Origin of the sequence: Cellulomonas sp. JZ18 (genome assembly GCF_009720485.1) — a bacterium.
Taxonomy (GTDB): Bacteria; Actinomycetota; Actinomycetes; order Actinomycetales; family Cellulomonadaceae; genus Cellulomonas.
In genome coordinates this window covers 1,892,596-1,950,266 of record NZ_CP045245.1, presented here as the reverse complement: position 1 = coordinate 1,950,266, position 57,671 = coordinate 1,892,596, and the positions used below count along the sequence as shown (strand labels likewise).

Here is a 57,671-nt window from a genome sequence, read left to right as displayed (position 1 = left end):
GCGCGGCAGCCACCCCAGGGCCCGCGGGCTCGCGCCGTCGCCGCGCAGCAGGTCCATGTCGACCTCGTACTGGTCGACGATCGTGCGCTCGAGCTGTCCGCTGCGCGCCAGCATGGCGCGGGTGCAGCCCTTGGTGACCGCGAGCAGCACGTCGGTGACCGCACGGCGTACCGCGGGCGCGTGCTGTGCGCGCGCCTCGGAGAGCGCTTCCACCTGCCGGCACTCGACCGCTCGCAGGACCGTGACGGTCTGCTCGAGCGCCTCGGGGTGGGGCTGGAGGGCGGCCGTCAGGTCGGCGAGCCGGCCGAGGGCGGCCGGCGCCGGGGCGACCCCGCGCTCGGCGGCCGCGTCCACGGGCTCGACCACGGCCCGCCACCAGGCCTCGCGCGCGTCGGGGCCCGAGCGGCGGGCGGACGCGGTCCCCGCCGGGCCGGCGAAGGCGGAGTCGGCGAGGCGCCGCACGAGGTCGGCACCGGCCGTGCCCTCGTCGCCCACGCCCGCGACGGCGGGCGACGTCACGTCGGTGCAGCCACAGGACTCGCGGACCACGAGCGTCGAGGCGACGCGGTGCTCGCCGGGCGCGACCTCCTCACCGCGCATGCGGGCGAGCAGCAGGTGCACCGCCTGCTCCCCCACGCGGCCGAAGTGCGCGTCGACCGTGGACAGCCGCGGGCTGACGCGCGCACCGGAGTCCGCGTGGTCGAACGCGACGACGGCCTGGTCGCGGGGCAGCACGAGACCGTGCGAGCGCAGGGCCCGCTGGAACCCGACCGCGTTGCGGTCCGTCGCGGCGACGACGGCCGTCGTCGGGGTGCCCGCCGCGAGCATGCGGGCCGCGGCGTCCACGCCGCCCTGCTCCTGGTTGTCGGACGCCTCGTACCACCACGACTCGTCCGACTCGATGCCGTGCTCCGCGAGCGTCGCCCGGTACGCGGCGAACCGCTCGCGCATGTCGCGCTGCGACAGGTTGCCGAGGAACCCGATCGCCGTGTGCCCGTGCCAGAGCAGGTGCTCCACGGCCTCACGCACGCCGCCCGGGTTGTCCGGCACCACCACCGGGTCGTCCGGGTGGACGGGGTCCTCGCTCACGAGGACCACGGGCACGCCCCACTCGCGCACCGCGGCGAGGCGCTCCTGGCTCAACGACTTCCCGACCACCACGAGGCCGTCGACCGCGCCGAGCGCGACCGGGGTGTCGAGGACGGACTCGTCCGGGTACCGCTCGCGGTCGAGCCCCGCGGGATAGGTCTGGACGGCCACCACCCGGTGGCCTGCGCCGCGCGCCGCACGTGCCACGCCCGCGATGAGGGCGCCGAAGTAGAACCCGCCGACGACCGGGGACAGGACGCCGATCGTCCGACGGACCGTGGCGGGGACCCCGCGCCGGGCAGTGACCATGGAGCTACCTCGCCTACACCGTCGGAGCCGAGTTGATGCGATCTACCCACATCGGGCGCAAGACTAGGCGATCGTGGTCACTCCTGCACATGACAACGGCAAAGACGCCGTATCTCCGGCGACCGGCGCGCAGCCCGTCGTCCCCGGCCCGGCGACCCGTCGCCCGACGATCACGGACGTGGCGCGCGCCGCCGGCGTCTCGATCGCGGTGGTCTCCTACGCCCTCAACGGACGCCCCGGCGTCAGCGCGGCGACGCGCGAGCGCGTCCTGCGCGTCGCCGACGAGTTCGGCTGGCGACCGAGCGCCGCGGCGCGCTCGATGCGCAGCGGCCCGCGGGCGGTGGGGCTCGTCCTCGACCGCACGCTGACGGGACCGGTCGGGTACGGCGCGGACGTGCTCGAGCTCGTGGTGCCGCTCCAGGACGTGCTGCGCACCCGGGGTCTGGCGCTCGTGCTCCAGGTCGTCGACGACCTGGCGGCCGCCGTCGCGCTCTACGGCGAGTGGTGGGCCGAACGGCGCTTCGACGTCATGGTCGTCACCGACGTGCGCACGGAGGACCCCCGGTTGGACGCGCTGCGGCGGCTGCGCATCCCGTCGGTCGTCGTCTCCTGCGCCGAGCCGAGCGGCGAGATGGCGACGGTGGGGGTGGACGACGACGAGGCGACCGCCCGTGTCGGGCGCTACCTCATCGAGCTCGGGCACCGCCAGGTGGCGGTCGTGACCGGCCCCGACGCGCTGCAGCGCACGCGGACCCGCGTCGCTGGGCTCGGCCAGGCCGTCGCGGCCGGGGGTGGTGTGCTCGCGCACGAGGCGACCGCGGGCACGCCCGAGGGTGCCGCTGCCGCCTGCCGCCGGCTGCTGACCGGCGGACGTCCGCCCACCGCGCTGGTGTTCGACACCGACCACATGGCCGTCGCGGCGCTGGACGTGGCGCGTCGCACGGGGCTGGCCGTCCCCTGGGACGTCTCGGTGGTGGCCCTGACCGACTCGCCGTTGTGCCGCCTCGCGACACCGTCGATCACGGCGCTGCCGACGGTCCAGTCCGAGCTCGGGACGGCGGTGGGGCACGCCGTGCTCCAGGTGCTGGACGGACGCACGCTGCCGGCCCCGCACATCGCCGTCGGGGGGCTCGCCGTGCGGGGCAGCACCGGCCCGAGATCGCGCTGACCTGCGGCGACGCCCTCCGGCACGGCGCACGGGTGTGGTAACGATTCGGTAACGGGGACCTGCCTAAACAATTCGTGCAGGTCCCCGCCGGTGGGGGCGCGTGATGGATTCCACGGCAGTCGTCGTGGACTCCCCGCGGCGGCCCGCACCCTGCCGCCGAGGGCGGGGTGCGCCGATCGACAACCGGAGGACACACGTGTCCACACACGGCAAGAGGACGGTCGGACGGCGCCTGCGCGCCGTCGCGACCGCGGCGACGGCAACGGCGCTCGTCGCGGTGCCGCTGACGCTGGCGGGCACCACCGCCACGGCGGCCGAGCCGCACGTCGACAACCCGTACGCGGGTGCCAGGCAGTACGTGAACCCGACCTGGGCCGCGAGCGTTGAGAGCGCTGCCACGCGCGCCGGCGACGCCACGCTGGCCGCCCGGATGCGCACGGTGGCCAAGCAGCCGACGGCCGTGTGGATGGACCGCATCAGCGCCATCACCGGCAACGCGGACGGCAACGGCCTGAAGTTCCACCTCGACGAGGCGCTCAAGCAGAAGACCGGCAGCACGCCGCTCGTCTTCAACCTGGTCATCTACAACCTGCCCGGCCGTGACTGCTTCGCGCTCGCGTCCAACGGCGAGCTGCCCGCGACCGACGCGGGCCTGGCGCGGTACAAGACCGAGTACATCGACCCCATCGTCGACCTGCTGTCCGACCCGAAGTACCAGGACATCCGGATCGCCGCGACGATCGAGCCCGACTCGCTGCCGAACCTGATCACGAACATCTCCGAGCAGAAGTGCCAGCAGTCGGCGCCCTACTACCGCGAGGGCGTCAAGTACGCGCTCGACGAGCTCAAAACGCTGGACAACGTCTACACGTACATCGACGCGGCGCACTCCGGCTGGCTCGGCTGGGACTCGAACGCCGGCCCCGCGGCCAAGCTGTTCGCCGAGGTCGCGCGGACGACCAAGAAGGGCTTCGCGTCCGTCGACGGCTTCGTCACGAACACGGCGAACACCACGCCGCTGGCCGAGCCGTTCCTCACGAACCCCGACCAGCAGGTCGGCGGGCAGCCGGTCAAGGCCGCCAAGTTCTACGAGTGGAACCCCGACTTCGGTGAGCTGGCGTGGACGGCGCACCTGCACCGCCTGCTCGTCGCCGAGGGCTTCCCGGCGAGCACCGGCATGCTCATCGACACCTCGCGCAACGGCTGGGGCGGCCCGAACCGGCCCACCGCCGCGTCGACGAGCACCTCGCTCGACACCTACGTCGACCAGTCCCGCATCGACCGCCGCGTGCACCGCGGCGCGTGGTGCAACCCGCTCGGGGCCGGCATCGGCGAGCTCCCGCAGGCGACGCCGTCGAGCGCCCCGGCGGCCTCCCACCTCGACGCCTACGTCTGGATCAAGCCCCCGGGCGAGTCGGACGGCGCGTCGAAGGAGATCCCGAACGACCAGGGCAAGAGCTTCGACCGGATGTGCGACCCGACCTTCGTGTCGCCGAAGCTGGCGAACCAGCTCACCGGTGCCACGCCGGACGCACCGCTGGCCGGCCAGTGGTTCGAGGCCCAGTTCCGGACCCTCGTCGCCAACGCGCACCCCGCGATCCCGACGAGCGGCTCGACGCCGAACCCGACGCCCACGGTCACGCCGACCGTGACGCCGACGGTCACGCCCACCGTGACGCCGACGGTCACCCCGACCGTCACGCCCACGGCCACCGCGACGCCGACGCCCACGGCGACCTCCGGCCCGGCCTCCTGCTCCGTGCGGTACACGGCCAACAGCTGGAACACCGGGTTCACCGCGTCCGTGCGGCTGACCAACACCGGAAGGTCGGCACTGTCCGGCTGGACGCTGCGGTTCACGCTCCCGAACGGCAGCTCGGTCCAGCAGGGCTGGAGCGCGACGTGGGCGCAGTCCGGCCAGACCGTGACCGTGACGAACGCCGCCTGGAACGGCACGCTCGCCGCGGGGGCCTCGGTCGAGGTCGGGTTCAACGGCTCGCACAGCGGCCAGGCGGGCACGCCGACCGGCTTCACGCTGAACGGCTCGCCCTGCACCACGGCCTGATCGACCCGGACGTCTGACGCAGCGGCGTCGGACGACCACCGCGGGGCCCTCCCGGACACGTTCCGGGAGGGCCCCCTCGCACGTTCGTGGTCGGCGCCCGCCCGCCGGCGCCGCGGGGCTGCGCCGGCGCCCAGGCGGGCGGCGCAGCGCTCAGGCCCCCGAGCGGACCGCCAGCGCCTCGCCCAGCGCCGCCAGCAGCTCGTCCACGTCCTCGGGGCGGGTGTCGAAGGCGCACATGAGCCGGACCGTCCCGTCGGTCGGGTCCCAGTCGTAGAACCGCCACCGTCGACGCAGGGCCGCCGCCACGTCGGCCGGCAGACGCACGAACACGGCGTTCGCCTCGGTGGGCAGCGTGACGTCGAGGCCGAGCGCGTCGACCCCCGCGCGCAGCCGGTCGGCCATCGCGTTCGCGTGGGAGGCCGACCGCAGCCACAGGTCGCCCTCGTACAGCGCGACGAGCTGGGCGGACACGAAGCGCATCTTGGACGCGAGCTGCATGCCGGACTTGCGCAGGTAGCCGACGCCGTCGACGGCGGCCGGGTCCAGCACCACGACCGCCTCGCCGAACAGCAGGCCGTTCTTGGTCCCGCCGAGCGAGACGACGTCGACGCCGACGTCGGTCGTGAACGCCCGCAGCGGCAGCCCCAGGCGCGCGGCGGCGTTGGACAGCCGCGCGCCGTCGACGTGCACGCGCATGCCGAGCGCGTGCGCCTGCTCGACGAGCGCACGGACGTCCTCGGGGCGGTAGACCGTGCCGAGCTCGGTGGACTGCGTGAGCGACACGACGCCGGGCTGCGCGCGGTGCACGTCGCCGAAGCCGTGCGCCTGCCGCGCGACGAGCTCCGGCGTCAGCCGGCCGTCGGGGGTGGGGACGGTCAGCAGCTTCAGGCCGCCGACGCGCTCGGGCGCGGCGTTCTCGTCCGTGTTCACGTGGGCGTTCGCGGAGCAGATCACGGCCCCCCAGCGCGGCAGCATGGCCTGCAGGGCCACGACGTTCGCACCGGTGCCGTTGAAGACCGGGTACGCCACGGCCGCGGCGCCGAAGTGCGCGCGGACGACGTCCTGCAGGTGGGCGGTGTGCGGGTCGTCGCCGTAGGCGGGTGCGTGCCCGACGTTCGCGGCGGCGAGGGCCTCGAGGACCTCCGGGTGGGCGCCGGCGTAGTTGTCGGAGGCGAAGTGGCGGGGGGCGTGCGGGGTGCTCACGTCCCTCAGTCTCACCCACGCGGACGCGTGCTCCGGCCCGCGTGCCCGCTGGTCACGTGCGCGGACCGGAAGCCGGCACCCGAACGTGGTCCGGACCGGCGACGCACCCGTCGCCGTCGTGCGCGCGGGCCCGGGGACCGGCATGATCCGTGCAGCCCTGGACCAGGAGGAGGCGCGACGACCATGACCGGTCCCGCAGGCAGTACGCGTGCCACCCCGCCGGACGCACCGGCACCGCAGCCCGCGCCCCGCGACGACGGTCGCAACGAGACGTACATCGAGCGCATGGACCGCAACTGGAACGAGCTGCTGCAGGAGCTGCGCGTCACCCAGACGGGCGCGCAGATCCTCACCGGGTTCCTCCTCACCGTGCCGTTCCAGTACCGGTTCGACGAGCTCGACGACTACCAGCGCGTCACGTACCTCGCCCTGGTGCTCCTGTCCGCGCTCGCGACGATCCTCTTCGTGGCGCCGGTGAGCCTGCACCGCCTGCTCTTCCGGCGCCGGCTGAAGCCCCAGCTGGTCGACGCCGGGCACACGTTCGCGCGGGCAGGCCTCGTCGCGCTCGCGCTGACGCTCGCGGGCGTCACCATGCTGCTGTTCGACGTCGTCGTCTCCCGCACGGCGGGCTGGGTGGTGGGGGGCGCGCTGCTCGTGGTGATCGCGGTCGCGTGGCTCGTGCTGCCTCGCCTCATCGCGCGCCGCGCCGCGGCCGACCAGGAGGCCGGGCCGGTCTGACCCCGGACGCACGCGGGCCCCCGACCGTCACCGGTCGGGGGCCCGCGTCCTGGCTCAGCCCTGGACGGCGCGCTTGAGGGCGCTGCCCGCGGTGAGCTTCACGCGGTGACCGGCGGGGATCTCGAGCTTCTCGCCCGTCTGCGGGTTCACACCGGTGCGCGCGGCACGCTCGGCACGCGCGACCGAGAGGAAGCCGGAGATCGTCACGTCCTCGCCGGCGGCGAGCTTCTCGACGAGCACCTCCTGGAAGGCCTTGAGGGCCTTGTCGGCCTCGGCGTTGCTCAGGCCCGCCTTCTCGGCGACGGCCTGGACGAGCTCGGTGCGGTTGACGCTCACGTCAGGTGCTCCTTGGGGGTCGGATCGCTGCCCGGTCCGGACGACGGACCGGGCGTGCGCCACGGGATCGACCGGGCGCACGGCCCTCGACACTAGCGGCGCGCCGGGCAGTGCGTGACCGCGGCGCGCGGGCGGCGCGTCGGCGGCACGCCTGCGGGGGACGTACCGGGGGGCGCGCCCCGTCGTCACCGGGCCGCGGCGGCCCGTCGTCCGCGCTCGCGCACCTCCTGCGCGGAGCGCGTCGTCACGACCCTGTCGGGGCCGATGCCGTGCGCGACGGCCCGCTCGCACCCGGCGCGCAGCCACGCCAGCTGGCCCGGTGCGTGCGCGTCGGAGTCGATCGCGAACTCGCACCCGGCCGCGACGGCGACCTCGAGCAGGGCGTGCGGCGGGTCGAGCCGGTCCGGCCGGGAGTTGATCTCGACGGCGACGCCGTGCTCCGCGCACGCGGCGAACACGGCCTCGGCGTCGAACTCGCTCGGTGGCCGCTCCCGTCCGGTGAGCCGCCTGCCCGTGCAGTGCCCGAGGACGTCGGTGCGGGGGTTGCGGACCGCGGCGAGCATGCGGCGGGTCATCGTCGCCCGGTCCATGCGCAGCTTGGAGTGCACGGAGGCCACGACGACGTCGAGCTCGTCCAGCAGGTCGGGGTCCTGGTCCAGCGACCCGTCCTCGAGCACGTCGCACTCGATGCCCGTGAGGACGTCGAACGGGGCGACCACCCGTCGCAGGGCGGCGACCTGGGCCGTCTGCGCGCGCAGCCGCTCCGCGGACAGGCCGTGGGCGACCGTCAGCCGCGGCGAGTGGTCGGTGATCGCGAGCCAGTCGTGCCCGAGCTCGAGGGCGGCGAGGACCATCTCCTGCACCGGGGTCGCGCCGTCGCTCGCGTCGGTGTGCGCGTGCATGTCGCCCCGCAGCGCCGCGAGCAGGGCCGAGGCGGCGTCGTCGGGGGCCGCGGCGTCCTCGGCGGCCGCCCCGCGCTCGAGGTCGTCGAGCACGGCGACGGGCTGCCCGGCGAGGGCGCGCGCGACGACGTCCGCGGTGCGGGCGCCGACGTGCGGCAGGTCGGTGAGCGCGCCCGCCGCGGCGAGCGCGTGCAGCCGGTCGGGCTCCTGACGCTCCACGGTGCGGGCGGCGGCACGGTACGCGGCGGGCCGGTAGCTGCTCGCCATGGCGCGCTCGAGGAGGAACGCGATGCGCCGCAGCGTCGCGACGGCGCGGTCACGGTCCTCGCGTGCCGTCACGAGGCCTTCTTGCGCGTCCGCTTCGCCGGGGCCTTGCCGCCGTCGTCACCGCCCGTGTCCCCCGCCTTCGCGCGGGAGCGTCGCTTCGGGGCGGGCGCCTCCTCGTCGTCGTCCCCGCCGGAGCGCGACGCGCGGCTCGCGGACTTCTTCGCCGCCGGGGCGTCCTGCGACGCCTCGCCGCGGGCGCTGCGGGCCTTCTCGACGCTGCGCTGCAGCGCCGCGAGCAGGTCGACGACCTCCCCGGCGCCCTCCTCGCGCTCCTCCTCCGCGGCCGCGGGGGCCTGCGTCTGGCCCGAGGAGACCTTCTGCTGGATGAGGTCCTCGAGCGCCGTCACGTACGCGTCGGTGTACTGCGACGGGTCGAAGTCGGCGGCGAGCGACTCGACGAGCGAGCTCGCCATCGTCAGCTCCTGCGGGCGCACCTGCACCTCGGTGTCGAGCACGGGGAAGTCCGCCGCTCGCACCTCGTCGGGCCACAGGAGCGTCTGCAGGACGATGACCTTGTCCCGCACGCGCAGCACCGCCATGGTCTCGCGCTGGCGCAGCGCGACCTTGACGACGGCCATCCGGTCGGTCTGCTCGAGCGCACCGCGCAGCAGGGCGTACGGCTTCGCGGCCGTCTTCTCGGGCTCGAGGTAGTACGTCTTCTGCAGCAGGATCGGGTCGACCTGCTCGGCCGGGACGAACTCGAGCACCTCGATCTCGCGCTCCGTGGACAGCGGCAGGTTGTCGAAGTCCTCGTCGGTGAGCACGACGAGCTCGCCGGAGTCCGTCTCGTACCCCTTGGCGATGTCGCCCCACTCGACGGTCTCCCCGTCGATGCTGCACACCTTCTTGTAGCGGATGCGGCCGCCGTCCTCCCGGTGCACCTGGTGCAGGCGCACCTCGTGCTCCCCGGTGGCGGCGTAGAGCTTGACCGGCACGTTCACCAGGCCGAACGCCACCGCACCCTTCCAGATCGCGCGCACCGTCCGCCTCCCGTCGTCCTCGCCGCGCGCCGGGCAGAGGCCACGGCGCCGGGCGGCGTGCCGTCGTCCGGCCCGCCGCACCGTCCACGGGCAGGATGGACCCGTGCACCCCGTGCCCGCCACCCCTGAGCGCAGGTCAGAGCCGTGAGCGCCGACCGGCAGACGGTCGACGTCGGCGGTCGGCCGGTGCGCCTGACCCACCTCGAGAAGGTCATGTACCCCGCGTCGGGCACCACGAAGGCGGAGGTCCTCGACTACTACGTGCGGGTCGCGCCGGCGCTGCTGCGCCAGCTCGCGGACCGGCCCGTGACCCGCATCCGCTGGCCCGAGGGCACGGGCGGGGAGCGGTTCTTCGAGAAGAACGTGCCCCGGGGTGCGCCCGCCTGGCTGCGGCACCACCGCGTCCCGGCCTCCCCGGGCGGGGACGAGGACGGGACGGTGCTCGACCTGCCGGTGCTCGAGGACCTCGCCGGCCTCGTGTGGGCCGCCAACCAGGGTGCGCTCGAGCTGCACACGCCGCAGTGGACCGTCGGCCCCCGCGGCGGCGTGCGCGACGCCGACCGCCTCGTCGTCGACCTCGACCCCGGGCCCGGTGCCGGCCTCGACGCGTGCGTGCGCGTGGCGCACCTCGTCGCGGACCGGCTCGCGGCCGACGGCCTGACCCGCACGGTGCCCGTGACGTCCGGCAGCAAGGGGCTGCAGCTGTACGCGCCGCTCCCCCGGCCCCGTGCGCCGCACGACGTGCGCACCTACGCCCGTGGGCTCGCGCAGGCCGTCGCCCGCGACGAGCCGGCCCTCGTGGTGTCCGTCATGCGCAAGGACGCGCGGCCCGGCCGCGTCCTCATCGACTGGTCGCAGAACCACCCCGCCAAGACGACCATCGCGCCCTGGTCGCTGCGCGGGCGCGAGCGTCCGACGGCCGCCGTGCCGCGCCGGTGGGAGGAGATCGAGCCGGGGCTCACGCAGCTCACGGCCGCGGAGGCGGTGCGCCGGCTGGACGAGGACGGCGACCCCTTCGACCGGTGACGTCGCAGGTCGCAGCCCCGCGGGGCAGGCCGCGCCGCTCCTGTGGCGCACCTCCACGCAGGCTGGCAGCGTGGACGCAGCGCCGGGCCGCCGGGTCCGGCAGCCGACATCGAAGGAGTGGTCATGGCTGCTGCCGACCTGCCGAAGTACACCGTGCCGTCGCTCACGCCGGAGGACGGCGCCCGGGTGGCCGAGATCCTCCAGGGGCGTCTGCACGCGCTGAACGACCTGCAGCTCACGCTCAAGCACATCCACTGGAACGTCGTCGGCCCGCACTTCATCGCCGTGCACGAGATGCTCGACCCGCAGGTCGACGCCGTGCGCGCCATGGTCGACGCGACGGCGGAGCGGATCGCGACCCTGGGTGTCTCGCCGCAGGGCACACCCGGCGCGATCGTCGCCGCGCGCACCTGGGACGACTACAGCATCGGCCGCGCCACGACCACGGCCCACCTCGGCGCGCTCGACGAGGTGTACGTCGGCGTCATCACCGACCACCGGGCGGCCGCCGAGGCGACCGAGGAGCTGGACACCGTCACGAACGACCTGCTCGTGGGGCACCTGCACGAGCTCGAGCTGTTCCACTGGTTCGTGCGCGCGCACCTCGAGAACGCCGGTGGGGACCTGACGAACGCCGGGGCGCACACCGAGCGGGACGCGGCGGCGCTCGCCGAGGCCGGCGACCCGTCGGACGACGCGCACCGGTGAGCCCGTCCCCCACCCCCACCACGCCCGTCCCCGCCGGCACCGCCGAGGGGGACGGGCTGCGCACGGGGCGCGGCGCCGCGCGCGACCTCGACGGCGTCGCCCGGCCGCGCCCGCACCTCGCCGCGCGCATCGAGGACCGGCTCGACGCCGGCGTCGCCCGGCTGCTGCGCCGGCGCGGCTGGACGGTGCGGATCGTCGGCTACGCGGGGTACGGGTCGCAGGGCTGGGTGCGGGTGCTCGCCCGGACCCTGCTCGCCGCCCCCGCGGTGACGGGTGAGGACCTGCCGGACGCCGGTGCGGCGGCGCAGACGGGCGAGGAGCGCCCGGCGGCGCCGGTGCGGGGCTGGCGCTCGTTCCTCACGGCACCGGTCACCGGGGCACGCCTGGAGGTGCAGGTCGGGTCCGCCACGCACGTGCTCGAGACCGACCGCGGCGGCTACCTGGACGCGGTCGTCCCGTCCGACCTGCCGCCCGGCTGGCACGAGGTCACGCTCCGGTCGGCCGACGGTGCGCAGGCCGTGGCGCCCGTCCTCGTCGTGGGCGCGGAGCCGACGGTCGGCATCGTGAGCGACATCGACGACACGGTGATGGTCACGCGCCTGCCGCGTCCGCTCGTCGCCGCGTGGAACACGCTGGTGCGGCACGAGAACGCGCGCGAGGCGGTGCCCGGCATGTCGCGGCTGTACCGCGAGCTGCGCCGGGGGCACGAGGAGCGTCCCGTCGTCTACCTGTCGACCGGTGCCTGGAACGCGGCCCCGGCGATCGGGCGGTTCCTGCGGCGGCACGACTACCCGGCGGGCCCGATGCTGCTCACCGACTGGGGCCCGACGAACACGGGCCTGTTCCGCAGCGGGCAGCAGCACAAGGTGACGCAGCTGCGGCGGCTGTTCGCCGAGCTGCCGCAGGTGCGCTGGCTGCTCGTCGGCGACGACGGGCAGCACGACCCGGAGATCTACGCCGGGGCGGTGGAGCACCACCGCGACCGGGTGGAGGCGGTGCTGATCCGCCAGCTGACGGCGGCCGAGCACGTGCTCTCGCACGGTCTGCCCGCGGCGACGCCCCAGACGGAGCAGGCCGAGGCGGCGGCCGACCGGCCGGGCCTGGAGGTGCTGCAGGGCGCCGACGGGGACGAGCTGCTCGCGCAGGCGCACGAGCGGGGGCTCGTGCCCGGCGGCTGACGCACGGAGCGACCGGCCCCGGCGACCGCGTGGTCGCCGGGGCCGTCGCGTGCCGGGCGCCGCGTCACAGGCGCTGGGGGTCGTCCCAGTCCTCGCTGCTGCTGATCGCCTCGTCGCCGCCCTCACGCTCGGAGGCCTGCAGGGAGCGGGGCCCGCGCGTCGGGTCGCCGCCCGAGCGGGTGTCGGTGCCGTCCAGGTCGGCGTCGGAGGGCTGCCGGTCCGCCAGGCGCTGGGCGGCGGGGTCGGAGGCGAGGTCGCGCGTGCGGTTGTGGGCCATGATCGTTTGTACCGCTTCGCCGGGGTGTGCCGCACCCGCTGCGACGGCGCGTCGACGGGCGCGCACGACCGCGTCCCGGTGTGGTGCGCGCGCCGAACGCCGACGCCGCTCGGGCGGGGCTGAAACGCTTCGTCGCCTGCCCGCCGTCGAAGCGCATCGATAGCGTCGCGGCCGCCGGACCCGCTCGCAGCACGGGGGCGACGACGGCGCCCGGGCACGAGCCCCGGGCCCACCCCGCCTCGCCACGAAGGAGTGCAGCGGATGCGCGTCCCACCCCTCATCGCCCCCCTCGCCGCGGCCGGTGCGATCGCCGCGCTCGCCGCCGGGGTGCTCGCACCGGCGGCCGCCGCCGGGTCGGCTCCCGCCGCCGGAACCGTGCCGGCCGCCGCGGCCGCCGACGGCTACGCGTGGGGCAACGTCGAGATCGTCGGCGGCGGGTTCGTCCCCGGCATCGTGTTCAACCAGCGGCACCGCGACGTGGTGTACGCGCGCACCGACATCGGCGGCGCCTACCGGCTCGACCCCGCGACGCGCCGGTGGGTGCCCCTGCTCGACCACGTCGGGTGGGACGACTGGTCCCACTCGGGCGTCCTGTCGATCGCCACCGATCCCGTCGACCCGGACAACGTGTACGCGGCCGTCGGCACCTACACGAACTCGTGGGACCCGCAGGACGGCGCCGTCCTGCGCTCCTCGGACCGCGGCGAGACGTGGCAGCGCACCATGCTGCCGTTCAAGGTCGGCGGCAACATGCCCGGCCGCGGCATGGGCGAGCGCCTCCAGGTCGACCCCAACGACAACCGGGTCCTCTACCTCGGCACCGAGAGCGGCAACGGGCTGTGGCGCTCCACCGACAGCGGCGCGACCTGGGGCAAGGTCGCCTCGTTCCCCAACCCCGGGAACTACGCGCAGGACCCCACGTCCGACAACGACTACCTCACGAGCAACCAGGGCGTCGTGTGGGTGACGTTCGACCCGACGAGCGGCACCACCGGCAGCCCCACCCGGACGATCTACGTCGGCGTCGCCGACAAGGAGAACAACGTCTACCGGTCCACCGACGCCGGCGCCACGTGGCAGCGCGTGCCCGGTCAGCCCACGGGGTTCCTCCCCCACAAGGGCGTGTACGACCACGTCGGCAAGCAGCTGTACATCGCGACGAGCGACACCGGCGGCCCCTACGACGGTGGCCACGGCGACGTGTGGCGCCTCGACACGACCACGGGCGCGTGGGCGAACGTCTCGCCGGTCCCGTCCTCCTCGACGGACAACTACTTCGGCTACTCCGGTCTCACGATCGACCGGCAGGACCCCGACACGATCATGGTGACGACCCAGATGTCGTGGTGGCCCGACATCGTCGTGTTCCGCAGCACCGACCGCGGCGCGACGTGGTCGCGGATCTGGGACTGGGACGGGTACCCCGGCAGGACGGAGCGGTACACCCTCGACATCTCCGGCGCGCCGTGGCTCACGTTCGGCAAGACGTCCGCCCCCGTCGGCGAGCCGCTCGTCAAGCTCGGCTGGATGACGGAGTCGTTCGAGATCGACCCGTTCGACTCCGACCGGGCGCTCTACGGCACGGGCGCGACCGTGTACGGCACGGACAACCTCACGGCGTGGGACCGCGGCGGGAAGGTCGACATCCGCGTGCGCGCCCAGGGCATCGAGGAGACCGCCGTGCTCGACCTCGCCGCTCCCCCGGGGCCGGTCGAGCTGCTGTCCGGGCTCGGCGACATCGGCGGGTTCGTGCACACCGACATCCGGCGCGTGCCGGACCAGATGTACACCTCGCCGTACTTCGGCTCCACGACGGGCGTCGACTTCGCGGAGGCGAAGCCGGCCACCATGGTGCGGGTCGGCCAGGCGGTCGACGGGACGGTGGAGTCGCACATCGGCGTCTCGACGTCGTCGGGGTCCTCGTGGTGGGCCGGTCAGCAGCCCGCCGGGGTGACGGGCGGCGGGACCGTGGCGATGTCGGCCGACGGCAGCACGATCGTCTGGAGCCCCGCGGGGGCGGGCGTGCACCGCTCCACGACGCTCGGCTCGTCCTGGACGCCGTCGCAGGGCGTACCCGCGGGGGCGCGCGTCGAGTCCGACCGGGTCGACCCGCAGACGTTCTACGCCGTCGCCGACGGCCGCTTCCTCGTCTCCCGGGACGGCGGCGCGACGTTCTCCCCCTCCCTCGAGACCGGCTTCCCGACCACCGGCAACGTGCGCTTCGGTGCGGTGCCGGGGCAGCGCGGGCACGTCTGGCTCGCGGCCGAGACGGGCCTGTGGCGCTCGACGGACGCGGGCGCGACGTTCACGAAGCTGCCCGGCTTCGAGGACGGCGGCGCCGTCGGGTTCGGCAAGGCCGCTCCCGGTGCCTCCTACCCGGCGATCTACACCACGTCGAGGTACCAGGGCGTGCGCGGGTTCTTCCGGTCCACCGACGCGGGGGCCACGTGGGTCCGCATCAACGACGACGAGCACCAGTACGCCTGGACCGGCTCCGTCATCACGGGCGACCCCGACGTGTTCGGCCGGGTCTACGTCGGGACCAACGGGCGCGGCGTCGTGGTGGGCGAGTCCGACGGGTTTGTCCCCACCCCGACGCCCACCCCGACGCCCACGCCCACCGCCACGCCGACGTCGACGCCGACCGTGACGCCCACCTCGACGCCGACGGTCACGCCGACGGGCACGCCGACGGCGACGCCCACCGCGACGCCCACGGTGACGAGCGGGCCGTCGGCGTGCGCGGTCCGCTGGACGGCGAACAGCTGGAACAGCGGCTACACCGCGTCGGTCCGGCTGACCAACACCGGCACCACGGCGCTGTCCGGCTGGACCCTGCGCCTCACCCTGGGTGCGGGTCAGGCGCTGCAGCAGGGCTGGAGCGCGCAGTGGTCGCAGTCCGGCCAGACGCTGACGGCCACGAACGCCGCCTGGAACGGCACGCTCGCGCCGGGCGCGTCGGTGGACCTCGGCTTCAACGGCTCGCACACGGGCACCGTCACCGCGCCCACCGGCGTCACGGTGAACGGCTCCCCCTGCACCACCGGCTGACGCGCACCGGCCGGGGACGCACGGCGCCGGACGGGGCGGACCCGTCCGGCGCCGCCGTGCGCCCTACCGCGGGCGGACGCCGCCCGCACGAGACCAAGGTCACATTCCCTGAGTGCAGGACACCTCTCGACGTCGACCTAACATCGCGAGGTGACCACGCGTGCCCACGAGACGACCGCCGACGTCGACGTCCTCCTGGTCGGGGGCGGCATCATGAGCGCGACCCTCGCCGCGCTCCTCACCACGCTCGAGCCCACGTGGCGCATCGAGATCCACGAGCGGCTCGACGGGCCGGCGCAGGAGAGCTCGAACGCGTGGAACAACGCGGGCACGGGGCACGCCGCGCTCTGCGAGCTCAACTACACGCCGCAGAAGGCCGACGGCACGGTCGACATCAGCAAGGCCGTGAAGATCAACGAGCAGTTCGAGCTCTCGCGCGAGCTGTGGTCGCACCTGGCCGCCGCCGGCCGCCTGCCGGGTGCCGAGAACGCCGTCACGCACACGCCCCACATGACGTTCGTGCGCGGCGCGAAGGACGTCGAGTACCTGCGCCGGCGCCACGAGGCGCTGCGCAGCCACCGGCTGTTCGCCGACATGGAGCTGAGCACCGACCGCGCGACGATCGCCTCCTGGGCGCCGCTGCTGGTCCAGGGCCGCGAGGACGACGAGCCGATCGCGGCCACGCGCGCCACCTCGGGCACCGACGTCGACTTCGGGTCGCTGACCCGGGCCATGCTCGACGACGCGGTCGCACGCGGGGCGACGCTGCACACGCAGAGCGAGGTCGTCGGCCTGCGCCGCCGCCGCGACGGGCTGTGGCGCGTGCGCGTGGCGGACCGGCGCTGGAACGGCGGCGGCAGGCGCACCCGCACGGCCCGCTTCGTCTTCGTCGGTGCCGGCGGCGGTGCGCTGCACCTGCTGCAGCGCTCGCGCATCAAGGAGATCCGCGGCTACGCCGGCTTCCCGATCAGCGGCCAGTTCCTGCGCACGACGAAGCCCGAGCTCGTCGCGCAGCACGAGGCCAAGGTCTACGGCAAGGCCGCGATCGGCGCGCCGCCCATGTCGGTGCCCCACCTCGACGCCCGCGTCGTCGACGGCGGCCGGGCCCTGATGTTCGGGCCGTACGCCGGGTGGAGCATGAAGTTCCTCAAGCAGGGCTCCTGGGGCGACCTGGTCCGCTCGATCCGGCCCGGCAACCTCGTCCCGATGCTCGCGGTCGGACTGCGCAACCTCGACCTGGTCACGTACCTGGTCCGCGAGGTGACGGCGTCGGACACCCAGCGCCTGCGCTCGCTGCGCGCCTACATGCCGACGGCGGACCTGCGCGACTGGGAGCTCATCACCGCCGGTCAGCGCGTCCAGGTCATCAAGCGCGGCAAGGGTGGCGGCGTGCTCGAGTTCGGCACCGAGCTCGTGGCCTCGGCCGACGGCTCGATCGCCGGCCTGCTCGGTGCCTCCCCGGGTGCGTCGACGGCCGTCGCGACGATGCTCGACCTGCTGCAGCGCTGCTTCCCGGACCGCTCGGAGGAGTGGCTGCCCCAGCTCCAGCGGATGATGCCGAGCCTCGGCAGCGAGGACTGGGACACCGCGTTCGAGCTCGACCAGCTGGTCGACGACGGGACCGTCACGAGCGGACACTGAGCGTCGTGCCCGACGCCCAGGACCTCGCCCCCCTCGACGGGCGCGACACCGACGGCGACCTGCCGGTCGTCCCCGTCAGCGCGCCCATGCGGCACGCGAAGGTCCGCGCCTTCACCGACCACACCACGGTGGGACAGGTGCGGGTGGAGGCGGACGGCAGCGTGACGATCGGGTGCGCCTGCGGCATGACCCTGACGAACGGGCCGGGCTGGTCGCTCGACGAGCACATCCGCCTCCACCGGGCGGAGGCGCGCTTCCTCGCGCTCGCGGCGGTCGCCCCTGACGGGATCCCGCGGCTCGTGCCGTTCCCGCCCGGCCCGGCCACGTCCTGACCCTCGGCCGGCCCGAGCACGTCGCCCGGCGGCGCCGCGGTGCACGCCGGGGTGCCGGCACCCGTGCGCACGTGAGCGACGGGCCACGACGGGCCGCCGCACCCCTGCGGCTACGACGTCGAGGAGGCGCCGGACGTCGCCGCCTCGCGCGCGGCGATCCGCGCCTGCACCTCCGGACGGCGCAACGGCGGGACGGTCGCCGGCGGACGGCGCCGCTCCGGCAGCTCGTCGAGCAGCCGGGCCGTGATCGCGGTGATCTCCGCGACCGCGCGCTCGAACGGCTCGCGCGTCGCGTCCGAGAGCTGCTGCACACCCGTCACCTTGCGGACGTACTGACGGGCGGCGGCCTCGATCTCGTGGTCGGTGGCGTGCGGCTCCAGGCCGCGCAGGGTCGTGATGTTGCGGCACATACCGGCGACGCTACGCCTGCGCGCCGTCGGGACGCGAGGGTGCCGACGCCCGCTCGAGCGCGAGCAGCGCCGCCTTCGCCGTCGCCCCGCCCGCGTACCCGCCGGGCGACCCGTCGGAGCGCACGACGCGGTGGCAGGGCAGCAGCAGCGGCACGGGGTTGCGGGCGCACGCCGTCCCCACCGCGCGCACGGCGGCCGGCCGGCCGGCCAGCGCGGCGACCGCCGCGTACGACGCGGTGGCCCCGTACGGCACGCGCGGCAGCGTCTGCACGACCTCGCGCCGGAACCCCGTCAGCAGCCGCAGGTCGAGCGGCACGTCGAACGTGCGCCGCCGTCCCGCGAAGTACTCGTCCAGCTGGCGCAGCACCGGGTCGAGCCGGGCGCCGCCCTCGAGCACGCGCGGGCTGACGCGCGCGGCGAGCTCGGCCAGCGCCGCGTCGTGGTCCTGCACCGCGAACGCGACCCGCAGCACGCCCCGCTCCCCCGCCGCGACCAGCAGCCGCCCGACGGGCGAGTCGACGACGCGGTACGCGACGTCGAGCAGCCCGTGGCGCTGCGCGTCCTCGACCAGCCGGGCGTGCAGGCGGCGCAGCTCACCGTGCGCGTCCGCCCCCGCGCCTGTCCTCGCGTCCGACCCCGTGACCGCGCTCATGGCCGTCCTCCCCTCTCCCCCTCGGCGGACGCCGCGGCGTAGGAGCGGCGCAGGGCCGCGACGCCGTCGGACGCGGCGCGGCGGGCCGCCGCGTCCGAGCCGCCGACCACGTCGGCCACCTCGGCGTACGGCAGACCGCCGATGTGGTGGAGCACGACGACACGGCGCTGCTTGTCCGGCAGCGTCCCGAGCGCGGCCCACAGGTCCAGGTCGCGCCCGCCGGGCGCGGGCAGCTCGGCGACCAGCGGCGTGCCCGTGGGACCGTCCGACGGGTCGACGGGCACCGCGTGCCGCCCGCGGCGACGCAGCTCGTCGAGCGCCTTGCGCCGCGCGACCGTCACGAGCCACGCCTCGAGGTTCACGTCGGGCGGGAGGGTCGGCCACGCGCGCAGGGCGGCGAGGAAGGTGTCGGACCACGCGTCCTCGGCGTCGTGCGCGCCGAGCAGCGCGCGGCACACGCGCAGCACGGTCGCGCCGTGCGCGCGCACCACCTGCTCGAACGGCCGGTCCATGCCCACAGTGTGCAGACGTACCGCGGCCCGCGGGTGTGAGGTCGGCGGGTGTGAGGTCGGCGGGCGCGGCCGGCGCCGCGCCGGCGGATCAGGCCCGCGGGTCGTCGGGCAGCGGGTCGTGCGCGGTGGGGTCCGGGTCCTGCCCCGTCGGGTCCGACGGGTAGATGCGGCGCACCGGCTGGTCCTGGGTGTCACCGGGCGACGGCTGCTGCTCCGACTCCGTGCTGCCGGGCAACGGCTGGTTCTCGGGGTCCTGCGTCTCGGGACGCTGCTGGGCCGGGTGGACGGTGTCCTCGCTCATGGCCCCACCCTCGTCGCGGCGCGGCGCACCCGCCACCCGAGGGCCGCGCACGCCGCGCCCCGGCAGGCCCCGCGCCCGCGTTGCGGCGCACCCCCGTCCGCCGCAGGCTGGCCACACCCACACCGGCCGCCGGCCGGCGCAGAGCCGCAGGAGGACGCGATGAGCGAGACCGACGAGGGCCGCACGAGCGGCGACGGCACGACCGCCGACGAGCTGTCCGACACCGGCGTGGGCGCCGGCGCGGGCGGCGAGCCCAACACGCTCGAGCCGGAGGAGGACCCGGACGCGGCCCCCGAGGTCGGCTGACGGGCCACCGGACCCACGCGACGACGGCCCCGGCACCGCAGGGTGCCGGGGCCGTCGTCGCGCGGCCGCCGGGGCCTCAGACCGTGACGCCGTCCGGCCCGACGGTCGCGCCCGCCGGCACGGTCGCCGGCCCGTCGGCGGGAGAGAGGACCGCGTCGCCGACCACGCGCGCACCCGCGCCGAAGGTCCAGTCGCCACGCACGCGCAGCGACGTCGCCTCCCGCAGCGACGGCACGTTCGCCGTGCGCCGGTCGAACGCGGCCACGGTGGCGTAGTGCTCCGGGTCCAGGTCGACGAACGGCGCGTCGACCTGCGCGACCAGGCGGTCCGCCTCGTCGACGTCGTACACGTCCGAGCGGAGCACGAGCAGGTCGTTCGTGGTCTTCACCGGCAGGAAGCGCTCACGGCCCACCTCGAGGACGGCCGCCCCGTCGAACACCTCGATGGCCGCGCCCATCGCGGACTCGATCTGGACGACCTTCGTCGACGACTTGTCGGTCGGGTCCACGGTCTTCTCGTTGCGGATGAGGGGCAGGTCGAGCACCCCGCCCGTGCGGTCGAGCTCCGCGGCGAGGGCGCGCAGGTCCAGCCACAGGTTGTTCGTGTTGAAGTAGCGGTGCGTGCCGATGTCCCCGGCCGCCTCCGCGTCCTCCTTCGGCGTCTGCGCGGACTCGCGGAGCACGATGCGGCCGTCGGAGCGGCGGACGACGAGGTGGCCGCCCTTGCGGTCGGCCGGCGTGCGGCGCGCCACCTCCGCGGCGAACGGCGCACCCGAGGCGGCGAACCATCCGGCGATGCGCGCGTCCGGGGTCGCGCCGAGGTTGTCGGAGTTCGACACGGCGGCGTACCGGAACCCGGCCTCGAGCAGCGCGTCCAGGACGCCCGACGCGCGCAGCGCGGTGTACAGGTCGCCGTGGCCCGGCGGGCACCACTCGAGGGACGGGTCGGCCGGCCACTCGACGGGCGTGAGGTCGTCGGCGCGCAGCTTGGGCTCGCGGTTCTGCAGGAAGTCCAGCGGCACCCCGTCGACCGCGAGCTCGGGGTGCGCGGCCAGGGCGGCGAGGCTGTCGTCCCGGGTGCGGAAGCTGTTCATGAGCACGAGGGGCAGCCGCGCGCCCGTGGCGGCCCGCGCCGCCAGCACCTGGCCCGCGATGAGGTCGAGGAACGTGCGGTCGCCGCGCACGGGCAGCAGCGACTTCGCGCGGTCCATCCCCATCGACGTGCCGAGGCCGCCGTTCAGCTTGAGCACCACCGTCTGCGCGAGCGCCTGCGCGCCCGCCTCGGCGTCGACCTCGAGCCGGTCGAGGTGCGGCACCTCCCCCAGCGGGGCGACCTCCGCCTCGGGGATCATCCCGGTACGTCCGGACTCGAGGAGCCCGTAGAACCGGGTGAACACGTCGATCGCGGTACCGGGCACCCCGGCGTCGCGCATCTTCTGCTGGGCACGGGCGAGTCCGTCGGCGCTCATGCACCGACTCTAGGCACGTGGCGGTGCGCACGTGCGGTGACCCGTGTCACGGCACCGCATGGTCACCGCGCAGGAGCCCCGCCGACCGCGGCCGTTCGCCTCCGGTTGGTGGTCGACGGGCGCGGTCGGCGTCAGCGCGGGGACCACACGCCCAGCTCGTTCCCCGCGGGGTCGAGCAGGTGGAACCGGCGTCCGCCGGGGAACGCGTACGGCCCCTGCACGACCCGCCCCCGGCGGCCACCACGGCCGCCGCCGTGGCCTCCAGGTCGTCCGAGCAGACGAGCACGAGCGGCCCTCCGACCACAGGGCCGTCCCGCTCGACGAGCGCGAGACCGCCGGCCTCGTCGGTTCCCCGCTCGGCGGCGGTGCGGATGCCCGCGTAGGCGTCGCCGTACCCGACGAACGACCAGCCGAAAGCGGCCGCGTAGAACGCACGGGCCGCCGCGAGGTCGGTGACGGGGATCTCGACGTAGTCGATCGTGTGGTGGAGGCCGTGCGCGTGCGCCGTCATGCGGGCCATCGTGCCCGCCGGCACCGACACGCACGGCGCGGCGACGCCGTGACGGTGCGCCGGAGCGGCCGGCGGGGGCAGGATCGGTGCACGACGGGTCCGTGCCGCCGTCGGGGAGGGGACGCGATGCAGGATCCGGTCCGGGTCGAGGACGACCCGCCCGCACCGCTCGGCGCGGCCGAGCGGCTCGCGCTGCTCGACGTCGCGGCGCGCGCCGGCGGCCTCGGGGCGTTCCGGTGGGACCTGCGCGCGCGGGCCCTGCACTGGGACGACGCCCTGCTCGACGTCTTCGGGTACGACGCGGCGACCTTCGACGGCACGATCGACGCGCTCGAGGCACGCGTGCAGGCCGAGGACCTGCCGGGCGTCCGTGCCGCGGTGCGCGAGGCCGTCGCGACGTGCGGCCCCTACCAGGCCGAGCTGCGCGTGCGCCGGCCCGACGGCACCACCCGCTGGCTCGTGGCCCGAGGACGAGCCGTGGCCGGACCCGACGGCGTCGCGACGGAGGTCGTCGGCGTCGTGACCGACGTCACCGAGCTGCGGGTCGGCGAGGAGCGGGTCCACCAGATCCTCGAGGACATGACCGTCGGGTACTACTGGCTCGACGCCCGCTGGCGCTTCGGCCACGTCAACGCCGAGGCCGAGCGGATCATCGGCGTCGCGCGGCAGCACCTGCTCGGCCGGGTCATCTGGGAGGTCTTCCCGGGAGTGTCGGGGACGGTGTTCGAGCAGGAGTACCGCCAGGTGGCGCGCACGCACGTGCCCGCGGTGTTCGACGCGTGGTACCCGGCACCGCTCGAGTCGTGGTTCGAGGTGCGCGCCGTGCCGGAGCGCGGGGGCGTCGCCGCCTACTTCACCGACGTCACGGAGCGTCGCCGGGCGCTCGACGCGGCGCAGCAGGCACGGGCGCGCTCCGAGCTCGTCGCGTCCGTGGCGTCCGAGCTCGTCGAGGTGCTCGACCCGGTCGCGGCGCTCGAGGCGGTCCTGCCCCACCTCGTGCCGTCCGTCGCGGACTTCGCGATCGCGAGCGTTCTCGACGAGGGGCACGGCCCCTGGCAGCAGCGCCTGCACGACGTCGCCGCCCTGCACGCCGACCCCGCGATGCAGCCCGTGCTCGACCGGTACCGCGAGACACGGGTCGCCGCGCTCACCCGCACCTCCCTGGTCGCGCAGGCGCTCGCGGGCGGCCGCCGGGTCATCGCGACCGGGGTGCCGCAGCCCGGCGAGGTCGTCGAGGCGGGGCCCGCGCAGGACGCGCTCGCGCGGCTGGCCCCGCACGCGCGGGTCGTCGTGCCGCTGCGCGGGCGCGGGCACGTGCGCGGGCTGCTGACGCTGGGCCGCAGCGAGCGGCGCGGGGAGTTCACCGGGGCGGAGCTGCGGTCCCTGCGCGAGGTGATGGCGCAGATCGGCCTCGCGCTCGACAACGCGCACCTGCACGCCGCCCGCCGCGACCTCGCCGAGGAGCTGCAGCGCAGCCTCCTCACCGCGCTGCCGGAGCCGGACCACCTCGAGCTCGCGGCCCGCTACCTGCCCGCCGCGACAGCCACGCAGATCGGCGGGGACTGGTACGACGCGTTCCTCGTGCGCGACGGCAGCACGTGCCTGGTCATCGGCGACGTGACCGGCCACGACCTGCGCGCCGCGGTCGCGATGGCGCAGATCCGCAACGTGCTGCGCGGAGGTGCGCACGCGATCGTGCAGCCTCCGGCAGGGATCCTGTCGGCGCTCGACTGGGCCATGCGGGACCTCGCGGTCGGCGCGCTCACCACCGCGGTGCTCGCGAAGGTCGAGCAGACGCCGGAGCTCGCCGCCGAGGGTCTGCGCCGACTGCGCTGGTCGAACGCCGGGCACCTGCCTCCCCTGCTGCTGCACCCGGACGGACGCGCGGAGCTGCTGCGCCGGCCCGGCAACCTGCTCCTCGGGCTGCGTGCGCACGTCGAGCGGCGCGACCACGTCGTGCCGCTCGCCCCCGGGTCGACGGTCGTGCTGTACACCGACGGCCTGGTCGAGCGGCGCGGCGAGCGGCTGGGCGTGGGGCTCGAGCGCCTGCGCGCGCACGCCGAGCAGCTCGGGGCCCTCCCGCTCGAGGAGCTGTGCGACCGGCTGGTGGACGACCTCGCGCAGGGCAGCGAGGACGACGTCGCGCTGCTGGCCGTGCGCGCCCACCCGGAGGACCGTCCGCGCCCGGCGGGCGCAGGCCCCGAGCGGATGCCGGAGGACCTGCTCACGGACCCCGCCGCGCAGGCCGGGCCGGGCACCGGCACCGCCTGACGCGGGCCCTGACAGGCGTCCTGGGCCGGCGCGCTCAGCCGTCCTCGCCCGGGCCCCGGCGGGCCGCCGCCTCGCGCGCCTTCTCCGCCGCCTTCTCCGCGACCTCGCGCGCCTTCTCCGCCGCCTTCTCGGCTGCCTCTCGGGCACGCTCCTCGGCCTTCCCGTGGTCGGCCGCCCCCGACCCGTCCTCGGTCCGCCGCTGCGCCTCGAGCGCCGCCTCCTGCGCCGCCGCCTCGCGGGCGGCGGCCTGCCGCGCGCTCTCCTCGGCGGCGGACGCGCGGGCCTGCGCCTCCGCGACCGCCGCCGCCACGGCCGCGTCGCGTGCCGCGGCCGCCTCCGCCTCGGCGGCGGCCGCCTGCGCGGCCAGCCCCGCCTCGAGCTGCGCCGCGACGTCGTCGAGCGCGGCGGTCACCTCGTCGTGCCGCTCGTCGGACAGGTCCCCGTCGCCGTGCGCGTCGTCGACCTCCGTACGCAGACGCTCGAGCAGCACCGCCGCGGCGTCGAGGCGGCCCTCGGCGGCCGCCGCGGTGACCGCGAGCACGTCCTGCTGGAGCAGGCCGGCGCGGCGCGCGTCGACGTCGCCGGCGGCGCAGCCCGCGAGGACGAGGGCGAGCACGACGGCCGCGACGCCGGCACGGGCGCGGCCGCGGACCGCGCTCACGGCGCCACGCTCCGCTGCAGCCGGTCGAGCGCGTCGCCGAGCGGTCCGTCGACCACGGGGTAGGCCGGCGGCTCCGGCGGCGGCTGCGACGCCTGCACGGCGCCGACGGTGGCGACCGTGCCGCCCAGCGCGAGCACGGCGGTGACGACGAGCGCCGCGCGCCGCCGCCCGGGACGCGCGGCCGGCGCGGCGCGCACGGGTGCCGTGGCGGGACGGTCCGGACCGGGGCGGGCACCTGCGACGGGCCCCGTGCGCGGGTCACGACGGGCGTCCTGCTCGGCACCGTCGTCCTGCGCCGGGCGCGCGGTGGCAGCTGGCGGTGTCCGCCCCGCGTCGTCGCCCGGTGCGGCGAGCCCGTCCTCGAGCAGCGCCTCCGCGGCGCGCCGCTCGGCCGGGGTCGCCGCGGCCCCCGGGACGACCACCGGTGCCGCGACCGTCGGCTCGTCGTCCGTCGCCGGCCCGGACCGCGGGTCCGGCGCCGCGGCGGCGAACGCGCGCGTCGCCTCCTGCCACGCGACGCCCTCGAGGACGTCGGAGAGCGCCTGCGCGGCCTCCCGCGCGGAGGGTCGGTCCTCGGGCCGGCGCCGCGTCATCGCACCGAGCAGGGCGCGCAGGCCCGGGTCGAGGTCGGCCGGCACCTCCGGGTCGCGCGTGAGGCGGGCGGCGGCGACCTCGGCCGTCGTGCCGCTGAACGCACGCCGCCCCGTCACCGCCTCCAGCAGGACCAGGCCCAGGGCGTACACGTCGGACGCGGGGCCGACCTCGCCGCCCACCGCCTGCTCGGGGCTGAGGTAGGCGACCGTGCCGAGGACCGTCCCGGTCACGGTGAGCCGCGTGGCGGCGGCGAGCCGGGCGATCCCGAAGTCGACGAGCCGCGCGGGCCGCCACTCGTGCACGTCGTCCGGCTCGACGTCGAGGCACGCGTCGTCGACGAGCAGGACGTTGCCCGGCTTCACGTCGCGGTGCACGACGCCCTGCGCGTGCACGACCGCGAGCGCCTCGGCGGTGACGCGCCCCACGGCGGCGGTCTGGCGAGCGGTCAGGTGCCCCTGCCGGAGCCGGTCGGCGAGGCTGGGCCCGCGCACGATCTCCATGACGAGGTAGGCCTGGACCAGGCCGCCGTCGAGCGGCACGGAGTCGGCGTCGAAGAGCCGGACGAGGCCGGGGTGCCGCAGGCGGGCGAGGACGCCGATCTCGGCCTCGTGACGGCGCAGCTCGTCGCTGTCGCCGGGGACGGCCGGCAGGACCTTGACGGCGACCTCGCGGCCGAGGACCTGGTCGCGCGCACGGTGCACGACGCCCGACCCGCCGCGGCCGAGCACGTCCTCGAGGACGTAACGGTCACCGAGGACGACCGGGCCGTCGTGCGCGGGTGCGCCGTCGGTCCACGACGTGCGCGAGCGACCTGACGCACCGTCCAACATTCCTCCGACGGTAGGCGACGGCGCGCCGACCGGCACGTCGGGCGCTGGGCGGACGACGTCGCCCGTGGCGGCGGGCGGTGGGGCGGGTGGGGCGGTGCGGGGGTCAGTCCTGCCAGAGGCGCAGGTGCTCGAAGCGGGCGACGGCCCGCGGGTCGGTGCCGTTCCAGCCGTGCGCGGCCAGGCCGACGCGCAGGGGCGTGCCGGGCGGGAAGGTCCAGACGCCGCCGACGGCCCAGCCGGTGGTGTCGGTGCGGGTCAGCGCGCGCACCTCGCGCTCGCCCGCCGCGTCGGTGCGGTGGACGAGACGCAGCCACGTGCGATCGCCGGGCGGACCCACGATGGTGCCGCCGTAGGACGTGCGGTCGGCGAACGGCCGCTCGTGCCCGAGCTCGGTCTGCCGCGTGTTCCAGATCGCGACGTGGGAGAGGCGGGCGAACAGGTCGTCGTGGGCGTGCACGACGAGACCGGCCTGCTGGTAGTTGCGCACGGTGTCGACGCCGAGGTCGAGCCGCACGACCGTCTCGGCGGTCCAGTCCCCGGCGGGGGCGTCGCGCAGCAGCAGACCGGCGGTGCCGCCGGGGCCGACCAGGTCGGCCTGCTCGACCGGCCAGACGAGGTCGCCGTCCTCGACGGTGACGCGGGGGTCGCGCACCGGGGTCCAGCCCGGGCCCGTGCCGGCGTCGAAGGTGAGGTCGGCGACCAGGTGCCCGGGCTCCGGGAGCGGGGACGGCGCGGGTGTCGGCGGCGCGGGCGGCAGGGCGCTGAGGTCGTCGACGCGGACGCCCGCCGTGAGCGCGACGGCGCCGGCCGTGCCGGCACGGGGGTGCGTCGTGCGCCGCAGGTCGAGGGTGGCGACGGCGAGCGGGTCGCCGAGCCGGGCGTGGCTGAGCTCGGCGCGGGCGCTGCGGCCGTCGACCTCGAGGACGAGGGCGTGCCAGGTCGACCAGTCGACGCCGGGCGGCAGCGGGACGGCGGCCTCGCGCCCGGCCGCGTCGAGGCGGAGCACGCCGGCGGTCGGGTCGACGAGGGCGCGCACGCCGCGCGGGTGCGTGCGCCCGCCGTCGGGTCCGCCGTCGGGCGTGCCGTCGGACCGGGTACGCGTCACGAGCCGGTGCCCCGTGGCGCCGGCGACGACGCCGCCGACGGCCCCGGCTCGAGCCGGACGTCGGCCTCGACCCGGACGGGTCCGGCCGGCGCGTGGTGCAGCAGGAGCGGGCCGGCGCGGCGCGCGAGCGCGTGGGTCCCGCCCTGGGGGTCGTCGGGCACGGTGCGCCACGCCGCGCCACGCCACGCCGCGCGGGCGGCGGGCTCGAACCCGGTGGCGGCGCGGCCCGGGGCGAGGGGTCCGGGCTGCGGGCCCTCGGACGGGCCGACGCCGCCGCGCACGACGGGCCACCCGTCGACCCAGTCCAGGCGGTCGAGGAGCATGGGCCGCTCGTTCACCCCGTCGGTGCCGTCCAGGTAGGGGTCCTCGCGGTCGATCGCGTGGTAGACGACCCAGTCCTGGCCGGTGAGGTCGGTCACGAGCGCGTTGTGGCCGGCGCCGACCCAGCGGTTGCCGTTCTGCACGAGCACCGGCGTGCCGCCCGCGCGCGACTGCAGGAGCGGCACGCCGTCCCGGTCGACGTAGGGGCCCGTGAGCGAGGCGGACCGCCCGACGTGCACGGAGTAGCCGGTGGTGGGGCCCGCGCAGCAGTTGGCGGACGAGGCGAACAGGTACCAGTACCCGTCCCGGTGCACGACGTACGCGCCCTCGTACTTGTTGTCGACCGCGAGCTGCACGGGCTCGCCGACGGCCTCGGTGCCGGTGCGGTCGAGCGCGGTGACCCAGATCCCGCCGTAGTACGAGCCGTACACCAGGTGCTGCGTGCCGTCGGGGGCGGTGACGTGGTGCGGGTCGTAGGTCCACAGGAAGTCCTCGGGGCCTCCCCCGCCGGGCCGGGGGTCGACGACGGGGTCGCCAGAGTCCGTCCACGGCCCGGTCGGGCTCGGGGCGGTGGCGACACCGATCGCGCTGTCGTCGGTGCCGGGCGTGAGGGTCGTGCGCGTGACGACGTAGTACAGCCGGTACTCGCCGTCGACGTACCGGACGTCGGGGGCCCACAAGGCGGCGGGGCCCGCGGGGTCGGTGTCGGCCCACGCCGGCAGGGTCTGCTCGGTGAACGCGTCGCCGACGTGCTCCCAGCGCACGAGGTCACGGGACCGGGTGACGGGCAGCAGGTGCCGCACGCCCTCGCCCTCGCGCAGCGGGTCCGTCGTGCCGTACGCGTACCACCAGCCGTCCTGGCCGCGGATGACGGCGGGGTCGGCGAACGTGTCGGCCGCACCCGACCCGACGGGGTTGGCGTACGTGGTCGGGCGGCCGCGGTCGCCCGGTCCGGGTCCCCGCACGGCGTGGACGCCGGCGGCGGCGGGCGACGCGCTCGTGAGGGCGCCCACGGGGGTCAGGGCGAGGACGAGGGCCACGACGGGCCACGGCGTACGTCGGGCGCTCTGCTCCATCGCAGGCTCCCTCTCTGCGGGACGGTCCGGGACTCCCTCTCTACGCCTGCGGCCACCGCGGCGCCACCCGAGCGTGCACGCTCCTCGCGGGTCCCGGCCGGCGGGTGGCGGCGGTCGACCGGGCCCCGGGCGGGACGCGCCACCCGTCCGTGCGCGCGCGCAGGTCCCGCGACGGGGGATGATGTGCGGCGGCCGCGTGCCCGGTGGAGCACCGGTGCGCGCGTCCCGGGCGCCGGTCGGCGTCCACGAGCACACGTCCGGTGGAGGAGACAGGCACATGCAGGACCCGGTCGCCGGTGCGGACGACGCGCCGGAGGCGGCGCCCGCGCCGCGAGGCGACGGCGTGCCCGTGGACGCCGAGCCCCGGCGGGCGCTGCTCGAGTCCGCCGCGCGGGCCGCCGGGCTCGGGACGTTCCGCTGGGACCTGTCCTCCGGCGCGCTGGAGTGGGACGACGCCCTGCTCGAGGCGTTCGGGTACGACGGGTCGACGTTCGGCGGGACGATCGAGGCCTTCACCGCACGCCTGCACCCGGACGACGTCGCACCCGTGATGCGGGCGCTCGACGAGGCCGTCGCCACGTGCGGCGTGTACGAGGCGGAGTTCCGGGTGCTGCGCCCGGACGGGACCCGGCGGTGGCTGACGGCGCGCGGTCGGGCGCTGGCCGGGCCCGACGGCACGGCCGGGCAGGTCGTCGGCGTCACGACCGACACCACCGCGCTGCGGGCGGGCGAGGAGCGGGTGCACCGCGTCCTGGAGGACATGACCGTCGGCTACTACTGGCTGGACCCGCAGTGGCGGTTCGGCTACGTCAACGCCGAGGCCGAGCGGATCCTCGGCAGCCCGCGCGAGCAGCTGCTGGGCGGCGTCGTGTGGGAGCTGTTCCCCGCCGCGGTGGGCACCCGGTTCGAGGAGAGCTACCGCAGCGTCGTGCGCACGGGCGAGCCCGTCGTCTTCGACGCGTACTACCCCGCGCCCCTGGACGGGTGGTACGAGGTGCGGGCGGTGCCCGAACGCGGCGGCGTGGCGGTCTACTTCACGGACGTCACCGAGCGGCGGCGCTCCCTGGACACGGCCCAGCGCGCACGGGAGCGCTCGGAGCTGCTGGCGTCGGTCGCGACCGAGCTGGTCGAGGTGCTCGACCCGGTCCGGGCCCTGGAGGCGGTCCTCCCCCACCTCGTGCCGGCCGTCGCGGACTTCGCGATCGCGAGCCTGCTGGACGAGGGGCACGGCGGGTGGCAGTCGCGCCTGCGGGACGTCGCGGCGATGCACGCCGACCCGTGGCTGCAGCCCGTGCTCGACCGGTACCGGGCCGTGCGGGTCCCGGCGCTCACGCGCAGCTCGCTGGTGGCGCAGGTGCTCGCGGGCGGCTCGCACGCCCTGCGGACCGGCCTGCCCGGGCCGGGGGACCTCGTCCAGGAGGGGCCCGCGCACGACCTGCTGACCCGGCTCGCGCCCGAGGCGATCGTCGTCATGCCCCTGCGCGGCCGCGGGCACACGCGCGGGCTGCTGACGCTGGGCCGCACGGCGGCACGCGGCGGCTTCACGGACGCCGACCTCACCGCGCTGCGCGAGGTGATGGCGCAGATCGGCCTCGCGCTGGACAACGCGCACCTGCACGCCGCGCGCCGCGACCTCGCGGAGGAGCTGCAGCGCAGCCTCCTCACGGAGCTGCCGGAGCCGGACCACCTGCACCTGGCGGCGCGGTACGTGCCGGCGGTCGCCGCGACGCAGATCGGCGGGGACTGGTACGACGCGTTCCTCGTGCGCGACGGCAGCACGTGCCTGGTCATCGGCGACGTCACCGGGCACGACCTGCGGGCGGCGGTGTCGATGGCGCAGCTGCGCAACGTGCTGCGCGGCGGTGCGCACGCCGTCGTGCAGGCCCCCGCGCAGATCCTGTCCTCGTTGGACTGGGCGATCCAGGACCTCGCGGTGGGGGCGATCAGCACGGGCATCCTCGCGAAGGTGGAGCAGCCGGCGGACCTCGCGGCGCGGGGGCTGCGCCGGCTGCGGTGGTCGAACGCCGGGCACCTGCCGCCGTTGCTGCTGCACCCCGACGGACGTGCCGAGCTGCTCACCCGGCCCGCGGACCTGCTGCTGGGCCTGCGCGCGCACGTCGAGCGCCACGACCACACCGCCCTGCTGCACCCGGGCTCGACGGTCGTGCTGTACACCGACGGCCTCGTCGAGCGGCGCGGGGAACGGCTCACCGTGGGCGTCGAGCGCCTGCGCGAGGCCGCCGAGCGGCTCGCGCACCTGCCCCTCGAGGAGCTGTGCGACCGGCTCATCGCCGACCTCGCCTCGGGCAGCGAGGACGACGTGGCGCTGCTCGCGGTGCGCGCGTACCCGGAGGACGCCCCGCGGCCGGACGCGGCCGGACCGCGGCGCCTGCCGGCAGACCTCGCCGACGAGGCCGACGCGGACGCGGGGGGCGCGTCGTGAGCCCGGTCGCCGACCGCCGCCCCGCGCGGGACAGGGCGCTGCCGTCGCGGCGCCCGCCTCGCGGGCTGCGCCTGCTCGGCCGCTGGCAGGTCGACGACGTCTCGGGCCTCGCCGGGCTGCGCCACGCGGTGCGCGAGGCCGTGTCCGCGCACGCGTCGGCGGACCGTGCCGCGCGCCGGACCGCGGACCAGGTCACGCTGCTGGTGTCCGAGCTCGCCACCAACGCGCTGCGCCACGGGCGGGCCCCGACGGTCGTCGAGCTGCGCACCGACGGGCGGCGCTACCTGCTGGACGTCGCCGACCACGACGCGGGGACGGCGCCGGTGGAGTCGGGGGCGCGCGCCCCCGGCGACGGCGGCTTCGGCCTGCTCATCGCCCGCCGGCTCGCCGACGAGGTCGGCTGGTACACGACCCGGACGACGAAGCACGTCTGGGCGCAGGTCCCCGCGGGCTGACCCCGTGGCGGCACGAGGTCAGGACGTGCCCGGACCGGCGGCCGCGGCGAGCCGCTGCCCGAACGACGCGAGGGTCGCGGTCCCCGCGTGCAGCATGTCGACGCGGACGCTCTCGTCGCTGTCGTGCCAGTGGTCCTCGGGCAGGCCCGTGCCGAAGAAGACGACCGGCGCGCCGGTCGTGCCGTGCAGCAGCGAGGCCGGCGAGCCGCCCGCGTTGCGCATGGTCCCGACCTCGTCGGCGCGGAAGCCGTCCGCCATCGCCGCCCGCAGCACCGCGAGCGCGGGCAGGTCGTCCGGTGTGCGGTAGGGCTCCTGGCCGCTCTCGACGGGGACCGAGAGCTCGTAGCGCACTCCGTCGCCCATCCGGTCCGCGACCCACGTCCGCAGCTGGTCGGCGACGCGCTCGACGCGCTGGTCGGGCACGGTGCGGATGCTGATGGACGCGGTGACGACCGAGGGGACGGCGCCCCGCGCGGGGCCCTGCACGTCCCCGGCCGTGAGGACGAGCACCTCGGCGGCGGGGCGCAGCCACAGCCGCTCGAGCGGCGCCCAGCCCGCCTCTCCCCCGACGCTCGTCGTCTCCGAGCGCTCGAGCCAGTCCTCGTCGCTGTAGGGCAGGCGCGCGATCGCGGCGCGCTCGTCGTCCGACGGGAGGGCGACGTCGTCGTGGAAGCCGGGCAGGGTGACGCGCCCGTCCTCGTCGTGCAGGCCGGCGACCAGCTGCGCGACGGCGTGCACCGGGTTGGGTGCGACACCGGAGACGGCGCCGCTGTGCACGTCCCGTCCCGGCCCCGTCGCCTCGAGTGTCGCCGTCACGAGCCCGCGCAGGCCGACGCACGCGGCGGGGGCGTCCGCGCGCCACAGCAGGGTGTCCGAGAGCATCACCACGTCGGCCCGGGTCGCCTCGGGGTGCTCCTCGAGCAGCCCGGCCAGGTGCTCGGAGCCCGCCTCCTCCTCCCCCTCGACGAGGACCTTGAGGTTGACCGCCGGAGCGGTGCGGCCCGTCACCGCCAGGTGGGCGCGCACGCCCCACACGTGGCAGAGCACCTGACCCTTGGCGTCGGAGGTGCCGCGGCCCCACAGCCGGCCGTCGCGCAGCGCGGGCTCGAACGGGGGCACCTGGCCCCACGAGTCGTCCCTGGCGGCCCGCACGTCGTGGTGGCTGTACACGAGGACGGTCGGGGCGTCCGGCGCCGCGCACCACTCGGCGTACACCGCGGGGGCCCCGCCCTCGACCTCCCACACCTGGACGCGGGGGAAACCGGTGTCCCGCAGGACCCCGGCCAGCCAGTTCGCCGACCGCTGCAGGTCGGGCTGGTGCTCCGGCATCCCCGCGACGGAGCGCAGCCGGACCCAGCCGACGAGGTGGTGCACGAGGTCGTCCAGGTGCTCCGCGACGTAGGCGTGCAGGTCCTCGAGGGCGACGCCGCCGTCGCCCTGGGCGGCAGTGCTCACGCGACGGTCCGCTCGGCGGCAGCGGCGACGACGTCCTCGAGGCGGCCCGTCGCCTGCGCCACGCCGCGCTGCCACCGTGCGCCCGTCCCGCGGGTCAGGACGCGGTCGAGCCCCTGCTCGACGACGGCGAGGTCACCCGCCGCCGCGAGCGCGTCGCGTGTGTGGTCCAGCAGCGCCGCCAGCACGTCGGGCGCGGGTCGCAGCCGGTGGGTCGCGGGGTCCACGAGGTCGTCCGCGGTCCCCGACCGGCTCGCGCGCCACGCCGCCATCCGCAGGACGCACGTCGGGTCGGCGGGGACCGGCTCGCCGGCGCGCCACCGGTCGGCGGCGGTGTCGACGAGCGCCCGCGCGAGCGCCGCGACGAGGACGGTGTCCGCGACGTCCAGGCACACGTCGGGCACCCGGATCTCGACCGTCGGGTAGTGCGCCGAGAGGCGGGCGTCGAAGTAGACCATCGCCTCGTCGAGGACGGTGCCCGTGGCGATGAGCTCCGCGACCACGGCGTGGTAGGCCGCGGCGGAGCCGAACGGGTCCGCCGGGCCCGTCCCCGGCCAGCGGTTCCACGCCTGCGTCCGGTAGCCCGCGTACCCGGTGTCGGCGCCCTGCCAGAAGGGTGAGTTCGTGGCGACGACCGTCAGGACCGGCAGCCAGGGCCGGATGCGGTCGAGCACCGCCACGCCCTCCTCGTCGCAGGAGACCGCGACGTGCACGTGGCACCCGCACGTCAGCTGCTCGGCACAGGTCAGCCCCACGTGCGCCGCGATCGCCTCGTAGCGCGGGTCGGGCGTGAGGACGGGCGCGACGGGCAGCGGGAACGTCGCGAGGGCGGCGGCGCGGGCCCCGACGGACCGGGCGGCCGCGTCGGCGGCCCGCCGCAGCCGGCGCAGGTCCTCGGCCACGTCGGCCATGGCGGTGCGCGGCGGGGTGGCGGTCTCGACCTGCTCCTGCTGCAGCTCGCTCTCGAGCGGGACCACGACGCCGGCGACCGGGCCGGGCGCGTCGGACCCGGCGGGCGCCGCCCACCGGGTGACGGCCGGGCCGCCCGGCACGGTGCGTCCGGTGCGCGGGTCGACGAGGAGGAGCTCCTCCTCCACCCCGACCGTGCGCAGCGTGGGCGCGGCGGCGTCGGCACCGGGTGCGGTGCGGGCGGCGGGGGCGGAGACGGGGGCGAGAGACATGGCGCAGGGCTCCCGGGGTGGTGCGGACGGGGACGCCGCCGCCTTCCGGACGGTCTCGTCGAAGCGTCTCCAGGCTCGCACCCGGCCCGTGGTCCCGCTCGTCGAACGGCGCGCCCGCACGTCGCGGACCAGGGCCGGCCCGGGCGCCGGCGCGCGCGGGCGGCCGCGGTGTGCTGGTCTGGTCGCGGGCGGCGCGGCGCGACCGTCCGACGCGACGGACCTTCGGCGACCAGAGGTGACCCATGACGCGCACCACGGACGACGTCGGGGGCGTGGTCTCGCCCTCGGGGCAGGGGCGTGCCCGCCCGGCACGCGACCGCCACGTCAGCGACTTCACCGAGCTGATGCGCGCGGTCCAGGAGGCGGGGCTCCTGCGCCGGCGTCTCGGGTACTACTGGACGCGCTTCGCGGTGCTGACCCTCCTGCTCGCGGGCGTGGTGACGGCCTTCGTGCTGCTCGGCCCCACGCGGTGGCAGCTCGCGGTGGCCGCGGTGCTCGCGGTGGTGCTCGGCCAGGTCATGTTCCTGGGGCACGACGCGGCCCACCGCCAGATCTTCCGGTCCGGGCGGTGGAACGAGTGGGCCGCGCTGGTCATCGCGACCCTGTACGCGGGCATGAGCTACGGGTGGTGGAACCACAAGCACAGCAGGCACCACGCGAAGCCCAACACGGTCGGGGCGGACCCGGACATCCGCGCCGGGGTCCTCGTCTACACCACCGCGAACCTCGAGCGGCCGCGCACCGGGGTGGTCGGCTGGTTCGCGCGGCGGCAGGGGTGGTTCTTCTTCCCGCTCCTGCTCCTGGAGGGCCTGAACCTGCACGTGTCGGGCGTGCGCACCCTCCTCGGCCGCGGACCGGTCAAGCGGCGCCCGGTCGAGATCGCGTTCGTGACCGCCCGGCTGGCGGGCTACCTGGCGCTCGTGTTCTGGCTGCTGCCGTTCGGCATGGGCGTGGCGTTCCTGGCCGTCCAGCTCGGCGTCTTCGGGGTGTACATGGGGGCGTGCTTCGCGCCGAACCACAAGGGCATGCCCGTGCTGCCCGCCTCGGCCCCGGTCGACTTCCTGCGGCGCCAGGTGCTGCAGAGCCGCGACATCACCGGGGGCCGGTGGGTCGACCTGCTCATGGGCGGCCTGAACCACCAGGTGGAGCACCACCTGTTCCCGAGCATGCCGAGCCCGTCGCTGCGGCGGGTGCGCCCCCTGGTGCGGCGCTTCTGCGCCGAGCGCGGGATCCCGTACACCGAGACCGGCCTGGCGGAGTCCTACCGGATCGTCGTGCGTCACCTCAACGAGGTGGGGCTGGCGGCGGCGGACCCGTTCCGGTGCCCGCTCGCGGCCGAGCTGCGCACGACCCGCTGACCGCGTCGCGACGGCGTCGCGGCCGGGCTCACGCCGCGTCGTGACGCGTGCTGCGGTCGTCCCCGCCGGTCGCCGTCCGGCTCTCCAGCTCCTCGGGCAGGACGGGCACCGGGGCGACCACGACGTCCTGGAGCTTCCAGTCCAGGTCGCTCACGTCGCGCACGAGGGCCGTCAGGTCCTCGAGGGTCGGTGCGTGCCCGGCGCGGGGCACCACGAAGCACTCGGCGTGGAAGACGTGCCCCTCGTCGCGCAGGCGCACCCGCCCGTCGGCGACCCACGGCACCCCGGCGAGGTGGGCGTCGACCTGCGCGACGAGCGGGTGCACCTCGTCCCCGTCGACCGTGGTCGCGCGCGCGTCCATGAGCGCCACCGTCGCGGTCCGGACGTTGCTCACGCCGTCCTTGAGGATCGAGAAGGAGATCACCAGCGCCGCCGTCGCGTCCGCCCACCACAGGCCGACGCCGATCCCGAGGACGCCGACGATGCCGGCGACCGCGGTGAGCCAGTCGGCGCGGTTCATGTCGGCGTCCGCGTAGAGCACGCGGTCGTGCAGGGTGCGCGCCAGCGGCAGCTTGGCGCGCCCGAGCAGCACGGGCGGCACCGCCGTGTACGCGAGCACCGCGATCATCAGCCACCCCGACCACACCGGCTGGTCGAGCACGACGAGGACGCCGACCGGCGGGTGCTCCTGCGCGAGCAGCGAGCTCGCCGACTCCCACACCAGCAGCGCACCCATCGTCAGCAGCGCGGTACCGGCGACGAGGTGCCCGACCCCCACGGAGCGGTGGTACCCGTACGGGTGGCGCGGGCTGGGCCGACGTCGGGTCACGTGCGTCGCGACGAGGAACGCGGTGGGCGGGATGAGGGACAGCAGGTCCTCCGCCCACGCGGTGCGCATGGCCTGCGAGCTGCCCATGACGAGGTACATGAGGACGATCGCCGTGACCAGGAACCCGATCGTCAGCCACGCCAGGCGCACGGCACGGCGCAGCGCCTGCTCCTGCTCGGCGGGCAGCTCGGTACTGCCGAACCGGCGGGTCACGGCAGGCCCCCCACGTCCTGCTGGACGTCCTGCGCGACGAGGAAGCGCTCGAGCTCGACGAGGAACGCGTTCTCCCCGGCGCGCGTCGCCATGACGTGGTTCTCCTCGTCCCCGTGCTCGTCGGGCACCGTCACGTAGGGACGGGTCAGGGCGACGCGGGAGGACCACGGCGAGGACGCGGTGAGGCCGCCGACGAGCATCTCGACGTCCCCCTCCTCGAGGGCCGCGACGAGCTGCTCCTCGCTGCCGACCTGCCACTCCACCTCCGCGTCGAGGTGCTCGGCGAACGCGACGACCAGGTCCACCTCGCGGCCCTCGGGCGGCGCGTCGTCACCGTCGGGGAGGCTGGTCCACGGCTCGCGCACCGTCACGCCCACGCGCAGCTGCCCGCCCCGCACCCGCTCGAGCGTGCCCTCCGGGTCGGTGGGTACCGTCACCCCGCACCCCGCCGTCAGCACCACCAGCACCGCGCTCACCAGCGCCGTCGTCCGTCGCATGCCGCCAGTGAAGCCCACCGGGCCCGTTCCGCAACCGGACGGGTGCGCCGTCCGCGCAGGTCAGCGGCCCGTCCGCCCCGGCGGACGGCGCGGTCCCGGAGCCGCCCGGCGGGACGCACGGCGTTTCGGTCAATGAACCGAATGCGCGCCACAGCCCGACGGCGTGGTGCAATGCCGCGGTTCGGCGGCGCCGCCGCGAGGGGCAGCAGTGTGGAGGACGTGTGGACCAGTCGTTGGTGCCGGTGTTCGAGCAGGTGCTCCGGCGCAACCCGGGTGAGGTCGAGTTCCACCAGGCGGTGCGCGAGGTCTTCGACACCCTCGGCCCCGTCGTGCGCAAGCACCCGCGGTACGCCGACGCCGCCGTGCTGGAGCGGCTGTGCGAGCCGGAGCGTCAGGTCATCTTCCGCGTGCCGTGGGTCGACGACGCCGGCCGCGTGCAGATCAACCGCGGGTTCCGCGTCGAGTACAACTCGGCCCTCGGGCCGTACAAGGGCGGCCTGCGGTTCCACCCGTCGGTCTACCTCGGGATCGTCAAGTTCCTGGGCTTCGAGCAGATCTTCAAGAACGCGCTGACCGGCATGCCCATCGGCGGCGGCAAGGGCGGCTCGGACTTCGACCCGCGCGGCCGCTCCGACGGCGAGGTCATGCGGTTCTGCCAGTCCTTCATGACCGAGCTGTACCGCCACCTCGGGGAGCACACCGACGTGCCCGCGGGCGACATCGGTGTCGGCGGCCGCGAGATCGGCTACCTGTTCGGGCAGTACAAGCGCATCACCAACCGCTACGAGTCGGGCGTGCTCACGGGCAAGGGCGTCGCCTGGGGCGGGTCGCTCGTGCGCACCGAGGCCACCGGGTACGGCACGGTGCTCTTCACGCAGGAGATGCTGCGCACCGCCGGCCGCGACCTCGAGGGCCTGCGGGTGTCCGTCTCCGGCGGCGGCAACGTCGCCGTGCACGCCATCGAGAAGGCGCAGCAGCTCGGCGCCCAGGTCGTGACGTTCTCCGACTCCTCCGGCTACGTCGTCGACGAGGCGGGCGTCGACCTCGCCCTGCTCAAGGACGTCAAGGAGGTGCGCCGCGGGCGCGCCGCCGACTACGTCGCCGAGCGTCCCGGTGCGCGCCTCGTCACCGACGGCAGCGTCTGGGACGTGCCCGTGGACGTGGCGCTGCCGTGCGCGACGCAGAACGAGCTGCTCGAGCAGGACGCGAAGACGCTGCTGCGCAACGGCGTCGTCGCGGTCGCCGAGGGGGCGAACATGCCGACGTCCCCCGAGGCGGTCGCGCTGCTGCAGGAGGCCGGCGTGCTGTTCGGCCCCGGCAAGGCGGCCAACGCGGGCGGGGTGGCCACCTCCGCGCTGGAGATGCAGCAGAACGCGTCCCGCGACTCGTGGACGTTCGAGCACGCCGAGGAGCGCCTGACCGAGATCATGGTCGGCATCCACGACCGCTGCGCCGCGACCGCCGAGGAGTACGGCGCGCCGGGCAACTACGTGCTCGGCGCCAACATCGCCGGCTTCCTGCGCGTCGCGGACGCGATCGTCGCCCTCGGCGTGATCTGACCGCACCAGCACCCGCTCCCGGACACGGTGCCGGTCGCCGCCCGGCGCGGGTGTGAGCGACGGCACACCGCCGGTCCGTCACGCGCGGGGCCGGCCGGTGTCCCCCTCGTGTCGGGACGAGTCGAGGGAGGACGTATGTCGGGAACGGTGCGTGTCGTGGTGGTCGGGGGCGGGTACGCCGGGGTGATGGCGGCCAACCGGTTGCTCGCCCGGCGGTCCGGTGGCGTCGGCGTGCCGGCGCCGGTCGACGTCGTGCTCGTCGACCCGGCGCCGCGGTTCACCGAGCGGATCCGGCTGCACGCCGTCGCCGCGGGTGCGCGCGCGTCCGCGGGCCGGGACTGGGCGGACGTGCTGCACCCGCGCGTGCGGCGCGTCACGGCGCGGGCCGTGCGGCTCGACACCGCGACGCGCCACGTGCTGCTCGACGACGGCGCTCGCGTGCCGTACGACCACGCCGTGCTCGCGGTCGGCAGCGGCGCGCGCGCCGGCGCCCTGCACTCGGTCACGGACACGGCGGGCGCGGAACGCACCCGCGCGGCGATCGCGGACCTGGCCCCCGGCGAGGCCGTCACGGTCGCGGGCGCCGGCCCGACGGGTCTGGAGGTGGCGTGCGCCGTCGCCGTGGCCCGGCCGGACCTGTCCGTGACCGTCGTCGACCCGGCCGGCCCGCCCGCCGGTGAGCCGGCGGTCGCGCGTCGGCTCGCGCGGCTGCGCGTGGACGTCGTCGCCGGCACCGTCGACCCCACCACGGGTGCGGTCACGGCCGTCGACGGCCGCACGCGCGCCGCCTCGCCCGTCACCGTGTGGACCGTCGGGTTCACCGTGCCGGGCCTGGCGGCGGACAGCGGGCTGCCCGTCGCGCCCGACGGCCGCCTCCTCGTCGACGAGACGCTCACCGTCCCGGGCCACGACCACCTCGTGGGCGCCGGCGACGCCGTCGTGGTCGACAGCCCCCGCGGCGCGCACCTGCGCATGTCCTGCGCGGCCGCGATCCCGCTCGGCGCGCACGCAGCCGACACCGTCCTCGCACGGGTCGCGGGCGTGCCGCCGCGACCGCTGGACGTCGGCTTCGCCGCGCTGTGCCTCGACCTCGGTGCGGGGCACGGGCACGTGCGGTTCGTGGGACGCGACGACGCCCCCCGGCCCTGGGCGGTCCGCGGCCGGCCCGCGGGCTGGGTGAAGGAGGGCATCTGCCGCGCGACCGTCTCGTGGCTCGCCGCCGAGGCCCGCCGGCCCGGGCGCTACCGCACCCCGGTGCCCGGCCCGGCGGTGCCCGGCGCGTCGGCACCCGGCCCGTCCGTCGCGGCGGACGCGTGAGCGCCCCGACCGACGGCGACGCGCTGTTCGCCGCGCACCGTGCGACGGTCGTCGCCGTCGCCTACCAGGTGCTCGGAACGCGCGCGGACGCGGAGGACGTCGCGCAGGACACCTACCTGCGCTGGCGGGAGGTGGACCCCGCGACGGTGCACGACCCCCGCGCCTACCTCGCGACCATGGCCACCCGTACCGCGCTGAACGCGGTGCGCTCCCGGGCCCGCCGGCGCGAGGAGTACCCGGGTCCCTGGCTGCCCGAGCCCGTCGTCGCGGACGACCCGCTGCGCCGGCTGCTCGTGCGCGAGCAGCTGACGTACGCGCTGTCGGTGCTGCTGCAGGACGTCCCGCCGGAGCAGCGTGCGGCGCTCGTGCTGCGCGACGTGCTGGAGCTGCCGTACGCCACCGTGGCGCGGGCGCTGGACCGCAGCGAGGAGGCGGTGCGCCAGCTCGTGCACCGGGCCCGCGCCCGCGTCCGGGCCGCGGCCGGCGGTCCCCCGCGGCCCGCCGAGGACGCGGCCGTGCTGGAGGCGTTCGTCGCCGCGGTGGCCGCCGGCGACGCGCAGCGGCTGGTCGGTCTGCTCGCTCCCGACGTCGTGCTCGTCTCCGACGGCGGCGGCAAGGTCTCGGCCGCGCGCCGCCCCGTGCACGGCGCCGACGACGTGGCCCGCTTCGTCCTGGGCGTCGCGGCCGGCGCCGAGGCGGGCCTGCGCGTGGAGCTGGGCACGGTGAACGGCGGTCCGGGCGTGCTCGTCCACGCCGGCGCGCGGCTGGAGCTCACGGTCGCCCTCGGCGTCGACGTGCACGGGCGTGTCACCGGCGTCTACCTCGTGCGCAACCCGGACAAGCTCGGCTCCGCCGCGGGGGCGGGCGGCCCGTCCCGGTCGTGACGACCGCCGGGCCGGCGCGTCAGGCCGCGTCGACCCGGCCACGGGTCGTGCCCCGACCGGGCTCGAACCCGGCCACGTGGGGGCCGCGCCCGAGCGCTGCGGCGGCCCCCGCTCAGCGGCGCCGGACCGCGATCACGCGCTGCAGCACGACGAACGCGAGCAGCACGCCGCCGATGAACACGCGCGTCCACCAGGAGTCGAGGCCCTCGCGCGCGATGAGCACCTGGATGAGCCCGTACACGAGCACGCCCGCCCCGGTGCCGAGCACGAACCCGACACCGCCGGACAGCAGCGTCCCGCCGATGACGACGGCGGCGATCGCGTCGAGCTCCATGCCGATGCCCGTGAGGTTGAACCCGGACTTCGTGTAGAGCGCGAAGAGGATCCCGGCGATGCCGGCGCACGTGCCGCTGATGACGTAGACCCACACGCGCGTGCGCGCCGGCTTGAGGCCCATGAGCGTCACGGCGGCGCCGCGGTCGCCCGCCCCCAGCCCGTACACGGTGCGCCCGAAGCGGGTGTAGTGGAGCAGGTAGACGGCCACGAGCAGCACGGCGAGGGCGATGAGGATGCTGGCGTTGATGCGCCAGAGGCCGCGTCCCTCGCCGAACTTCAGGCTCCAGGACGCGAGCGCGGAGAAACCGGGGTCGTCGATCGCGAGGGAGTTGGTGCTGACGACGTTCGCGAGGCCGCGGGCCAGGAACATCACGGCGAGCGAGGCGATGAAGGGTTGGATGTCGAACACCTGCACCATGACGCCGATGAGCAGGCCGCAGGAGGTGCCGATGAGCACGCCGACCACCAGCACGGCCGGCAGCGGCAGCCCGGCGGTGAAGAGCTTCGCGGTCGCCAGGCCGACGAGCGCGACGACCGCGCCGACGGACAGGTCGATGCCGCCGGCGAGGATGACGAACGTCATCCCGACCGCGAGCACCAGCAGGTACGAGTTGTCGATGAGCAGGTTCGACAGCAGCTTCATGCTGAGGAACGACGCCCGGTCGGTGCTGTACCGGCTCTGCCCGACGCCCAGCATGATCAGCAGCGTCAGGACCGTGCCGAGCACGGGCAGGAAGCGGCGGTCGACGCGGCCGAGGTAGCCGCGCACGCGGTCGACGGACGCGCGCGGACCCGTGCCCCGCGGGGCCGGGCGGGTCAGCTGGTCGGTGCTCATGCCGCCACCTCCACGGGTCGCTGCGCGCCGCGGGCGCCGGGACGGGGTGTCCTCAGCCGGCCGCGCAGGTAGGGGGACGCCGCCACGCAGACCGCGATGAGCACGACCGCCTTGAACAGCGGCGTGGTCTGGCTCGGCAGCTCGAAGATGATCACCGCGCGCTCGAGCGCGGACAGCAGCAGGGCGCCGACGACGAGCCCGCCGAGGTGGAACCGGCCGCCGTCGAGCCGCGTGCCGCCGAGGACGACGACCATGATCGCGTCGAGCTCGCGCAGCAGGCCGATGTTGTTGGCGTCCGCCGCCATCGTGGGTGCGCCGTAGACGATGCCCGCGAGCCCGGCGAGCAGGCCGGCGATCACGTACACGGTCCAGGTCGTCGACCGAGCCTTGACGCCCGCGAGGCGGCTGGCCTCGCGGTTGATGCCGATCGACTCGAGGAACATCCCGAGCGCGGTGCGCCGCACGGCGAGGGTCACGAGGACGAACACCGCGACGGCGATGACGACGGGCGTCGGGACGCCGAGCACGAACCCGGAGCCGAGCGACTTGAACGGCGGGCTGGTGACCGTGGTGATCTGCCCCTCCGTGATGAGCATCGCGACGCCCCGCCCGGCCACCATGAGGATCATGGTGGCGATGAAGGGCTGGATCCCCAGCGCCGCGACCATGAAGCCGTTGAACGCGCCGGCGACGGCACCGAGCCCGAGCCCGAGCGCGAGGGCGGTCGCGACGGTCACCGGGCTGCTGGGGTCGGCGGCGCCGTCGAGGTAGGTCAGCGACACGGCCAGCGACATCGCCATCACCGCGCCGACGGACAGGTCGATGCCGCCCGTCGCGATGACCAGGCACATGCCGAGCGCCAGCAGCAGCGGCGTCGCGCTGTTGCGCAGCAGGTCGACGAGCTGGCCGTACAGGTGGTCGTCGCGCAGCGTGACGTCGAGGAAGCCGGGGCTCTTGACGCCGCACGCGAGCAGCAGGACGACGAGCGCGACGCTCGGCCACAGCAGCCCGTGCTGCGTCACCTCGCGCCAGATCGTCCCGGCGCGGCCGCCGGGCACGTGGGCCGTGGACGTGGTCATGCGTGCACCCCGCTGCTCGCGATGGTCTCGAGGACGGTCTCGGTCGTGACGTCGTCGCCGTTCGTGACCTCGGCGATCTTCTGCCGGTCGCGCATGACGACGACGCGCTGGCTGAGCCGCAGCACCTCCTCCAGCTCGGAGGAGATGAAGACGACGGACATGCCGTCCGCGGCCAGCTCGGTGACCAGCCGCTGGATCTCCGTCTTGGCGCCGATGTCGATGCCGCGCGTCGGCTCGTCCAGCACGAGCAGCCGCGGTGCGGTCGCGAGCCACCGGGCCAGCAGGACCTTCTGCTGGTTGCCGCCGGACAGGTTGCGCAGGAGCGCGTTGGGGTTCGGCGGGTTGATGTTGAGGGCGACCACGTACTTCTGCACGAGCTCGTCGAGCTCGCGGCGCGGGATGCGTCGCCACGTGCCGCGGCTGGCCTGCAGCGCGAGCGCGATGTTCTCGCGGACCGTGAGGTCGCCGATGACCCCTCCTTCTTGCGGTCCTCGGTCGACAGCGCGATGCCGCGGCGCAGCGCCGCGAGCGGGGTCGGCAGGCGCACGGGGGTGCCCTGCAGCGACAGGTGTCCGTGGTCGGGACGGTCGGCACCGGTCAGCAGGCGCGCCGCCTCCGTGCGCCCGGATCCGAGCAGACCGGCGAACCCGACGATCTCGCCCGGGTACAGGTCGAGGTCGAACGGCTCGACGGAGCCGTCCTTGCCCAGCCCCACGCCCGTCAGCAGCGGCGTCTCGCGCGAGGAGTGCGTCGTCACCGCGGTCCTCGCCTGCTCCTCGATCCCCGCCAGCGCCTCCCCGAGCGGCCCACCATGTGGGAGATCAGGTCGCGCCGGGACAGCTCGGCGGTGCGGAACTCGCCGACGAACCGGCCGTTGCGCAGCACCGTCATGCGGTCGGAGAGGGCGTAGACCTGCTCGAGGAAGTGCGAGACGAACAGGATGGCCACGCCCGCGTCGCGCAGGGTCCGCACGACGCGGAACAGCTCGGCGACCTCCGCCTTGTCGAGGCTCGAGGTCGGCTCGTCGAGGATGAGGACCTTCGCGTCGACGACGAGCGCCCGCGCGATCGCGCACAGCTGCTGCACCGCGATGCTGTGCGCCGCGAGCGGCGAGCGCGGGTCGATGTCGAGGTTCAGGCGCTGCAGGTAGCGCCGCGCCTCGCGACGCGTCGCGTGCCAGTCGACGAACGGGCCGCGCCGCACCTCGTGGCCGAGCATGACGTTCTCGGCCACGGTGAGGTTGGTGCAGAGGTTGACCTCCTGGTAGACGGTGCTGATGCCCGCCGCCTGCGCCTGGCTCGGGTCGTCGAAGCGCAGCTCCTGCCCGTCCACGGCGATGCCCCCGGAGTCGACGCGGTAGACGCCGGTGAGCGCCTTGATGAGCGTGGACTTGCCGGCGCCGTTCTCGCCCATGAGGGCGTGCACCTCGCCGCGGCGCAGCACGAGGTCGACGCCGTCGAGCGCCTTGACCCCGGGGAACGTGATCGTGATCCCGGTCATCCGCACGACGGCGTCGTCCGCCTGCGCGTTCCTGTCGGACATCGGTGTCCTCTCCTCGGACGGAGGGTCGCGGCACGGGGCCGGCCGCACGTGCGGCCGGCCCCGCGGACGGTCAGTACGGGCGGGCGTCGACCTCGGCCTGCGTGATCGTCTGGTCGAAGGACTTGTCCTCGACGATCGTCGTCTCCGGCACGTCCTCGCCGTTCGCGACCTTGGTGATGAGCTCGGCCAGCTGGTCCCCGAACACCGGGTTGCACTCGACGACGAAGTTGAACTTCTTGTCGACGAGCGCCTGCAGGCCGTCGCGCACGCCGTCCACGGACACGATCTGGATGTCCTGACCGGGCACCTTGCCCGCGGCCTCGATGGCCTCGATGGCGCCGAGGCCCATGTCGTCGTTGTGCGTGAAGATCAGGTCCATCTCCGGGTACGCCTGCAGTGCCGCCTCGACGGCCGTGCGGCCCTCGGCGCGCGTGAAGTTGCCGGACGCCCTGCCGATGACCTGGTCGCCGACGACCTCGTTGAACCCCTTCTCGCGGTCGACCTGCGCACCGGAGCCGAGCGTGCCCTGCAGCTCGAAGACCTTGGCGTCGGGGGCGTTCTCCGCCACCCACTCGCCCGCGGTGCGGCCCTCCTGCTCGAAGTCGGCGCCGATCCACGTGACGAACGGGTCCTCCACCGACGTCTCGACCGTGCGGTCGACCAGGACGACGGGGATCCCGGAGTCCTTGATCTCCTGCAGGACCTCGTCCCAGCCGGTCTCGATGACCGGGGAGAACGCGATGACGTCGACGTCCTGGGCGACGAAGTCGCGCAGGGCCTTGATCTGGTTCTCCTGCTTCTGCTGGGCGTCGACGAAGTTGAGGTCGAAGCCGTTCTCCTCGGTGAGGCTCGCCTTCACGGACTCCGTGTTGGCGGTGCGCCAGCCGCTCTCGGCACCGAGCTGCGAGAAGCCGACGCGGATGAGGTCGCCGCCCGAGCCGCCGTCGGAGCCGGCGTCGGCCCCACCGCTGCTGCTGCAGGCACCGAGGGCGAGCGCCGCGCCGAGGCCGACGAGGGCGGCGAGGCGGGTGCGCAGGGACGCGGGACGAGACATGAACTCCTCCTTGAGCCGGTTCGGACCGCGATGTCCGACCCGCCGATTGTTAACGTTCACAACATGCCGGTCAAGACTCGTCGGTCACGATCCGGTCACGCGTCCTGCCCCGCGTGCGGACGTCAGGTGCGCGGGCGCCCGCTGCTCGCGCGCACGGTGAGCGACGCACGCACGAGCACGGGCTCCGCGGGCTCGCCCGCCATGGCCGCCACGAGCTGGTCCAGGCACCGGCGTCCCAGCTCGACGAAGTCGGGCCGCACCGTCGTCAGCGGCGGGAAGAAGTGCGCGGCGCCCTCGACGTCGTCGTAGCCGACCACCGACACGTCGTGCGGCACGCGGACGCCCGACTCGGCGAACGCGTGCAGCAGCCCGAGCGCGAGCTGGTCGTTCGCGGCGAAGACGGCCGTCGGGAGGCGGTCCGCGCCCGCCCGGTCCCGCTCGAGCAGCTCCTTGCCGATGCGGAAGCCGGTGGACGCCGTCCAGTCGCCGGGCACCGGGTCGCGGGGGTGCAGACCCGCCTGCAGCATCGTGTCGTGCCACCCGCGCGCCCGCGAGCGGGCGTCCAGCCACACGGACGGCCCGCTCACGTGCAGCACGTCGGTGTGGCCGAGGTCGAGCAGGTGCCGCGTCGCCAGCCGCGCGCCCGCGTACTGGTTGACCGCGACGGTCGGGACGTCGCCGTCGAGCTCTGCGGGGCCGATCATCACGACGGGCACGCGCGCGGGGAACGAGCGCACCGCACGCACGGCCTCGTCGTGCGAGGCGATGACGACGACCCCGTCGACGCCCTGGTCCAGGTAGTGCTCGAGCGAGGCGCGCACCGTGGCGACGTCCCACCGGGTCACCGTCGCGACCGACACGTACATGCCCTGGCCGCGGGCGGCGTTCTCGAGCGCGATGAGGGTCATCGTCGGCCCGTACAGCGGCGAGTCCTCGGTGACGACGCCGATCGCGCCGGTGCGCCGCGTCACGAGCGCACGGGCCACGGTGTTGCGGCGGTAGCCGAGCTGCTGGATCGCGGACAGGACGCGGTCACGGGTCTCGGCGCGCACGTGCGGGTGGTCGTTGAGCACGCGCGAGACCGTCTGGTGGGACACGCCCGCGAGCCGGGCGACGTCGCCCATCGCCGGCGGGCGCCCCGCCGGGGCCGGGTGCTCCGGGACGGCCGCGGGCGCGACGACCGGCTCGCTCGTGGTCTTGCGCGTCACCCTCGACTCTTCCCGTCACCGTGCGGCCTGCACGCCACCGTACAGCGGGTGCCGGCGGCCGGATCCCTGTGAACGCTAACAGGGCGCGGTCCCGCACGGAAGCAACCCGTCCCGTCGCCGCCCTCCGGCGGGCGATCACCGTGCGCCGGCCCGCCCCGCCCGGCGTCCGCCCTGCGCCCCCGCCCCGCGGGTACACCTCACCTACCGCCGCCCCGCGCAGCCCTCTCACCCGCCCCGGATGAGTAACCCGGCACTCACGACACCCCGGTGGACCCGCACGACAGTGAGGACCTCAGCGCGGCCCACCGGGCCGGCACCAGCGACGAGGGAGTCACGATGGCAGGCACGATCAGCAAGAAGGTCCCACCGGCACGCACGAGCGGCACGGCGCGGCCCGCCCGTCCCCGGCGACCACGGCAGGTGGCGGCACCACGGGTGCGGACCCGCTCGTGGTGGTCCCCGCGTCCTTCCTGGGCGACGCGCTCAAGGGCCTCGTCTCCCGCTACGTCTCCCCCACCCTGCCGGCGCCGGCCGGGGGTGCGGCCGACCAGATCAGGCGCGGCATCGAGCGCGCCGTCGGCGGGCTCCCGTTCGCCGTCGTCCCGCAGGGGGTCCAGCCGCAGTCGGCCACAGGGCCCACGCCCACCGCGGGCACCGACGAGGACGTCGTCCTCGTGCCCGCGGGCTTCCTCGGCGGGCTCCTCGGCGGGCTCGGCGGCGGGCTGCTCGGCGGCACCGTGGGCAAGTGGTTCGGCAACGAGCAGGCCGGGTCGGCCATCGGCAAGGCCGCCGGCGGCGTGCTCGGCGGGATGATGCCCTTCCAGGTGGTGCCGCCGGACGTCGTGCCCGCGAGCGCCGGCCCCGACGCGCCCGCCGCACCGCAGGAGGACATGGTCCTGGTCCCCGCCGGCTTCTTCGGCAACCTGCTCGGCGGTCTGGCCAAGACCGTGGGCGGCATGGTCGGGGGCAGCACGGGCCGGACGATCGGCGACACCGCGGGGACCCTGATCTCGCGCTTCGTGCCGTTCTCCGAGGTCCCGCCCGAGGTCGTGCCGCAGTCGACCGGCCCGCAGGGCACCACCGCGGAGGACGAGCGGCTGATCGTGCTGCCCGCCGGCTTCTTCGGGAACCTGCTCTCCGGGCTCGCGGGCACGGTGGGTAAGGCCATCGGCGGTGCCCTCGGCGACGCGAGGACCGGTGAGGACGTCGGCAACGCCGTGTCACCGATCCTCAGCTGGATCCCGTTCCAGGCCCTGCCGAGCGAGCTGCAGCCCGCGTCGGCCGTGCCCGGCACGGAGGCGGGCGCGAAGGAGGAGCTGGTCCTGGTCCCGGCCGGGCTGTTCGGCAACCTGCTGTCCGGGCTCGCGGGCACCGTGGGCAAGGCCATCGGGGGCGCGTTCGGCGACGCGCGGACGGGTGAGGACGTCGGCAACGCGGTCGCGCCGGTGCTCCGGCTGTTCCCGTTCTCCGTGGTCCCGCCCGTGGGCGTCGGCGCCGCGGTCTGAGACGGGGCGGCGACGATGATCACGTTCACGCGACCGGACGGGGACGGGCACGGCGTCGGCTCGTCGTTCCACCCGGCGGACGCGAGCCCGGGCAGCGCGGCCGCGTCCGTCCGCTCCCGGACCCACGACGAGGCCGGCGCGGTGCTCGCGGAGCTGTACGGGTACCTGCGGGAGCAGACCCCGGCGCACCCGGCGCTCGCGACGGTGCTGCCCGTGCTCGGCGACGCCGTCGCCCAGCACCGGGCGGGCCGCACCGCGGACCCGTACGACGGGGCGCGGGCGGTGCTCGCGGCGATCGAGGCGGTCCGCCGCTCCGACGCCACGATCCCCGAGCCCTGAGGGCGGTGCCGCGTGTGCCCGCCGGACCCGCGCGAGCGGTTCCTCGTCGGGGGTGAGCCGACCGTGCTGCGCGCGGTCGAGGAGCTCCTGACGGCGGACCCGGACGTGGACGTGGTCGCCGTCACGACCGGTCGCGCCGGACCGGCGCGGCTGGTCGTGACCATGCACGCGGACCAGGCCGAGGCGCTCGCGGCGGCGCTCGCGCGCCTCGTCGTCGTCGAGCAGGACACCCCCTGCCCGACGTCCTCCCCCACCACCTCCACCGCCGCCGGTGTGAGGTGCGGGTGCCGGCCGCGGCACACCGCGGCCGGCGCCCGGACCCGGGCCACCGGCGCGACCCGGCGCGTCCGCTCCGCCGGCGGCCACCCGACGGAACCACCCGACCGGGCCACCCGACCGAAGCTCCCGACGACCCCCGACCCCCGACCCCCGACCACCACGTCCCCACCACACCCCGACCACCCGTGCGACCACGCACGACCCGACGAGGAGTCCACGATGTCCGAACCCACCGCGTCCGGGACCGGCGGCACCGACCACGCCGCGCCGGTGCGCACACGCCCCCGCAGGTACCTGGTCGCCCAGGACGAGGGGATCGCCCCGATGGGGGCGGGACCGCTCGACTTCGGCTGGGTGGTCGAGCAGCTGCGGACCGACCCGGCCGTCGACGTCGTGACCGAGCTCGTCCCCCGCGACCTCGTCCTGCAGCAGACGGGCGCGTCGACCCTGCGCACCGTGGTCGTGGCCGCCATGCCGCCGTCGACCGCGGCCGAGCTGGCCACGCACCCGCAGATCGTCCTCGAGGAGGACGTCCCCGTGCACCCCAGCCCCGTGCCGCTGCCCGGGGCCGCGGCCACCGACCCGGCGGCGTTCGTGCCCTTCGGCACCGCCACCGAGTGGCGGCTGCAGGTGCGCGGCGCCGACGGCGCACCCGTCACCGGTGCCGCCGTCTACCTGTACGGCAGCGGCGTGCCCGCGCAGGGCCGCACGGACGGCACCGGGACCGTCGCCCTGTCCCTCGCCGGGGAGACGGACGCGACGCTGCGCGCGCTGTACGTCAACCCGCAGCGCGACCACTGGTCGCTGTGGGTGGACGAGCCGGCGCTCGTCGCGGGGGCGACGAACACCGTCACCCTGCGCTCCCTGACCGAGACGTTCCCCGGCTTCCCCGCCGAGCAGCTGCTCGGGTGGGGGCAGCGTGCGATGCGGCTCGACCGGGTGCCGCGGGAGCTCGACGGCCGCGGCGTCCGCGTCGCCGTCGTGGACTCCGGTGCGGCGGCCCGGACCCACGGCGACCTCGGCGCCGTCCGCGGCGGCGTCGACCTCACGACCGTGCCGGCCAACCCCACCGGGTGGACCGACGACGTCATCGCCCACGGCTCCCACTGCGGCGGGATCGTCGCGGGCGCCGACGACGGCAGCGGGATCCGCGGCTTCGCGCCGGGTGCCGAGGTCCACCACGTGCGGATCTTCCCGGGCGGCCGCGTCAGCAGCCTGCTGGAGGCCGTCGACTACTGCATCGAGCAGCAGGTCGACGTCGTCAACATGAGCCTGGGCAGCGGCGGGACCTCCCAGCTCCTGCTGCAGAAGCTGGCGCAGGCCCGGGAGCAGGGCGTCGCGTGCATCGTCGCAGCCGGCAACTCCGGCGGGCCGGTGCAGTTCCCCGGGTCCTCGCCGGACGTGCTCACCGTCGCCGCGATCGGGCGGCACGACGAGTTCCCGGCGGACAGCTACCACGCCCAGCAGGTGCTGCCCGGTGGCAGGACGGACGGGGACGACTACTTCGCCGCCCGGTTCTCCTGCCACGGCCCGGAGGTCGACGTGTGCGGGCCCGGGGTGGCGGTGGTCTCGTCCGTGCCCCCGGCCGGCTTCGCCGCGTGGGACGGCACGTCCATGGCGACGCCGCACGTCGCCGGGCTGGCGGCCCTCGTGCTCGCCCACCACCCGGACTTCCGGACGCCGGGGCTCGCGCTGCGCACGGGCGCCCGCGTGGACCGGCTGTTCGAGATCCTGCGCGGGTCCGCGACACCGCTCGACCTCGGCGACGCCACGCGCACCGGTGCGGGCCTGCCCGACGCCGTGCGCGCCCTCGCGCTCGACGACGAGGGCCGGCCGGGGCAGGACCAGGGCGCCGACGAGCCCGCCGCGGCACGGTTCGCGATCGAGGCCGCCCTCGAGCGGCTGCGGCAGCAGCTCGTCGCGGCGGGCCTGCTCGAGGCGTCCACGGCCCCGGCCGCTGCACCCGCGCCCTCCGCACCCTCGGGACCGCAGCCGCCGTCCGCACCGCAGGCCGGCGCTGCAGCGACGGGCGCAGCCGACCTGCCGTTGCGCCGCCGGCTGGCCGGCCTCGAGGCGCAGCTCGCCGCCGCGGGTCTGGTCGTGACGCGATGAGGTGGCCGTCCGGGCCGGAGGGCGAGGACCCGTCGGACGTCACCCGCGCGCCGGGGCCGGTCCCGGCCGGTGTGCGCGCGACGGTGCGGTCCTCCCCCGGCCTGGTCGCCGACTCGGTCCTCGCCCGGCCGCTCGCCGACCGCATGGCCGAGGCCGGCACCGCCGACCTCCTCGACGTGACGATCGAGCTCAACACGTTCCACCCGGGCGGGCTCACCGGGGCGGCGCACGACGCGCGCACGCTGCTCGGGGAGGTCGCGCCCGGCAGGCCGGTGCGCACCACGACCCTGTACCTGACGGTCGAGCTGACCGCGGACGAGATCCGGCACCTGGTGCACGCGGACGAGCACGCGGCCCGGGACGCGCGCGCGGCCGCGGCCGCCGGTGGGGACCCGCGGCAGGGCGTGCCGGTGCGTCCGGGGGCGCCGCGCCGCGCGGTGCACCGGATCTGGCCGAACTTCCGCACGCACGTGCTCATCCACCGCACCGTCGTCACGACCAAGTGCGCGGCGGCGCAGCGCTCGTTCGACGCCTCCGGCGAGGGCGTCGTGTGGGCCGTCCTCGACTCGGGGATCGACGGCGAGCACGCGCACTTCCGCACGCACGGCACGCTCGACGGCGACCTGCACCGCAGCTTCGTGCCCGGCACGACCGACGACGACGCGCTGACGGACGAGGCCGGCCACGGCACGCACGTCGCGGGCATCATCGCGGGCGAGCAGACGGACGCCCGTCCACCGGGCTCCGACGAGCCCGCGCCCGTCGTCGCCGCCACCTGGTACCGCACCGGCGACGACGCGACGGGCGTCGAGCGGGTCGTCCTGCGCCGCGTGGCGGGCATGGCCCCGCGGTGCCGGCTCGTGTCCTGCAAGGTCCTGCGCGCGGACGGCTCCGGCGACGTCGCGGCGCTGCTCGAGGCGCTCGAGTACGTGCAGACCCTCAACCGCGGCGGCGCGGACCTGCAGGTCCACGGCGTCAACCTCTCGGTCGGCTACCCGTTCAGCCCCGAGTGGTTCGCCACGGGCCTGACGCCGGTGTGCCGGGAGGTCGACCGCCTGGTGCGCAGCGGGGTCGTCGTGGTCGTCGCCGCCGGGAACACCGGCGGCGGGTACGCCCTCGACAGCCGCCGCCGGCAGGTCCAGATGGGCTTCGACATGACGATCAACGACCCGGGCAACGCCGAGCAGGCCCTCACCGTCGGCGCCACGTCGACCTCGCCGCACTCGACGGGCATCTCCTACTTCTCGTCGAAGGGCCCGACCGGGGACGGGCGCCTCAAGCCCGACCTGGTCGCCCCGGGCGAGCGGGTGCTCAGCGCGGGCACGGGTGCGCTGCTGGCCGAGGCGCGACAGGGCGTCGACGACGCGACGTACGTCGAGAACTCGGGGACCTCGATGGCCGCGCCGCACGTCTCGGGCGTCGCCGCGGCGTTCCTGTCCGTGCACCGGGAGTTCGTGGGACGCCCCGACGACGTCAAGCGGATCCTCATGAGCACCGCGAGCGACCTCGGACGGGCTCGCACCTTCCAGGGCGCCGGCCTCGTCGACGCCATGCGCGCCATCCAGAGCATCTGACCGCACGAGCCGGCGAAGGAGACAGCACCATGACGTTCCCGTACCAGGAGGTCGAGCTCGAGAAGGACGGCTCGGTCCACGACCGTCGGCAGGTCGACGCGGCCCTGACCATGCTCGAGGAGGAGCACGTCGGCGACGTCCTCCTCCTCGTGCACGGCTGGAACAACGACGTCCCCGCGGCGCGGCGCATGTACGACCGCCTCATGACCAGCCTCGAGGGCGTGCGCCCGCAGGTGGACGGGGCCGGGGACCTGCGCATCGGTGTCGTCGGCGTGCTGTGGCCCTCGATCCGGTGGGCCGACGACGTCGCGGGCGGCGGGGCGAGCGCCGCGGAGTCCGCCGCCGCCCTGCAGGCCGACATCGCCGACCGCGTCGAGGACCCGGCGGCGGCGGCCCGGCTCGAGGCGCTGGTGCCGCGGCTGCGCGACTCGGCGCCCGCACGCGCGGAGTACCTGCAGGTGCTGCGGGCGCTGCTGCCCCCGTCGAGGACGTGGACGACGACGACCCCGTTCCGCCGGCGCTGCGCGCCCCGGCTGCGGACGCCGACGAGGCCTTCGCCCTGGCCGCGAGCGCCACGGACCTGGAGAACGCACCCGTGGCGGGCGGCGGTCAGGCCGGCTTCGGCTTCGGCTCCCTGCTCGAGGGGGCGCGCAAGCTGCTCAACACGGTCACCTACTACACGATGAAGGACCGGGCCGGGACGGTGGGGACGCGCGGTGTCGGACCCCTGCTCGACGCGCTCGTCGGCGAGAGCCGGCGGCAGGGGCGCACGGTGCGGGTGCACCTGGTCGGGCACTCGTTCGGGGCGCGCGTCGCCGCGGCCGCCGCGCTGTCGGCCACCGCGCCGGTGTCCTCCGTGACCCTCCTGCAGGGCGCCTTCAGCCACTACGGCTTCGCCGACGACTGGGACGGGCGTGGCAGCCGCGGGCTGTTCCAGGCCGTGCCGGGGCGCCTGGCGGGTCCGCTGGTCGTCACCCACACGAAGAACGACACGGCGGTGGGTCTGGCGTACGCGATCGCGTCCCGGCTCGCGAACCAGGTGGCGGCCGGGCTGGGCGGTGCGGACGACGTCTACGGCGGCATCGGCCGCAACGGTGCGCTGCGGACGCGTGCCGTCACCGAGCCCCCGGGCCGGCTCGGCGCGGTCGGCACGCGCTACGCGTTCGCCCCGGGCCGGGTGACGAACCTGCTGTCCGACGACTTCATCCCGACGCACGGCACCGTCGCCGGACGGGAGGTCGCCGCCGCGGTGCTGCAGGCCATGACGACGGCGACCCGCTGACCTCAGCGGCGCTGCGCGGCCCGGCCGAGGGCCTCGGCGAGCTGACCGCGGTCGGCGATGCCGAGCTTGCGGTAGCAGTGCTGCAGGTGGTTCTCGACCGTGCGCGGTGAGACCTGCAGCAGCGCGGCGACCTGGGGCGACGTCCTGCCCGCGGCGACGAGCTCGGCCACCTCCCGCTCCCGCTCCGTGAGCGGGTCCGCGTGGTCCTCCGGCCGCAGCCACCAGCCCGGCAGGCCGGCGGGAAGGGCGTGGCCCAACCGGTCGAGGACGACACGGCACCGCCGCGCCGCGGTCGTCCCGGCCCCGCCGCCCGCCCGCACGGCCGCGGCCGCCGTCTCGGCGGCGAGCCAGTGCAGCCCCCGCTCCTCGTAGTCGAGGGCGACCTGGCCGAGCGCCGCGCCGTCGCCGTCGGCCGCCGCGCGGGCGTGGCGGGCGTAGACCTCGGCGAGGGCGAAGTCCGCCCGCGCGGCGACCGCGGCCGTGCTCTCGGCGACGTGCGCAGACGGTGCCACGCGGGCGCACAGGTGCAGCGCGCGCAGGTGCACGAGCGTGTGCCCGTGGTGCTGCGCGTCCCGCGCGACCGCCGCGGCGGCCTCCAGGGCCGCCCCGTGCAGCCCCCGCACGTGCAGGCTCTCCGCACCGGCGAGCCGCGCGAGGTCGACGAGCGCGTGCGGCACCACGTCCCGCTCCGTGCGGCGCGCCTCACGCAGCGCCGCCTCCGCCTCGACGGTGCGGCCCGCCGCCGCGTGCGCCAGGGCCAGGTGCGCGAGCGCGTACCCCCGCAGCACCGTGTCGACGTCCGGCCGTCCGACCGACGCCTCGCCCAGGTGGACGGTCGCCCGCGCGACGTCCCCCCGGTCGAGCGCGCAGCGGCCGACGACGACCGCGCCGAGCTGGTAGGCCAGGGGCCACCCCTCGTCGATCCCCGTGCGCCGCAGGTCCTCCCCGAGCGTCTCCGCGACGCCCACGGCGCCGCGCGCGAGCTCGCACAGCGCGCGCACCGCCGGTCCGGCCGCGCGCGGCAGCGGTGTCGTGCCACCGGCCGTGCCCGTGCCGGCGAGCAGCGCGCACGCCGCGTCGAGCCGGGCGAGCTGGGCGCACGCGCCCGCGCCCGCGAGCAGGACCAGGCCGTCGTGCACCGGTGCGCGGTCCTGGGCGAGCGGCACCAGCCGGTCGCCGAACCAGACGTCGACGAGCAGTCGGTGGGCGTCGGCGCGCGCGCCGTCGTCGCACGGTGCGGTGGGAGGTGCGGCCGGTGGGCGTGCCCCGGCGCGCAGGGCGAGGATGGCCGCGCGGTGCGCCGCCAGACGCGACCCGCCGGGTGCGTCCGGAGGCACGGCGCCGTCCGGCGCGAGCGCGTCCGCCGCCCGGTCGTAGCGGCCGAGCTCGACGAGCGCCGCGGCCCGCAGCTCGGCCGACTCGGCGTCGCACCCCGCGCCGGCGAGGAGGTGCTCGGCGAGCTCCGGGTCGTGCCGGTGCAGCGCGCAGCGGGCGGCGGGCAGGACCAACGACGCGTCGACGGGCCGGCCGGCCAGCTGCGACAGCAGCACCGCACGTACCGCGTCCGGCCCCTGCGCGGGCGCGGCGTGCGCGGCGGTGGCGGTGACGGTGGCGGCGAGGCTGCGGGCGAGCCGCCGGCGCCGGACCTGCACCATCTGCGTGCGGATGACGTCGGCGTACGCGGGTCGGACGGCCGTGTCGAGGCGGGTCCCGACGGGCGCGACGTGCAGCACGCCCGACTCCTCGGCGCGCTCCACGGCGCTCACGCCGAACGCGGCCGCCAGGTCGTCCACCTCCACGCCCTCGACGAGCACGGCCGCGTGCAGCACGTCCCTCACGTCCGGGTCGAGGCGGGCGAGCTCGCGTCCGAGCCGCACCCGGGTGAGCGGTGGTGCCTGCAGCTGGCCGTCCCAGACCCACGTCCCGTGCTCGCACCGCAGCCGGCCGACCTCGAGGCCGTGGTCGACGAGCTCGGTCAGGACGCGCGCGTTGCCGCCGGAGAAGCGCAGCAGCCGGTGCAGGGACTCCTCGTGGAGGTGGCCGCCGCGCAGACGGCGTGCCGCGTAGGCCGCGAGGTCCCGCGCGCGCCACGGGGCGAGCTCGACGACGCCCAGCGGCTGGAGCGGACGCAGCAGGTCGAGCACCTGCGGGGCGTGGGCCGCCGGGACGGTGCCGGCGAGCTGGACGGTCCTGCGGTCGAGCGCCTCCGCGAGCGAGGCGAGCGCCGACGGGCTGAGCAGGTGCACGTCGTCGACGGCGACGACGGCCCCGCCCCGCTGGTGCCGCTCGGTGCGCGGGCCGGACCCGGGCTCCGTCGCGGCACCGCGCAGGAGGCTGCAGAAGGCGGACTCGTCGACGGCGGGAGGGCGGACCAGCGTCCCGGTGCCCGCCGCACCCGCCGACAGGCGCGCGTGCACCTGGCGCAGCACGAACGACTTGCCGCTCCCGCTCTCCCCGACGACGAGGACGCCCGAGCGGCGGGGGTCCGCGACGGCGGTGAGCACCTGCGCGGCGGAGCCGCTGAGCGCCGCGCCGGCGCGTGGGGCGCCTGCCGTGCCGTCGCGGCCGCCGTCGAGCCGCCCGTGCACGCCCGCCCGCACGCGCACCGCCTGCGCGCGGGCGTCGGTGGGTCGCCGGTCCATGCTCCCCCTCGTCCGGGCCGAGGCGCGCGTGCCCGCGCCAGGGCAGCGGGTCGCTGGGCACCGGACGCGCCCCGTCTCCCGGTCGTGCTCACGTCGTCCCCGGCACGGGGAGCAGCACGCACGGACGAGGCTCCGGGGCGTCCCTGCCCCGTGCCCACGTCCGGTGCGGACGTCAGGTGGTGCCGCGCCACCCGCAGGTCGGCACCGCCGGAGGGGCGGGCCCGCAGCGCGTCGCGGTCGCGGACCCGGACGTCGTGGCGAGCGGGTGCGTCGGCACGGTGCCCCGCGACGGGGTGCACGCGCGTGCGCACCGGGCGTCCTGCGCGGTGTCGTCCTGCTGTGCCATGCCCGCCCCCGAGCCCCCTGCGGCGCCGGCCGCGCGTCGACGCTACTCCCGGGGCGCGCGGGCCCGGTAGGAGAGGGTGGGGTGAATCGTCCGTTTCGCCCTTTTCGTCCTACCGGGGTCGCCGCTCGTCCGCCGGCCGGTAGAAGTTCCGCTCCCACCGGTGCCGCCGGATCACCTCGTGCTGCTCCGGCGTGAGGCGGCGGCCGTCGCTCGTGGCCGCGTTGCGCTCGACGTTGCGCACGGTGCGCATGCCGGCGATGACGGTCGACACGGCCGGGTGGTCGAGCACGTACCGCAGGGCGACGTCCGCCAGCTGGTCGCTCTCGATGCCGAGGTCGCGCACGAGGGCGTCGACGTGCTGCTCGACCTGCGCGGCCCGGCCACCGCCGAAGTACGTGTTCCGGAAGTCGCCGTCGGGGAACGTGCTGCCGCTCGTGACGCGGCCGGTCAGGCCGCCCTCGTCGAGCGCGACCCGCACGATCACGCCCACGCCGTGCTCCGCGCACGCGGGCAGGAGCTGCTCCTCGGGCCGCTGGTGCCACAGGTTGTAGATCACCTGCACGGTGTCGACCACGCCGCTGCGGACGAGCTCGAGGGCGTTCTCGGGCTGGTAGTCGTTGACGGACACCCCGAAGAAGCGGATCTTGCCCTCGTCGCGCAGCGCCGCGACCGTCTCCAGCCAGTCCCCCTTGCCGACCCAGTCGTCGCTCCAGACGTGCAGCTGCAGGAGGTCGAACGCCTCCAGGCCCGACGCCCGCAGGCTCGTCTCGAGGCTCTCGCGGATGTGGGTGCCGGGGAACGTCTCGTCGGGGTGCAGACCGGCGGGCGCCGGCCAGATCCCGTTGCGCGGCGGCACCTTCGTCGCCACGTGGACGTCCGCGTGGTCGCGCACGACGCTCCCGACGATCCGCTCGCTCTCGCCGTACCCGCGCGCGGTGTCGATGACGTTCACCCCGAGCTCGATCGCCCGGTGCAGCGCCGCGACCGACTCGTCCTCCCGGG

The 57,671-nt window shown here is 75.9% G+C and carries 49 protein-coding genes and 1 pseudogene (2 of these 50 only partly in view); 23 read left to right on the top strand and 27 right to left on the bottom strand.

All coding sequences use genetic code 11. The annotated features are described in order from the left end of the window. A protein-coding gene (locus GC089_RS08830; RefSeq protein ID WP_155377386.1) for a substrate-binding domain-containing protein crosses the window boundary here: on the bottom strand, positions 1–1,398 show its 5' portion. 1,284 nt of this gene lie to the left of the window's left edge; only the first 1,398 of its 2,682 coding nucleotides appear in the window; it begins with the start codon at positions 1,396–1,398; its stop codon lies beyond the left edge, outside the window. 178 nt (positions 1,399–1,576) lie between these two features. Here GC089_RS08830 and GC089_RS08825 point away from each other — a divergent pair, with 178 nt between their 5' ends. Together GC089_RS08825 and GC089_RS08820 are read left to right on the top strand one after the other, a co-directional pair. Next, entirely contained in the window at positions 1,577–2,566 is a 990-nt protein-coding gene (locus GC089_RS08825; protein ID WP_230685162.1) for a LacI family DNA-binding transcriptional regulator, read from the top strand. A gap of 196 nt (positions 2,567–2,762) precedes the next feature. Further along, positions 2,763–4,631: a glycoside hydrolase family 6 protein gene (locus GC089_RS08820; protein WP_155377384.1), complete on the top strand. Its 1,869-nt coding sequence runs from the start codon at positions 2,763–2,765 to the stop codon at positions 4,629–4,631. 150 nt (positions 4,632–4,781) lie between these two features. Here GC089_RS08820 and GC089_RS08815 read toward each other — a convergent pair whose 3' ends face one another. Then, entirely contained in the window at positions 4,782–5,834 is a 1,053-nt protein-coding gene (locus tag GC089_RS08815; RefSeq protein WP_230685161.1) for a low specificity L-threonine aldolase, read from the bottom strand. Between the two features lie 183 nt (positions 5,835–6,017). On the opposite strand from GC089_RS08815, the gene GC089_RS08810 reads away from it, so the two are divergent. Further along, a complete protein-coding gene (locus GC089_RS08810; protein WP_255449055.1) occupies positions 6,018–6,572 on the top strand; it encodes a DUF6328 family protein in 555 nt (184 codons plus the stop codon). Positions 6,573–6,626: 54 nt separating this feature from the next. Here the strand turns inward: GC089_RS08810 and GC089_RS08805 are convergent, their stop codons facing one another. From GC089_RS08805 to GC089_RS08795, 3 genes are all read right to left on the bottom strand, one after another. Beyond that, complete coding sequence (locus tag GC089_RS08805; RefSeq protein WP_155377382.1) at positions 6,627–6,908, bottom strand: HU family DNA-binding protein; 282 nt, start codon at positions 6,906–6,908, stop codon at positions 6,627–6,629. Between the two features lie 185 nt (positions 6,909–7,093). Further along, the gene (locus tag GC089_RS08800; protein WP_155377381.1) at positions 7,094–8,149 is read right to left on the bottom strand and encodes a PHP domain-containing protein; all 1,056 of its coding nucleotides are present in this window, start codon (positions 8,147–8,149) and stop codon (positions 7,094–7,096) included. After that, positions 8,146–9,117, bottom strand: a complete 972-nt coding sequence (locus tag GC089_RS08795) for a Ku protein (RefSeq protein WP_155377380.1) — start codon at positions 9,115–9,117, stop codon at positions 8,146–8,148. Before GC089_RS08795 ends, GC089_RS08800 begins: the two co-directional genes overlap by 4 nt. 144 nt (positions 9,118–9,261) lie before the next feature. Here GC089_RS08795 and ligD point away from each other — a divergent pair, with 144 nt between their 5' ends. From ligD to GC089_RS08780, 3 genes are all read left to right on the top strand, one after another. Further along, positions 9,262–10,143 (top strand): non-homologous end-joining DNA ligase, encoded by an 882-nt coding sequence (ligD, locus tag GC089_RS08790; protein WP_155377379.1) that lies wholly within the window; start codon positions 9,262–9,264, stop codon positions 10,141–10,143. 123 nt (positions 10,144–10,266) lie between these two features. Continuing rightward, positions 10,267–10,851: a Dps family protein gene (locus tag GC089_RS08785; protein ID WP_155377378.1), complete on the top strand. Its 585-nt coding sequence runs from the start codon at positions 10,267–10,269 to the stop codon at positions 10,849–10,851. Beyond that, the gene (locus tag GC089_RS08780) at positions 10,848–12,029 is read left to right on the top strand and encodes an App1 family protein (RefSeq protein WP_155377377.1); all 1,182 of its coding nucleotides are present in this window, start codon (positions 10,848–10,850) and stop codon (positions 12,027–12,029) included. The genes GC089_RS08785 and GC089_RS08780 overlap by 4 nt, the downstream gene beginning before the upstream one ends. Positions 12,030–12,093: 64 nt before the next feature. Here GC089_RS08780 and GC089_RS08775 read toward each other — a convergent pair whose 3' ends face one another. Further along, positions 12,094–12,306: a hypothetical protein gene (locus tag GC089_RS08775; RefSeq protein ID WP_155377376.1), complete on the bottom strand. Its 213-nt coding sequence runs from the start codon at positions 12,304–12,306 to the stop codon at positions 12,094–12,096. Positions 12,307–12,567: 261 nt separating this feature from the next. On the opposite strand from GC089_RS08775, the gene GC089_RS08770 reads away from it, so the two are divergent. The 3 genes from GC089_RS08770 to GC089_RS08760 all read left to right on the top strand — a co-directional run bounded on the left by GC089_RS08770 (position 12,568) and on the right by GC089_RS08760 (position 17,330). Next, positions 12,568–15,357 carry a cellulose-binding domain-containing protein gene (locus GC089_RS08770; RefSeq protein WP_155377375.1) on the top strand — a complete coding sequence of 930 codons (2,790 nt, stop codon included), beginning with the start codon at positions 12,568–12,570 and terminating at the stop codon, positions 15,355–15,357. A gap of 150 nt (positions 15,358–15,507) precedes the next feature. Then, entirely contained in the window at positions 15,508–16,998 is a 1,491-nt protein-coding gene (mqo, locus tag GC089_RS08765; protein ID WP_255449054.1) for a malate dehydrogenase (quinone), read from the top strand. 5 nt (positions 16,999–17,003) lie between these two features. Beyond that, positions 17,004–17,330: a hypothetical protein gene (locus GC089_RS08760; protein ID WP_230685160.1), complete on the top strand. Its 327-nt coding sequence runs from the start codon at positions 17,004–17,006 to the stop codon at positions 17,328–17,330. 110 nt (positions 17,331–17,440) lie between these two features. On the opposite strand, the gene GC089_RS08755 is transcribed toward GC089_RS08760, so the two are convergent. From GC089_RS08755 to GC089_RS08740, 4 genes are all read right to left on the bottom strand, one after another. Further along, complete coding sequence (locus GC089_RS08755; protein ID WP_155377374.1) at positions 17,441–17,740, bottom strand: DUF2277 domain-containing protein; 300 nt, start codon at positions 17,738–17,740, stop codon at positions 17,441–17,443. A gap of 10 nt (positions 17,741–17,750) precedes the next feature. Then, positions 17,751–18,392, bottom strand: a complete 642-nt coding sequence (locus tag GC089_RS08750) for a methylated-DNA--[protein]-cysteine S-methyltransferase (protein WP_155377373.1) — start codon at positions 18,390–18,392, stop codon at positions 17,751–17,753. Then, positions 18,389–18,904: an RNA polymerase sigma factor gene (locus GC089_RS08745; RefSeq protein WP_155377372.1), complete on the bottom strand. Its 516-nt coding sequence runs from the start codon at positions 18,902–18,904 to the stop codon at positions 18,389–18,391. The genes GC089_RS08750 and GC089_RS08745 overlap by 4 nt, the downstream gene beginning before the upstream one ends. Before the next feature lie 88 nt (positions 18,905–18,992). Next, positions 18,993–19,205 carry a hypothetical protein gene (locus GC089_RS08740; RefSeq protein WP_155377371.1) on the bottom strand — a complete coding sequence of 71 codons (213 nt, stop codon included), beginning with the start codon at positions 19,203–19,205 and terminating at the stop codon, positions 18,993–18,995. A 159-nt stretch (positions 19,206–19,364) separates the two neighbouring features. On the opposite strand from GC089_RS08740, the gene GC089_RS08735 reads away from it, so the two are divergent. Further along, positions 19,365–19,511, top strand: a complete 147-nt coding sequence (locus tag GC089_RS08735; protein WP_155377370.1) for a hypothetical protein — start codon at positions 19,365–19,367, stop codon at positions 19,509–19,511. Positions 19,512–19,587: 76 nt separating this feature from the next. On the opposite strand, the gene GC089_RS08730 is transcribed toward GC089_RS08735, so the two are convergent. Then, the gene (locus GC089_RS08730) at positions 19,588–20,979 is read right to left on the bottom strand and encodes a UTP--glucose-1-phosphate uridylyltransferase (protein WP_155377369.1); all 1,392 of its coding nucleotides are present in this window, start codon (positions 20,977–20,979) and stop codon (positions 19,588–19,590) included. Between the two features lie 46 nt (positions 20,980–21,025). Next, positions 21,026–21,490, bottom strand: a complete 465-nt coding sequence (locus GC089_RS08725) for a VOC family protein (RefSeq protein WP_196250872.1) — start codon at positions 21,488–21,490, stop codon at positions 21,026–21,028. Positions 21,491–21,616: 126 nt separating this feature from the next. Here GC089_RS08725 and GC089_RS08720 point away from each other — a divergent pair, with 126 nt between their 5' ends. After that, a complete protein-coding gene (locus GC089_RS08720) occupies positions 21,617–23,761 on the top strand; it encodes a SpoIIE family protein phosphatase (RefSeq protein WP_155377367.1) in 2,145 nt (714 codons plus the stop codon). Between the two features lie 34 nt (positions 23,762–23,795). Here the strand turns inward: GC089_RS08720 and GC089_RS08715 are convergent, their stop codons facing one another. From GC089_RS08715 to GC089_RS08700, 4 genes are all read right to left on the bottom strand, one after another. Further along, entirely contained in the window at positions 23,796–24,422 is a 627-nt protein-coding gene (locus tag GC089_RS08715) for a hypothetical protein (protein WP_155377366.1), read from the bottom strand. Then, positions 24,419–25,846, bottom strand: a complete 1,428-nt coding sequence (locus GC089_RS08710; RefSeq protein ID WP_155377365.1) for a serine/threonine-protein kinase — start codon at positions 25,844–25,846, stop codon at positions 24,419–24,421. The genes GC089_RS08715 and GC089_RS08710 overlap by 4 nt, the downstream gene beginning before the upstream one ends. Positions 25,847–25,949: 103 nt before the next feature. Further along, positions 25,950–26,951 (bottom strand): hypothetical protein, encoded by a 1,002-nt coding sequence (locus GC089_RS08705; RefSeq protein ID WP_155377364.1) that lies wholly within the window; start codon positions 26,949–26,951, stop codon positions 25,950–25,952. After that, a complete protein-coding gene (locus GC089_RS08700) occupies positions 26,948–28,348 on the bottom strand; it encodes a family 43 glycosylhydrolase (RefSeq protein ID WP_155377363.1) in 1,401 nt (466 codons plus the stop codon). The genes GC089_RS08705 and GC089_RS08700 overlap by 4 nt, the downstream gene beginning before the upstream one ends. Before the next feature lie 277 nt (positions 28,349–28,625). Here GC089_RS08700 and GC089_RS08695 point away from each other — a divergent pair, with 277 nt between their 5' ends. Together GC089_RS08695 and GC089_RS08690 are read left to right on the top strand one after the other, a co-directional pair. Continuing rightward, positions 28,626–30,791: a SpoIIE family protein phosphatase gene (locus GC089_RS08695; RefSeq protein WP_155377362.1), complete on the top strand. Its 2,166-nt coding sequence runs from the start codon at positions 28,626–28,628 to the stop codon at positions 30,789–30,791. Continuing rightward, entirely contained in the window at positions 30,788–31,246 is a 459-nt protein-coding gene (locus tag GC089_RS08690) for an ATP-binding protein (protein WP_230685159.1), read from the top strand. The genes GC089_RS08695 and GC089_RS08690 overlap by 4 nt, the downstream gene beginning before the upstream one ends. 18 nt (positions 31,247–31,264) lie before the next feature. Here GC089_RS08690 and GC089_RS08685 read toward each other — a convergent pair whose 3' ends face one another. After that, positions 31,265–32,701 (bottom strand): M20/M25/M40 family metallo-hydrolase, encoded by a 1,437-nt coding sequence (locus tag GC089_RS08685; protein WP_230685158.1) that lies wholly within the window; start codon positions 32,699–32,701, stop codon positions 31,265–31,267. Continuing rightward, positions 32,698–33,879 (bottom strand): glutamate--cysteine ligase, encoded by a 1,182-nt coding sequence (locus tag GC089_RS08680; RefSeq protein ID WP_196250871.1) that lies wholly within the window; start codon positions 33,877–33,879, stop codon positions 32,698–32,700. The genes GC089_RS08685 and GC089_RS08680 overlap by 4 nt, the downstream gene beginning before the upstream one ends. Positions 33,880–34,121: 242 nt before the next feature. Between GC089_RS08680 and GC089_RS08675 the strand changes: the two genes are divergently transcribed. Next, a complete protein-coding gene (locus GC089_RS08675; protein WP_155377361.1) occupies positions 34,122–35,237 on the top strand; it encodes an acyl-CoA desaturase in 1,116 nt (371 codons plus the stop codon). Positions 35,238–35,265: 28 nt separating this feature from the next. Here the strand turns inward: GC089_RS08675 and GC089_RS08670 are convergent, their stop codons facing one another. Next, complete coding sequence (locus GC089_RS08670) at positions 35,266–36,279, bottom strand: cation diffusion facilitator family transporter (RefSeq protein ID WP_155377360.1); 1,014 nt, start codon at positions 36,277–36,279, stop codon at positions 35,266–35,268. After that, entirely contained in the window at positions 36,276–36,776 is a 501-nt protein-coding gene (locus GC089_RS08665; protein ID WP_155377359.1) for a transporter substrate-binding domain-containing protein, read from the bottom strand. Before GC089_RS08665 ends, GC089_RS08670 begins: the two co-directional genes overlap by 4 nt. A gap of 221 nt (positions 36,777–36,997) precedes the next feature. Between GC089_RS08665 and gdhA the strand changes: the two genes are divergently transcribed. The 3 genes from gdhA to sigJ all read left to right on the top strand — a co-directional run bounded on the left by gdhA (position 36,998) and on the right by sigJ (position 40,536). Next, positions 36,998–38,335 carry an NADP-specific glutamate dehydrogenase gene (gene gdhA / locus GC089_RS08660; RefSeq protein ID WP_155377358.1) on the top strand — a complete coding sequence of 446 codons (1,338 nt, stop codon included), beginning with the start codon at positions 36,998–37,000 and terminating at the stop codon, positions 38,333–38,335. Between the two features lie 135 nt (positions 38,336–38,470). Beyond that, a complete protein-coding gene (locus GC089_RS08655; RefSeq protein WP_155377357.1) occupies positions 38,471–39,652 on the top strand; it encodes an NAD(P)/FAD-dependent oxidoreductase in 1,182 nt (393 codons plus the stop codon). Continuing rightward, on the top strand, positions 39,649–40,536 hold the full coding sequence (gene sigJ, locus GC089_RS08650; protein ID WP_155377356.1) for an RNA polymerase sigma factor SigJ: 888 nt from the start codon (positions 39,649–39,651) through the stop codon (positions 40,534–40,536). The genes GC089_RS08655 and sigJ overlap by 4 nt, the downstream gene beginning before the upstream one ends. 112 nt (positions 40,537–40,648) lie before the next feature. On the opposite strand, the gene GC089_RS08645 is transcribed toward sigJ, so the two are convergent. The 5 genes and pseudogenes from GC089_RS08645 to GC089_RS08625 form a co-directional block, all read right to left on the bottom strand. Further along, positions 40,649–41,707 carry a sugar ABC transporter permease YjfF gene (locus GC089_RS08645; protein WP_155377355.1) on the bottom strand — a complete coding sequence of 353 codons (1,059 nt, stop codon included), beginning with the start codon at positions 41,705–41,707 and terminating at the stop codon, positions 40,649–40,651. Next, positions 41,704–42,786, bottom strand: a complete 1,083-nt coding sequence (locus GC089_RS08640) for an ABC transporter permease (protein WP_155377354.1) — start codon at positions 42,784–42,786, stop codon at positions 41,704–41,706. Before GC089_RS08640 ends, GC089_RS08645 begins: the two co-directional genes overlap by 4 nt. Next, a pseudogene (locus GC089_RS08635) lies at positions 42,783–44,328 on the bottom strand (sugar ABC transporter ATP-binding protein). Before GC089_RS08635 ends, GC089_RS08640 begins: the two are co-directional and overlap by 4 nt. Before the next feature lie 70 nt (positions 44,329–44,398). Next, the gene (locus GC089_RS08630) at positions 44,399–45,382 is read right to left on the bottom strand and encodes an ABC transporter substrate-binding protein (protein ID WP_155377353.1); all 984 of its coding nucleotides are present in this window, start codon (positions 45,380–45,382) and stop codon (positions 44,399–44,401) included. A gap of 122 nt (positions 45,383–45,504) precedes the next feature. Beyond that, positions 45,505–46,590, bottom strand: coding sequence for a LacI family DNA-binding transcriptional regulator (locus tag GC089_RS08625; RefSeq protein WP_230685157.1), 1,086 nt, complete (start codon positions 46,588–46,590; stop codon positions 45,505–45,507). A gap of 449 nt (positions 46,591–47,039) precedes the next feature. On the opposite strand from GC089_RS08625, the gene GC089_RS08620 reads away from it, so the two are divergent. The 6 genes from GC089_RS08620 to GC089_RS08595 are packed head-to-tail and all read left to right on the top strand — an operon-like array spanning position 47,040 to position 53,681. Next, entirely contained in the window at positions 47,040–48,095 is a 1,056-nt protein-coding gene (locus GC089_RS08620; RefSeq protein WP_155377352.1) for a hypothetical protein, read from the top strand. A 15-nt stretch (positions 48,096–48,110) separates the two neighbouring features. Beyond that, positions 48,111–48,434 carry a hypothetical protein gene (locus GC089_RS08615; protein ID WP_155377351.1) on the top strand — a complete coding sequence of 108 codons (324 nt, stop codon included), beginning with the start codon at positions 48,111–48,113 and terminating at the stop codon, positions 48,432–48,434. Positions 48,435–48,446: 12 nt separating this feature from the next. Then, positions 48,447–50,825, top strand: a complete 2,379-nt coding sequence (locus GC089_RS08610) for a S8 family serine peptidase (protein WP_155377350.1) — start codon at positions 48,447–48,449, stop codon at positions 50,823–50,825. After that, a complete protein-coding gene (locus GC089_RS08605; protein ID WP_155377349.1) occupies positions 50,822–52,399 on the top strand; it encodes a S8 family peptidase in 1,578 nt (525 codons plus the stop codon). The genes GC089_RS08610 and GC089_RS08605 overlap by 4 nt, the downstream gene beginning before the upstream one ends. A gap of 29 nt (positions 52,400–52,428) precedes the next feature. Beyond that, on the top strand, positions 52,429–53,085 hold the full coding sequence (locus GC089_RS08600; protein ID WP_155377348.1) for a hypothetical protein: 657 nt from the start codon (positions 52,429–52,431) through the stop codon (positions 53,083–53,085). Further along, positions 52,995–53,681 (top strand): hypothetical protein, encoded by a 687-nt coding sequence (locus GC089_RS08595; protein ID WP_155377347.1) that lies wholly within the window; start codon positions 52,995–52,997, stop codon positions 53,679–53,681. The genes GC089_RS08600 and GC089_RS08595 overlap by 91 nt, the downstream gene beginning before the upstream one ends. 2 nt (positions 53,682–53,683) lie before the next feature. Here the strand turns inward: GC089_RS08595 and GC089_RS08590 are convergent, their stop codons facing one another. Together GC089_RS08590 and GC089_RS08585 are read right to left on the bottom strand one after the other, a co-directional pair. Beyond that, positions 53,684–56,323 (bottom strand): LuxR C-terminal-related transcriptional regulator, encoded by a 2,640-nt coding sequence (locus GC089_RS08590; RefSeq protein ID WP_155377346.1) that lies wholly within the window; start codon positions 56,321–56,323, stop codon positions 53,684–53,686. A gap of 455 nt (positions 56,324–56,778) precedes the next feature. Further along, positions 56,779–57,671: the 3' portion of an aldo/keto reductase gene (locus GC089_RS08585; protein WP_155377345.1), read on the bottom strand. 91 nt of this gene lie beyond the right edge of the window; only the last 893 of its 984 coding nucleotides appear in the window; the start codon falls outside the window, past its right edge; it ends in the stop codon at positions 56,779–56,781.

What these genes read in the sequence shown, in the direction of transcription:
- GC089_RS08605 (WP_155377349.1), top strand. Translation starts at nt 50,822, where the DNA reads ATGAGGTGGCCGTCCGGGCCGGAGGGCGAGGACCCGTCGGACGTCACC.
- GC089_RS08730 (WP_155377369.1), bottom strand. Translation starts at nt 20,979, where the DNA reads ATGAGCGCCGACGGACTCGCCCGTGCCCAGCAGAAGATGCGCGACGCC.
- GC089_RS08785 (WP_155377378.1), top strand. Translation starts at nt 10,267, where the DNA reads ATGGCTGCTGCCGACCTGCCGAAGTACACCGTGCCGTCGCTCACGCCG.
- GC089_RS08725 (WP_196250872.1), bottom strand. Translation starts at nt 21,490, where the DNA reads ATGACGGCGCACGCGCACGGCCTCCACCACACGATCGACTACGTCGAG.
- GC089_RS08680 (WP_196250871.1), bottom strand. Translation starts at nt 33,879, where the DNA reads ATGTCTCTCGCCCCCGTCTCCGCCCCCGCCGCCCGCACCGCACCCGGT.
- GC089_RS08775 (WP_155377376.1), bottom strand. Translation starts at nt 12,306, where the DNA reads ATGGCCCACAACCGCACGCGCGACCTCGCCTCCGACCCCGCCGCCCAG.
- GC089_RS08755 (WP_155377374.1), bottom strand. Translation starts at nt 17,740, where the DNA reads ATGTGCCGCAACATCACGACCCTGCGCGGCCTGGAGCCGCACGCCACC.
- GC089_RS08615 (WP_155377351.1), top strand. Translation starts at nt 48,111, where the DNA reads ATGATCACGTTCACGCGACCGGACGGGGACGGGCACGGCGTCGGCTCG.
- GC089_RS08655 (WP_155377357.1), top strand. Translation starts at nt 38,471, where the DNA reads ATGTCGGGAACGGTGCGTGTCGTGGTGGTCGGGGGCGGGTACGCCGGG.
- GC089_RS08750 (WP_155377373.1), bottom strand. Translation starts at nt 18,392, where the DNA reads ATGAGCGCGGTCACGGGGTCGGACGCGAGGACAGGCGCGGGGGCGGAC.
- GC089_RS08665 (WP_155377359.1), bottom strand. Translation starts at nt 36,776, where the DNA reads ATGCGACGGACGACGGCGCTGGTGAGCGCGGTGCTGGTGGTGCTGACG.
- GC089_RS08720 (WP_155377367.1), top strand. Translation starts at nt 21,617, where the DNA reads ATGCAGGATCCGGTCCGGGTCGAGGACGACCCGCCCGCACCGCTCGGC.
- GC089_RS08640 (WP_155377354.1), bottom strand. Translation starts at nt 42,786, where the DNA reads ATGACCACGTCCACGGCCCACGTGCCCGGCGGCCGCGCCGGGACGATC.
- GC089_RS08600 (WP_155377348.1), top strand. Translation starts at nt 52,429, where the DNA reads ATGACGTTCCCGTACCAGGAGGTCGAGCTCGAGAAGGACGGCTCGGTC.
- GC089_RS08770 (WP_155377375.1), top strand. Translation starts at nt 12,568, where the DNA reads ATGCGCGTCCCACCCCTCATCGCCCCCCTCGCCGCGGCCGGTGCGATC.
- GC089_RS08590 (WP_155377346.1), bottom strand. Translation starts at nt 56,323, where the DNA reads ATGGACCGGCGACCCACCGACGCCCGCGCGCAGGCGGTGCGCGTGCGG.
- GC089_RS08630 (WP_155377353.1), bottom strand. Translation starts at nt 45,382, where the DNA reads ATGTCTCGTCCCGCGTCCCTGCGCACCCGCCTCGCCGCCCTCGTCGGC.
- GC089_RS08645 (WP_155377355.1), bottom strand. Translation starts at nt 41,707, where the DNA reads ATGAGCACCGACCAGCTGACCCGCCCGGCCCCGCGGGGCACGGGTCCG.
- GC089_RS08745 (WP_155377372.1), bottom strand. Translation starts at nt 18,904, where the DNA reads ATGGACCGGCCGTTCGAGCAGGTGGTGCGCGCGCACGGCGCGACCGTG.
- GC089_RS08700 (WP_155377363.1), bottom strand. Translation starts at nt 28,348, where the DNA reads ATGGAGCAGAGCGCCCGACGTACGCCGTGGCCCGTCGTGGCCCTCGTC.
- GC089_RS08810 (WP_255449055.1), top strand. Translation starts at nt 6,018, where the DNA reads ATGACCGGTCCCGCAGGCAGTACGCGTGCCACCCCGCCGGACGCACCG.
- GC089_RS08740 (WP_155377371.1), bottom strand. Translation starts at nt 19,205, where the DNA reads ATGAGCGAGGACACCGTCCACCCGGCCCAGCAGCGTCCCGAGACGCAG.
- GC089_RS08675 (WP_155377361.1), top strand. Translation starts at nt 34,122, where the DNA reads ATGACGCGCACCACGGACGACGTCGGGGGCGTGGTCTCGCCCTCGGGG.
- GC089_RS08695 (WP_155377362.1), top strand. Translation starts at nt 28,626, where the DNA reads ATGCAGGACCCGGTCGCCGGTGCGGACGACGCGCCGGAGGCGGCGCCC.
- GC089_RS08710 (WP_155377365.1), bottom strand. Translation starts at nt 25,846, where the DNA reads ATGTTGGACGGTGCGTCAGGTCGCTCGCGCACGTCGTGGACCGACGGC.
- GC089_RS08735 (WP_155377370.1), top strand. Translation starts at nt 19,365, where the DNA reads ATGAGCGAGACCGACGAGGGCCGCACGAGCGGCGACGGCACGACCGCC.